The sequence below is a fragment of the Streptomyces sp. NPDC051020 genome, from assembly GCF_040683105.1.
Lineage (GTDB): Bacteria > Actinomycetota > Actinomycetes > Streptomycetales > Streptomycetaceae > Streptomyces.
The window spans coordinates 55,541-97,598 of record NZ_JBFBCG010000027.1 but is presented as its reverse complement, the minus strand read 5'-3'; the positions used below and the strand labels follow the sequence as shown (position 1 = coordinate 97,598).

40 protein-coding genes and 2 pseudogenes (1 of these 42 only partly in view) are annotated in these 42,058 nt (G+C 69.0%); 16 read left to right on the top strand and 26 right to left on the bottom strand.

Annotation, left to right across the window (positions count from 1 at the left end):
- The 17 genes and pseudogenes from AB0N06_RS17210 to AB0N06_RS17130 all read right to left on the bottom strand — a co-directional run.
- Positions 1–196: SDR family oxidoreductase (locus tag AB0N06_RS17210; RefSeq protein WP_366135495.1), on the bottom strand; the 196-nt coding region annotated here is incomplete at its 3' end.
- Positions 197–256: 60 nt separating this feature from the next.
- Positions 257–871 carry a hypothetical protein gene (locus AB0N06_RS17205; RefSeq protein WP_366135494.1) on the bottom strand — a complete coding sequence of 205 codons (615 nt, stop codon included), beginning with the start codon at positions 869–871 and terminating at the stop codon, positions 257–259.
- Positions 872–902: 31 nt separating this feature from the next.
- Positions 903–1,514 (bottom strand): pilus assembly protein TadG-related protein, encoded by a 612-nt coding sequence (locus AB0N06_RS17200; RefSeq protein ID WP_366135504.1) that lies wholly within the window; start codon positions 1,512–1,514, stop codon positions 903–905.
- On the bottom strand, positions 1,514–1,744 hold the full coding sequence (locus tag AB0N06_RS17195) for a hypothetical protein (protein ID WP_366135493.1): 231 nt from the start codon (positions 1,742–1,744) through the stop codon (positions 1,514–1,516). The genes AB0N06_RS17200 and AB0N06_RS17195 overlap by 1 nt, the downstream gene beginning before the upstream one ends.
- 221 nt (positions 1,745–1,965) lie before the next feature.
- Positions 1,966–3,060 (bottom strand): response regulator transcription factor, encoded by a 1,095-nt coding sequence (locus AB0N06_RS17190; protein ID WP_366135492.1) that lies wholly within the window; start codon positions 3,058–3,060, stop codon positions 1,966–1,968.
- 50 nt (positions 3,061–3,110) lie between these two features.
- Positions 3,111–4,427: a histidine kinase gene (locus AB0N06_RS17185; protein WP_366135491.1), complete on the bottom strand. Its 1,317-nt coding sequence runs from the start codon at positions 4,425–4,427 to the stop codon at positions 3,111–3,113.
- Between the two features lie 51 nt (positions 4,428–4,478).
- The gene (locus tag AB0N06_RS17180; protein WP_366135503.1) at positions 4,479–5,366 is read right to left on the bottom strand and encodes a DUF5936 domain-containing protein; all 888 of its coding nucleotides are present in this window, start codon (positions 5,364–5,366) and stop codon (positions 4,479–4,481) included.
- A gap of 14 nt (positions 5,367–5,380) precedes the next feature.
- Positions 5,381–6,319, bottom strand: coding sequence for a type II secretion system F family protein (locus tag AB0N06_RS17175; RefSeq protein ID WP_366135490.1), 939 nt, complete (start codon positions 6,317–6,319; stop codon positions 5,381–5,383).
- An 11-nt stretch (positions 6,320–6,330) separates the two neighbouring features.
- Complete coding sequence (locus tag AB0N06_RS17170; RefSeq protein WP_366135489.1) at positions 6,331–7,668, bottom strand: CpaF family protein; 1,338 nt, start codon at positions 7,666–7,668, stop codon at positions 6,331–6,333.
- A 67-nt stretch (positions 7,669–7,735) separates the two neighbouring features.
- The gene (locus tag AB0N06_RS17165; RefSeq protein ID WP_366135488.1) at positions 7,736–8,128 is read right to left on the bottom strand and encodes a TadE/TadG family type IV pilus assembly protein; all 393 of its coding nucleotides are present in this window, start codon (positions 8,126–8,128) and stop codon (positions 7,736–7,738) included.
- A 3-nt stretch (positions 8,129–8,131) separates the two neighbouring features.
- Positions 8,132–8,596: a TadE family protein gene (locus AB0N06_RS17160; RefSeq protein WP_366135487.1), complete on the bottom strand. Its 465-nt coding sequence runs from the start codon at positions 8,594–8,596 to the stop codon at positions 8,132–8,134.
- A 3-nt stretch (positions 8,597–8,599) separates the two neighbouring features.
- Positions 8,600–9,886: an AAA family ATPase gene (locus AB0N06_RS17155; RefSeq protein WP_366135486.1), complete on the bottom strand. Its 1,287-nt coding sequence runs from the start codon at positions 9,884–9,886 to the stop codon at positions 8,600–8,602.
- A gap of 7 nt (positions 9,887–9,893) precedes the next feature.
- Entirely contained in the window at positions 9,894–10,601 is a 708-nt protein-coding gene (gene cpaB / locus AB0N06_RS17150; RefSeq protein ID WP_366135485.1) for a Flp pilus assembly protein CpaB, read from the bottom strand.
- A gap of 221 nt (positions 10,602–10,822) precedes the next feature.
- Positions 10,823–11,707, bottom strand: coding sequence for a hypothetical protein (locus AB0N06_RS17145; RefSeq protein WP_366135484.1), 885 nt, complete (start codon positions 11,705–11,707; stop codon positions 10,823–10,825).
- Positions 11,708–12,443: 736 nt separating this feature from the next.
- Positions 12,444–12,854, bottom strand: coding sequence for a RidA family protein (locus AB0N06_RS17140; protein ID WP_366135483.1), 411 nt, complete (start codon positions 12,852–12,854; stop codon positions 12,444–12,446).
- A gap of 6 nt (positions 12,855–12,860) precedes the next feature.
- Positions 12,861–13,619 (bottom strand): IclR family transcriptional regulator, encoded by a 759-nt coding sequence (locus AB0N06_RS17135; RefSeq protein WP_366135482.1) that lies wholly within the window; start codon positions 13,617–13,619, stop codon positions 12,861–12,863.
- Positions 13,616–13,867 (bottom strand): annotated as a pseudogene (locus AB0N06_RS17130) (hypothetical protein); the annotation flags it as partial. The gene AB0N06_RS17135 and the pseudogene AB0N06_RS17130, both read right to left, overlap by 4 nt.
- A gap of 275 nt (positions 13,868–14,142) precedes the next feature.
- On the opposite strand from AB0N06_RS17130, the gene AB0N06_RS17125 reads away from it, so the two are divergent.
- Positions 14,143–15,453, top strand: a complete 1,311-nt coding sequence (locus tag AB0N06_RS17125) for an alanine racemase (RefSeq protein WP_366135481.1) — start codon at positions 14,143–14,145, stop codon at positions 15,451–15,453.
- On the opposite strand, the gene AB0N06_RS17120 is transcribed toward AB0N06_RS17125, so the two are convergent.
- Both AB0N06_RS17120 and AB0N06_RS17115 read right to left on the bottom strand, forming a co-directional pair.
- Positions 15,432–15,776: a hypothetical protein gene (locus AB0N06_RS17120; protein ID WP_366135505.1), complete on the bottom strand. Its 345-nt coding sequence runs from the start codon at positions 15,774–15,776 to the stop codon at positions 15,432–15,434. The genes AB0N06_RS17125 and AB0N06_RS17120 overlap by 22 nt on opposite strands.
- Complete coding sequence (locus AB0N06_RS17115) at positions 15,773–16,606, bottom strand: siderophore-interacting protein (RefSeq protein WP_366135480.1); 834 nt, start codon at positions 16,604–16,606, stop codon at positions 15,773–15,775. The genes AB0N06_RS17120 and AB0N06_RS17115 overlap by 4 nt, the downstream gene beginning before the upstream one ends.
- An 86-nt stretch (positions 16,607–16,692) precedes the next feature.
- Here AB0N06_RS17115 and AB0N06_RS17110 point away from each other — a divergent pair, with 86 nt between their 5' ends.
- On the top strand, positions 16,693–17,511 hold the full coding sequence (locus AB0N06_RS17110; protein WP_366135479.1) for a TetR/AcrR family transcriptional regulator C-terminal domain-containing protein: 819 nt from the start codon (positions 16,693–16,695) through the stop codon (positions 17,509–17,511).
- Positions 17,512–17,651: 140 nt separating this feature from the next.
- On the opposite strand, the gene AB0N06_RS17105 is transcribed toward AB0N06_RS17110, so the two are convergent.
- Positions 17,652–18,518: a serine protease gene (locus AB0N06_RS17105; protein WP_366135478.1), complete on the bottom strand. Its 867-nt coding sequence runs from the start codon at positions 18,516–18,518 to the stop codon at positions 17,652–17,654.
- 126 nt (positions 18,519–18,644) lie between these two features.
- Here AB0N06_RS17105 and AB0N06_RS17100 point away from each other — a divergent pair, with 126 nt between their 5' ends.
- Positions 18,645–19,010 (top strand): DUF1801 domain-containing protein, encoded by a 366-nt coding sequence (locus AB0N06_RS17100; protein WP_366135477.1) that lies wholly within the window; start codon positions 18,645–18,647, stop codon positions 19,008–19,010.
- Positions 19,011–19,108: 98 nt separating this feature from the next.
- Here AB0N06_RS17100 and AB0N06_RS17095 read toward each other — a convergent pair whose 3' ends face one another.
- Positions 19,109–19,996: a DUF3626 domain-containing protein gene (locus AB0N06_RS17095; protein WP_366135476.1), complete on the bottom strand. Its 888-nt coding sequence runs from the start codon at positions 19,994–19,996 to the stop codon at positions 19,109–19,111.
- A 51-nt stretch (positions 19,997–20,047) separates the two neighbouring features.
- Between AB0N06_RS17095 and AB0N06_RS17090 the strand changes: the two are divergent.
- The 4 genes and pseudogenes from AB0N06_RS17090 to AB0N06_RS17075 all read left to right on the top strand — a co-directional run.
- Positions 20,048–20,287, top strand: a pseudogene (locus AB0N06_RS17090) (NAD(P)-dependent oxidoreductase); the annotation flags it as partial.
- Between the two features lie 155 nt (positions 20,288–20,442).
- Positions 20,443–21,276 (top strand): arylamine N-acetyltransferase, encoded by an 834-nt coding sequence (locus AB0N06_RS17085; protein WP_366135475.1) that lies wholly within the window; start codon positions 20,443–20,445, stop codon positions 21,274–21,276.
- Between the two features lie 214 nt (positions 21,277–21,490).
- Entirely contained in the window at positions 21,491–22,702 is a 1,212-nt protein-coding gene (locus tag AB0N06_RS17080) for a pyridoxal phosphate-dependent aminotransferase (RefSeq protein ID WP_358857871.1), read from the top strand.
- 83 nt (positions 22,703–22,785) lie between these two features.
- Positions 22,786–23,172, top strand: coding sequence for a hypothetical protein (locus tag AB0N06_RS17075; RefSeq protein ID WP_366135474.1), 387 nt, complete (start codon positions 22,786–22,788; stop codon positions 23,170–23,172).
- An 83-nt stretch (positions 23,173–23,255) separates the two neighbouring features.
- On the opposite strand, the gene AB0N06_RS17070 is transcribed toward AB0N06_RS17075, so the two are convergent.
- From AB0N06_RS17070 to AB0N06_RS17060, 3 genes are all read right to left on the bottom strand, one after another.
- On the bottom strand, positions 23,256–24,371 hold the full coding sequence (locus AB0N06_RS17070; RefSeq protein WP_366135473.1) for a glycosyltransferase: 1,116 nt from the start codon (positions 24,369–24,371) through the stop codon (positions 23,256–23,258).
- 44 nt (positions 24,372–24,415) lie between these two features.
- A complete protein-coding gene (locus AB0N06_RS17065) occupies positions 24,416–25,708 on the bottom strand; it encodes a DUF2079 domain-containing protein (RefSeq protein WP_366135472.1) in 1,293 nt (430 codons plus the stop codon).
- A gap of 308 nt (positions 25,709–26,016) precedes the next feature.
- On the bottom strand, positions 26,017–26,739 hold the full coding sequence (locus tag AB0N06_RS17060; RefSeq protein ID WP_366135471.1) for a peptidylprolyl isomerase: 723 nt from the start codon (positions 26,737–26,739) through the stop codon (positions 26,017–26,019).
- 309 nt (positions 26,740–27,048) lie between these two features.
- Between AB0N06_RS17060 and AB0N06_RS17055 the strand changes: the two genes are divergently transcribed.
- The 5 genes from AB0N06_RS17055 to AB0N06_RS17035 all read left to right on the top strand — a co-directional run bounded on the left by AB0N06_RS17055 (position 27,049) and on the right by AB0N06_RS17035 (position 33,024).
- Entirely contained in the window at positions 27,049–28,284 is a 1,236-nt protein-coding gene (locus AB0N06_RS17055) for a hypothetical protein (RefSeq protein ID WP_366135470.1), read from the top strand.
- 232 nt (positions 28,285–28,516) lie between these two features.
- A complete protein-coding gene (locus AB0N06_RS17050; RefSeq protein ID WP_366135502.1) occupies positions 28,517–29,587 on the top strand; it encodes a hypothetical protein in 1,071 nt (356 codons plus the stop codon).
- Between the two features lie 29 nt (positions 29,588–29,616).
- Positions 29,617–30,804: a toxic anion resistance protein gene (locus AB0N06_RS17045; RefSeq protein ID WP_366135469.1), complete on the top strand. Its 1,188-nt coding sequence runs from the start codon at positions 29,617–29,619 to the stop codon at positions 30,802–30,804.
- Positions 30,801–32,417: a substrate-binding and VWA domain-containing protein gene (locus AB0N06_RS17040; protein ID WP_366135468.1), complete on the top strand. Its 1,617-nt coding sequence runs from the start codon at positions 30,801–30,803 to the stop codon at positions 32,415–32,417. The genes AB0N06_RS17045 and AB0N06_RS17040 overlap by 4 nt, the downstream gene beginning before the upstream one ends.
- Complete coding sequence (locus tag AB0N06_RS17035; protein ID WP_366135467.1) at positions 32,404–33,024, top strand: hypothetical protein; 621 nt, start codon at positions 32,404–32,406, stop codon at positions 33,022–33,024. Before AB0N06_RS17040 ends, AB0N06_RS17035 begins: the two co-directional genes overlap by 14 nt.
- 298 nt (positions 33,025–33,322) lie before the next feature.
- On the opposite strand, the gene AB0N06_RS17030 is transcribed toward AB0N06_RS17035, so the two are convergent.
- Positions 33,323–35,158 carry a phosphoenolpyruvate carboxykinase (GTP) gene (locus AB0N06_RS17030; RefSeq protein ID WP_366135466.1) on the bottom strand — a complete coding sequence of 612 codons (1,836 nt, stop codon included), beginning with the start codon at positions 35,156–35,158 and terminating at the stop codon, positions 33,323–33,325.
- A 195-nt stretch (positions 35,159–35,353) separates the two neighbouring features.
- Between AB0N06_RS17030 and AB0N06_RS17025 the strand changes: the two genes are divergently transcribed.
- The 3 genes from AB0N06_RS17025 to AB0N06_RS17015 all read left to right on the top strand — a co-directional run bounded on the left by AB0N06_RS17025 (position 35,354) and on the right by AB0N06_RS17015 (position 38,380).
- On the top strand, positions 35,354–36,067 hold the full coding sequence (locus AB0N06_RS17025) for a hemolysin III family protein (protein WP_366135465.1): 714 nt from the start codon (positions 35,354–35,356) through the stop codon (positions 36,065–36,067).
- Between the two features lie 151 nt (positions 36,068–36,218).
- A complete protein-coding gene (locus AB0N06_RS17020; protein WP_366135464.1) occupies positions 36,219–37,736 on the top strand; it encodes a DHA2 family efflux MFS transporter permease subunit in 1,518 nt (505 codons plus the stop codon).
- A gap of 11 nt (positions 37,737–37,747) precedes the next feature.
- Complete coding sequence (locus AB0N06_RS17015; protein WP_366135501.1) at positions 37,748–38,380, top strand: TetR family transcriptional regulator; 633 nt, start codon at positions 37,748–37,750, stop codon at positions 38,378–38,380.
- A 94-nt stretch (positions 38,381–38,474) separates the two neighbouring features.
- Here the strand turns inward: AB0N06_RS17015 and AB0N06_RS17010 are convergent, their stop codons facing one another.
- Positions 38,475–40,490, bottom strand: a complete 2,016-nt coding sequence (locus AB0N06_RS17010; protein WP_366135463.1) for a thioredoxin domain-containing protein — start codon at positions 40,488–40,490, stop codon at positions 38,475–38,477.
- 171 nt (positions 40,491–40,661) lie between these two features.
- Between AB0N06_RS17010 and AB0N06_RS17005 the strand changes: the two genes are divergently transcribed.
- Positions 40,662–42,058: the 5' end (the start) of a tetratricopeptide repeat protein gene (locus AB0N06_RS17005; protein WP_366135462.1), read on the top strand. Its footprint extends 1,861 nt past the window's final position; only the first 1,397 of its 3,258 coding nucleotides appear in the window; the start codon lies at positions 40,662–40,664; its stop codon lies beyond the right edge, outside the window.

Here is a 42,058-nt window from a genome sequence, read left to right as displayed (position 1 = left end):
GCATCCCGGTCGCCGTGTCACCGGGGCAGACGCAGTTCACGCGGATGTTGTCGGGGCCGTGGTCGATGGCCATGGCGCGGGTCATGTTGACGACGTGCTTCCGAGCCGGCCCGATCGGGACCGGCCGAGGACATCGAGCGGGACGCCGACGACGACCCGAACAACATGGCAGTGGCCACCACCATGGCTGACGCAACAGAGAGTCCGGCGAAGCCGATTGGCTTCATCCGAGTTCGGGTGTAGGTCATGTCAGCCGTCACTCTGAGATCTTCAGGGAAGTCGTCGCGAACGACGGCAGGGTGAAGTCAACCTCGGTTGTCGTACTCGGTGGCGCCGGGAACTGCATGAAAACTGGAATCGTCTTGCCTGCCAGCAAAGGAGGGATGCTTGTGGTGCAAAGGCACCGATTCTCCGTGTCACGCAGTACGTAGTAGCGCTTCTTCCCGGCTTTATCCACCAGCGTGGCACCAGCGACAGAGTTCGGATTCTTGGAGGAGATCGCGCTCTCCAAGCCTGCCCATGCACTGGTATTGCGCGTCTGGTCACTCTCGTTCTTGATCTGCGCCTGAACGGTGACGAACCCTCCAGAGTCTCGCTTCACTTGATTGACGACAAGCGTCAGCCCGTCTCCCTTAGCCTCGGCGAGCTTCACATTCGGGTCCACATTGTCCCCGGCGGCGGTGTCCTCCTGCTTTGCACCCTTGTCCCCATCAGAGGACTTGGAAGGCGTGGGGGACGACTCAGAACCCGTGTCCTTCGTCTTTCCGCCACCGTCGTCAGCACCGCACCCGGTGACAGCCAGGGCCAATGCCGCTGTCAGCAAGACAGCTGCCGCTACCCTTCGGGACTTGGTGGTGCGCCGAATGCTCATGGGTTCTGATTCCTTTACTCGTCGTTCGCTGTCAATTGTCGACCAGGTGCACGTCGTAGAGAATCTTGCTCACCTCGGACCAGGGCGGGGGGCTGCTCGGCCTGATTTCGAGCAGCTTGCCGTCGCAATGGAAGAAGAACACGTCCCGGATGCTGTCGTGGTTGAGATCCACGGACTTCCATCCGGGACAACGGAACTCGACAACGGCAGTGGCCTTGGCCTTGGCGAACGTCTTCTCCGAACCGGAAATCACAGATGAGTTGACCGGTTTGCGGCCCTTGACCTCAACTGTGATCCGGTCTCGATAGCCGCCAGGTATCCACTGGCAGCCGGTGCCGAAGACGTCAGCCTGATTCGCTGCGGCAAGTGCCTGAGCCGCAGGGCATCCGGTAACCGCGTGGCCCTGTAGGAACAGTTCCAGCGTGTCCTCAGGAAGCGAGGCGAGGAATGGAGCCTCAAAATCCTCACGAGTCTTTTGCGCAGCAGCCAGCGCGGCGGCGTCCGCCGCGCCCTGGGCCCCATTACGCAAGGCAGCAGCCTTACCGACGGCAAAGAATGCGAACACGAGGAAGAGCAGACCCGCCACCATCACTACATAGATGGGGAAGGCCTGCCCTGCATCGTTGCGTGAACGACCAATCATCACTGAGCGGTGATGCTGTCCACCAGGGTCCGGATCCTCTGGCTGATCGCGCCACCGATACCCGTAGCCACGATCGCCCCGATGATCGCCACGACCACGAGGATGATGCCCAGGTACTCGAAGGCCGTCTGGCCACGGTCCTTGGCCTCGTAACGCTTCTGGATCTTGCTGACGGCGGTGTTGGCCCAGCCGTTGACGCGCACGGCGGCCTTCAGGGTGATGTCCGACATGGTGTTCCCCTCCCGGTTCGGCCGACCGGTAGCCGGCCGACTCGCACGTTTCTCTGGTGCCGCCCGCGGTACCGGCTTCCTCCTGGCCGGTGCCGCTGGCGACATGAGAAACATACGGCCGCACACCCTGCCCGCCGGAGGGTCCCAGGGCCCATTCCCGGGCCCAAAAGGGGAGTTGGGTCCCGCGTCCGGCACCGCTGTCCGATGTCAGGACCTTCGCCTCAGCCACGGCCACCAGTCCCCCGTGCGCCGGACCCACCCGCCGGGGCCGTACCGAGCCAGCGGGCGATCGCCTCGCTGCGGCTGCCGCTGTGGAGCTTGGTGAAGATGCGGTTGATGTGGTTCTTGACCGTCTTCTCGCTGATGAAGCAGGTGGCGGCGATCTGCTGATTGCTCATGCCGGACGCGATCAGTTCCATGACCTCCACCTCCCGCGAACTCAGACCGTACTGCCGCCTGTTGGGCGCCGATCCCGGCGTCCCGGTCAGTGACGACTGTGCCACAACCGGTTGCAGATGCGAAAGACCCTGAGCGGTTCGGGCCGGTTGCGGCGCAGGTGGAACCATTTCGGGTCCGGAACCATGTGCTTGCGCACCGTTCTGCTGCATCACGTTCGCCGGGTGTCCGTCGTATCCGGGCCCCGGGTAGGGAACGCCCGTGGTCAGCGCCGTGCCCAGCCCTTCCGGAAGGGGTTGCCCCTGGGGTCCCGTTCCCTGCCGCATATGGGCCAGGAGCGCGTTCGCCGCGGTCGCGGTGAAGTGGGCGCGGCCGCTCTTGGTGTCCCGTACCGCCTGCACCAGTTGGTCCGCCGTGAACTCGCCGTGCACCAGATAGCCACCGGCGCCCAGCCGCAGCGCCTCGTGGACGATCTCGCTCTCGCGGCTGTAGGTCAGCATCATGACTGGGGCCACCCGTACGAGGTGGGGCAGGGCCGAGATGCCGTCGACACCCGGCATGCGGACGTCGAGCAGGACGACGTCCGGGCGGTGCTGCACGGCCATGTCGTAGGCCTGGCGGCCGTCCGTGGCCTCCGCCACGACTTCGATGTCTTCACGGCCGGAGAGCAGCACGCCCAGGCCGGCCCGGACCACGGGGTTGTCGTCGGCGACGACGACCCGCAGGGGGCTGGGGAGAGCCAGGGGCGGGGCTGCGGGGAAGGGAGGTGTGACCTCGGATGCCGCGGGCTGCTGGGGGACGGAGAACCCGGAGGAGCTGAGCTCCGAGTTGAGCGGGGTGAGGTGCGAGGACGTGTGCTGGGAGGTGTGGTTCTGTGCCGCCCAGTTCTGGCCCGACGCGCGGGAGACATCGTCCGGCATTCTGCGACCTCCTCTCAGGATTTATGGGGGGTGGGGGTGGGTGGAACGGGTCAGTTCACTTGCTGTGCTTCCGGGACGGCGACGAGCGCGGCCACCGGGAGTTCGAGGCGTACTTCGGTGCCCTTGACCGCCTTGCCCCTGCCGATGCGGATACGGGCGCCGATCGAAGCGGCGCGTTCGACCATGCCGACGAGACCGAAGTGACCGGCGCGCCTGAGGTCGTCGAGCGTCGTGCCCGGGGGCAGGCCGCGCCCGTCGTCGTACACGCTGACGCGCAGGACATCGCCCTTCACGCCTGCGAGCACGACGAGATAGGTGGGGTGCGCATGGCGATGGGCGTTCTCCATCGCTTCGGAGGCGACCGTGAGCAGCTGGCGGGCGACCACCTGCGGCACGGACGGGACGGGGGCCTCGTTGAGCATCCGGAAGGTGGCCGTGAGTCCGTGGCGGCGGGTGAAGTCATCCGCGCGGGCACGGAGCTCGCTGACGACGTCCACTCCCCCGTCGAGTCCGGACTCGCGGCGCAGGTCGGAGAGGAGTTCCCGCGATTCCGCCGCAGCCCGGCGGGCGGAGCGGGCGACTAGTTCGGCCTGGTGCTTGACGGTGAGCGGATCCATCCGGTCGGAGGAGCTGGCCAGACCGTCCGCGGCCAGCGCCAGACCGTGCAGGGTCTTGGCCACCGAGTCGTGCATCTCCCGGGCGAGCCGGGTGCGCTCGCCCTCCACCGCCTCGTTCACCGCGAGCCGTGCCCTGGTCTCGGTGAGCGCCTGGCTGGCGGTGCCGAAGCGCAGGAGCAGATTGCGCAGCGTGACCCCGACGGCGCCCGCGATCACGCAGAAGCCGGGGAGGAGTAACGCCGTCGCGTCGGCGGACTCCAGCTTCGGGTCGGTGGCGTACACGCCGAAGACGATCACCGTCTGAAGGGCCGCGAAGACTGCCGCGCCCCGCCAGCCGTAGACGAGTCCGGCCAGCAGCGGGGTGCAGACGGTGACGTACGCGAGGGTGGACTCGGGCGTGGCGGTGATCAGCAGCAGGGCGCCGAACAGTGCGTCTATGCCGAGCAGCCAGGGGTGGCGGAGCAGGACGGGACCGAAGCGCTCCCAGTCGCGGAAGAGGACGTACGAGCCCATGAAGGTGATGAGGATCGCCGCGCCGATCAACCAGGTGGCTGGTCCCGGTGCGGTGTGGTCGATCGCGAACGGTGTAGCTATGGCAATCATCGCGAGCCGGAAGCCGAAGACCTGCCGGCACATCGCCTGGAGCGCGTTGAGCTGGATCGCGAACGCCGGGCGCGGCCCGGGGTCGGCGATCGCTTGACGCACCTCCGCATTCAGTCCCGCCTGCGCGCTGCCGAGTGGGAACGACATGTGCTTGTCACCTCCTCCGGTAGATCGTGCTCATCGGCTCCACCGTCCATGTCATCCGCCCGTGAGGAAGCCGAAGTCGACATTGGCTCCGTAGACGAAGCCGACCGTCAGCAACACCAGGGTTCCGGGGAGCAGGAAGGTGGTGACCGCGAAGGTCGCCTTGGGAACGGCCCTGGCCGCCTTCCGGCGGGCGTTCTGGGCATCCGTGCGCCGCATGTCGTTGGCGATCTGGATCAGCGTCTCGACGATCGGCGCACCAAGCTCCTCACCCTGCTGGAGCGTGGTCACGAACATCGCGACCTGTTCCGAGTCGTTGCGCTTGCGCAGCTGCTCGAACGCCTCGCGGCGGCTCACTCCCATGTCCATCTGGCGCAGGGTGATGCGGAGTTCGTCGGCCCAGGGACCCTCGTACTTCTCCGCGACGCGGCCGAGCGCCTGACGGAAGCCAAGGCCCGCGGAGACGACGACGGCGAGGACGTCGAGAAAGTCGGGGAGCGTCCGGTCGATGTGGTCCCTGCGGACGCGAACCGCCGCCAGGATGCCGACCTCGGACCAGAACAGGCCGAAGGCGATCAGCACAATGGCGAGGAAAAGCTGCCCGCGCATCAACATCGTGAGCGCGCCGAACGCGCCGAGGGCGCCGTAGACGAAGCGACGGGCGGCGTAACGGTCAATGGTCAGACCGCCCGGGTTGCCCGCCATGTCGATCTGGCGGCGCTTCTTGTTGACCGCCTTGGGGCCCATCATCCGCAGCACCATGGGGGCCCAGCGCATGCCCATCCGGTCGATGCCGGAACCCATCGCGTTGGTGCGGGTGGCACCGACCTCCAGGGCGATCGCGAGGTCACCGGGCAGTTTGGCGTCCGCCCGGTACATGCGGATACCGGCAATGGCTCCGAACACCGCGAGTCCTACGACGCCTGCGAGCAGCAGGCCCATGTTCGCCCCGCCCATCAGACGTCGATTCGGGACAGGCGACGGATCACGATGAATCCGATCGCGTACAGGACGATGGCGACGATCACCGCGACCTGGCCGATGAGGGCGCCGGTCATGCGGTCGAGTGCGCCGGGCATCACGGCGTTCATCAGGAGCATGGCGCCCAGGCCGAAGACGGGGACGGCGTAGGCGGTGACGGTCACCTGGGACAGCTGGGTCTTGACCTCGCGCCGGGTCTCCTTGCGCTCCTCCAGCGTCTCGGTGAGGTTGCGCAGGGAGCTGACGACCGTACCGCCCGCCCGGTTGGAGAGGACGAGCGTCGTCACGAGGACGACGAGTTCGCGCGACGGCAGCCGGTCGGTCAGTTCGCTCAGCGCGTCGTCGAGGGATTCGCCGACGGCGAGGCGGCGGGCGACCCGGGCCAGTTCCTCGCCCGCCGGGTCCTCCATCTCGTCCGCCGCCATGCTGATGGACGTACGGAGGGCGAGTCCGGCCTGGGTGGCGTTGGCGAGGATGCGGGCGAGCTCGGGAAGCTGGTTGATGAAGCGCTCCGTGCGTTTGGTCCGCTGCCAGTTCAGGAAGGCGTTGGTGCCCCAAAGCCCGATGAGGGCCGCGACCGGGCCGAAGAAGCTGGCGAGGATCGACGAGGCGATCATCCAGAGTCCGGCCATGGCGGCGAGCGCGTAGATGAAGAATTCGCCCGGCGTGATGTCGAGCCCGGTGGCGGCCAGCTTCAGTTCGAGCTTGCGGCCCAGACCGGTCTTGCGCAGCCTGCGGTCGACACCCCGGAAGCGACGGTGGCGCCCCGCCTCGGGGATCTGGCCGGTGTGCGACAGCCGGTCGACCAGCGCTTCCTGGTCGGCCTTCCCGCCGGTGTAGGCGTGCAGGCCCATGACGCCCGTCACGCCGCAGAGCAGCGTGACGCCGATCGTGAGAAGAGGAAGATTTGTCATGGCACAGGTACCTAGTTGGCCTCTCGGGTGGCGAGCTGTTCGGCGGACGCGGCGACTCCGAAGGCCTGCGGGATGGGCTGGCTGGCCATGTAGAGACGGTCGGCAATCTTGCGCGGGATCGGGAGGTACTGGAACTCGCCGTAGATCCGCCCGTCGGCGGCCATCGGCTGGGCGTTGAACCGGGCGACGGTCACGATGCGGTAGGGGTCGCGGCCGTGCGAGTCGAGGACGGCGATCTCGGTGACCTTGCGGGAGCCGTCGGCGTGCCGGGTGAGCTGGACGATGACATCGACGGCGCTGTTGATCTGGTCGTGCAGTGCCTCGAACGGGATCTTGATCTCGGACATCGAGGCCAGGGTCTGCAGACGCATGAGCGCGTCCTCGGCGTTGTTGGCGTGGACGGTGGCGAGCGAGCCGTCGTGACCGGTCGACATCGCCTGGAGCATGTCGAGCGATTCGCCGCCACGGACCTCACCGACGACGATCCGGTCGGGGCGCATACGCAGGGAGTTGCGGACCAGATCACGGATGGTGATCTGGCCCTTCCCCTCGACGTTCGCCGGACGGGACTCCAGCCGGATCACGTGGCTCTGCTGAAGCTGGAGCTCGGCGGAGTCCTCGATGGTGACGATGCGCTCGCTGTCCGGGATGAGCCCGGAGAGCGCGTTGAGCAGGGTCGTCTTGCCCGTGCCGGTGGCGCCGGAGACGATGACGTTGAGCTTGGCCTGGACGAGCCCGGAGAGCAGGATCAGCATCTGCTCGTCGAGCGAGCCGATGCTGATCATCTCCTGGAGCGTGAAGGCCCGCGGGAAGCGTCGGATGGTGAGCGTCGCACCGGACAGCGAGAGCGGCGGGATGATCACATTGACACGCTCGCCGCTGGGCAGGCGGGCGTCGACCATCGGATTCGACTCGTCGACCCGGCGGTTGACGGTCGACACGATGCGCTCGATGGTCTGCATCAGCTGCTCGTGCGAACCGAAGCGCATCGGGAGCTGCTCGACCTTGCCGCTGCGCTCGACGAAGATCTGGTCAGGGCCGTTCACCATGATTTCCGTGATGGACGCGTCTTCGAGGAGCGGTTCCAGGATGCCGAGGCCGAGAGCCTCGTCGACGACCCGGCGGATCAGTTGCGTGCGCTCGACGGTCGAGAGGACCGGGCCCTCACGGCTGATGATGTGGCTGAGGACGCGCTCCAGCCGAGCCCGCCGGTCGGCCGCGGCGAGCGAGGACATCTCCGCCAGGTCGATCTCTTCGAGCAGCTTGGCGCGGTAGGTGGCGACCATGTGGCCGTCCTCCCTCGCCCCGCTGTTCTTCTCGGGGGCGGTCATGCGTGCCCGCAGACTCATTCCGTAACTCCTCGTTCCCACTTGCTTGGTGATCCGCCGCTGAGACAGCGGTGCGGTGCGCCGCGGGTCAGGTGCGGGGCATCGTGGAACTGCGTTCGGCCCGGCCCCAGATATGGACGCCCGGGATGATGTCGGGCACGTCGACGCTGACCGTGCAGGTGACCTCGTCGAAGGAGGAGGGCCCGTAGACCTCGGCCCGGTCGGCGGTCCAGCCGCTCATCGCGTCCTTGGCCGCCTGCTCGTCGCAGCCGCCTGAAGACATGCTGGCCATACGGGCTCCCGTGCGGGCCCCGGTGCCCGCCTGGTTGGCGGCGTACGCGGCGAGGCCCGCCTGAATCGCGAGGAGGCCGACCAGGAGCAGCAGGGGGATGAAGCCCAGATACTCGATGGCGACCTGGCCGCACTCACGGCGAGTGGTGACAGCGGCCGTCCGGCCGGGTGTGTGCGTGCGCATGCTCATCGCTCAGCCCTCCAGCGGCGCGGCCGCATAGCCGGTGACCGGGAACTTCCAGTTGAGGATGCCGGGCACCAGGACCGGCACCTGCAGCTTGACCTCGGCCGTGTACAGGCCGGACTTGGCACGGCACTTCGACGACCTCAAGCCGTCCCGCCAAGCCTCCGGCAGGTGCTCCTCGGCAGCGTCCCGGCACTCCTTGAACCGCAGACCCTGCGAGATGGCCCCCTTGTGCGCCGCCTCGTCCGCCGCGTTCCCCGCCAGGGAGAAGGTGTAGCCGATCAGCGCGCACTGCCACAGCACGAGCATCAGCAGGATGATCAGCGGCGTCACGCCCAGGAACTCGATCGCGGTCTGGCCACGATCACGCGTGCGCCTCCCGCTGATCCCCTCGCGGACAGGCGCGCCGTAACGCCCTCCCCGTACCTCTCGCGTCTCCCGTATTCCGGGGCCGTTCATTTCGGTGGTCGTCATGGCTCAACGTGCCTCCTCGGTCGTCGCACGGCCCCCGGTGTCACCGTCGCGCCATCGGCGCGGGCGTCCGATCGAGCCCCGGTCGTTCTTGAACTTGCCGCGCTTGTCCGCGTTTTCGGGGACCTTGACGATCCCCAGCTCTCCGGCCAGGCCCCACAGCGCCTGCTTCACCGTGCTCTTGGCATCGAGTTCATGCATCCGCCCCGCGTCGACGGCGCCCTGGAGCTCCTTGAAGTTCGCGGGGACGGCCGTGTTCGCCATCCGGGTCCCGGTGATCTTCTCGATCAGCGGGGGCTGGATCTCGGTGTTGCGGATGAACCGGTTGACGAGGGTGAGCGTCTCCTCCGCCTTGCGGATCTGCAGCCGGTCCCACATCCGTACGGTGCGCTTCGCGCCGCGCACCGCGATCACGTCCGGGGTGGTGACCAGCAGCGCCGTGTCCGCCATTTCGATGGCCGCCGCGCTCGCGCCCTGGAGCTGGCTGCCGCAGTCGATGACCACGACCTCGTACCGCGACCGCAGGGCGCTGACGATCTGGCGGGCCGACCGGTCGCTGACCTCCTCGCCGCGTTCGCCGTCGCCGGGCGCCAGCAGCAGGGCGAGGCCGGAGCTGTGGCTGAACACGGCGTCGGACAGGACGCGGGGAGAGATGTCGGTGATCGCCGCCAGGTCGACGACGGAGCGCCGGAACTGCACATCGAGGTACGAGGCGATGTCGCCGGCCTGGAGGTCCATGTCGACGAGGGCGACCGTACGGCCCGACGCCTGGGCGGCCAGGGCGAGCTGGACCGCGGTGACGGTGGCGCCCACACCGCCCTTGGCGCCGCTGACCGTGACGACCGTGCCGCCGGGACCGGTGAAGACATCTCCGCCGGTGCCGAGGTGGCGGCGTACGCCGACCGACCACTGGCCGGCGGACTGGACCCTGCTGACCAGTTCCTCGTAACTCAGCGGAAGGGTGACCAGGCCGCGTGCGCCGGACTCCATCGCCGCGGCGAACAGGCTGGAGCTGGCGTCGGCGGTGATCAGCACGACCCCGATGGCGGGGAAGCGCAGCGAGACCTCCCGGATCAGTTCCAGAGCCGGCACCGGGCCGATCCGCTCATGGACCAGCACGACCTCGGGCAGTTCGTCGATCGACTCGCCCGCGAGCCGGGCGAGGGTGTCGATCAGCTGCGTCGAGTCGCCGACGGGAGCCCCTGGCTCGGCGTCGGGGAGCTGGCTGAGCAGGGTGGTGACGGACCTGGCCGCGTCGGCGTCGCCGACTGCCGGGAGGATCCTCGTGGTCATTCGATCCTCACTTGTCCTTGTCGAGCGTGTAGGTGCGGTCGCCCGGGCGGATGGTGCTGTCGCTGCCGGAGGCGACGAGCGCAAGGCGTACGTGCTCCGCGAAGGACTCGGCATACGCGATGCGCTGGGTGTCGAGCGTGTTGAGCGCGAAGGTGATCGGGACGGCCTCGGTGCCCATGTTCGACTTGGCGTCCCGGCCCGGTTCCAGGGCGGTCAGCTTGCCGACGTCCAGGACCTTGGCGTTGGAGACGATGACCTTCGACTGGGACTGCGCGCCGTCCCGTTCCCCGGCGAAGGTGGCATAGACGTTGACCGTCGCACCGGGGGTGATCTTGCCCGCGACACCGGTCGCGGCGTCGATCATGATGGCGATCTCCTGCTCACCGGGCTGCAGTTCGGGACGCTTCTGCATCATGTCCGACTGGAGCAGCGAGCCCTCGCGCAGCTGGGTGACGGCTATCTTGCCGTTGATCTCGGCGAGGTCGGTCACGGCGTTGGTCGAGAGCCAGCGCTTCGGCATCGTGATCTTTTTGAACTGCCCGGAGGACAGCGCCGTGTAGGGGGCGACGTTGGACTTCACCTGGTAGGCGGAGACCTCGGGTCCGACCTTCGAGTTGACGTCGCTGATCACCGAGAGCACGCCGGCGAAGGCGCCGAAGGCGCACAGGACCGACAGGAGCAGGAGTATCACGCCGCGGCGCTGGCGGGAGTTCATGGGCCGGACAACCTCGTTCGAATCGATGCGTGGGGCAGCGGACAGAAGGATGTGCGGTGACTCGGTTTATGTCCGAATCTGCGTCTGTATCTGCGCGTAGACCTGTCTATGAGCCTTGTGTTCAGCTCGATGGGGACGGCATATGACAGGGAGCGGGGCGCAGGAGCGGTGGTCGGGGAGCGGTACGTGCAGATATGCGGTTGTGGAGGAATCCGGGAGCGCTAGCATCCCGGCGGTGCAGGCGCCCCCTGACTGAGGACACCGCTGGAAGGCATTCGGTTCTCGGGGACGTGAAGCGGTGACGTACAGAATCCGCAACGATCCCCGATGAGCTCCATTCCGCACCAGTGGCAGATCTCCCGCCTTACCGATGCGACAAGTTGGTACAGCACGGAGATGTCCGGAAGGTAAGCGGCGAATTCCACCAGCTTTCCGGTTCCCCACCAGCCGGAGGAATCGGAAGGCAGGGCGGCCTCGTGAATGGCCTGGACCTTCCATGCAGGGGCCAAGGTCTGCTGCACCCATTCGGACTGCGACTGCCCCTTGGCGACCACCAGATCCGTGGCGAATTCGGGCCCGTCCAGAGGTTTGACGGTCGGACCGACCTTGATGAGCTGCGGGTTCGGGCCCGCGAGGACGGCGAACTGGGAGCCCGGGACCCAGGACTTGGCGTGCGTCTTCAGGCTGACCGGAACCCGGTCCAGTTTGGTGACGGAGTTCAGCAGGGCGCCGGCGTGGATGTAGTGGGGCAGCAGCCGGGCGGCGGATGCCACCACCCCCGGGCTGAAGTCGCAGATCGACAACTGACGCAACTGACGCACCAGTACGGCGATGCCCAAGGGTGGCAGATCCACCTTGAGCAGGGCGATCCGGTCACTTTCCAGGACCGATCTGACGGAGTGCATCCTGCGCTCATGGGCGATCGGCAGGTTGGCCGCATAGATGGCGACGACATACCCGTGCTGCTCCAGCAGCACATGCATGTCACCGATCGCCTGGTCCATGGTCTGGTCTTCCGGAGCCCGGAGTAAAGCGGCTGTCGGTGTCTGCTGGTCGGTCGGCGGCAGCACGAGATCAGCACTGGTCACTGTTATTGCGGTCGGCACGCTGGTTCCCCGTTCGGCTCCGGCCGTTGCCGTGACGACAACGGCCGCAATCGCTCCTGCTCCGTGCTTCTGCGTCAGCACTTTATCCACGTCCTACCAGCCAGTGAACACTTTTCGGAGGCCAGTACGACAAGGTGTGCGCGGTGCGGGGGCGACTCGCACGCATCACGCTGGTGCGAAATCGGACGAAACCGAGACTCGTTAATTTCCGTACCACTGCGGAGGGTTACCGGATTCCGTTCCGATTCCCCACGCTCAGAATTCGTTTGCGCACGTCAGAATGGATCTCCGCGGATCAACGACAGGCTCCGGAGGCGGGGCTCGGTCACTGTCCGGCGATCTCGGCCCGCCCACGCGCGAGAGAGCTCGAACCGCGCGCGAAAAGATCACCGGAAAGTGTCAACGGAGGCTGCCTCCGGGCAACTTCGGCCGACAGCGGTCCGGACCACTGGACCTCACGATTCCGTCGCACCCACCACGGCCGCCGAGCCCGCCGATCACAGCTGCTGCCGTCAGAGGTCTTGACAACTCGATGGGACACGAGTGGTTCGATGCTCGGCTGCGACGGCACGGTCTACGGATCCCCCACTACGACGTCCGGTCATGGCCATCTGACCACTGCGCAGGATGCGCGTCCGCCAGCAGTGGGGCTCGGCACGGCGCCCCCCTCGATGCGGGGCGCCGTGCCGTGGGGCGCGGTGGTGGGGGTGAGGCAAGCGGGTCGGTCGGGGATCGTTCAGCCGAGGACGGCGAGCGCGTCGATCTCGATCAGCAGGCCCTGGGGGAGGCCGACGTACACCGTCGTACGGGCGGCAGGGGCCTCCTTGAGGTTCTGCTCGCCGAAGTACGTGTTGTAGATCTCGTTCATCTCCGCGAAGTGGTCCACGTCCGTGAGGTAGACGCGCATCATCATCACGTCGTCCCAGCTCGCGCCGCCCTCCTCCAGGATCGCCTTGACGTTGGCGAACGTCTGGAGGGTCTGCTCGCGCAGCGTCGGGCCGGCCGGGGTGGGGGTCCGGCCCTCGACGGCGGGCAGGAAGCCGACCTGGCCGGCGACCTGGAGGATGTTCCCCTTCTTCACGCCGTGCGAAAACTTGGCGGGCGGCGTGGTCTGGGTGCTGGGGGTGAGGGCGGTCTTCTCGGTCATCGCGGTTCAGGCTTTCTCGGGTCGGTTGGTGCCGGAGCACTCCCGGCTGATGGTGTCGGCGGTGCGGCGCACCAGCGGGAGCAGGGTGAGGAGTTCCTCGGCCGTGACCACCACATTGGGTGCGGAGACCGACAGGGCGGCGACGACACGGCCGTCCGCGCCGCGGATCGGGGCTCCGACGCAGTTGATGGACTCCTCGTGGCCACCGAGGTCGGTGGCCCAGCCCTGTTCGCGGACGACGGCGAGCTCCTTGAGGAAGGCGCCGGCGTCCGGGACCGAACGGGACGTGTACATGGGGTAGTCGAGCTTCTCGGCGATCGCCCGCCGCTCGGGCTCGGACAGATCCGCGAGCAGCAGCTTGGCGACGGCGGCGGCGGTGATCGCGACGGGCTTGCCGATCCGCGAGTACATCCGGACGGCGTAGCGGCTCTCGACCTTGTCGATGTAGAGGACTTCCCCCTCCTCGTACACCGCGAGATGGACGGTGTGCCCGCACTGCGCGTTGAGCTCGACGAGGTGGGGGTGGGCGATCTCGCGTATGTCGAGGTTCTCGACGGCCTCCTGCGCGAGGGCGAAGAGACGGGCTCCGAGGCGGTAGCGCTGGTCCTGCCGGCGGTAGACGAGACCGTGTTCGTGCAGCGTACGGAGCAGGCGGAGCGCGGTGGACTTGTGGACGCCGAGGCGGTCGGCGACCTGGCCGAGGTCGGCTGGGCCCTCGGCGAGGAGCGGGAGGATGCTCAGTGCTCGGTCGACGGTCTGGCTCATGCCGGGTGTACCTCCTGCGGAGCCGGGCTCCGGTCGATGCCGGCGCGGCCGGCTGCCGTCCAGCCGGGACCGAGACGAAGTCTCCCCCAGGCGGCGTCGAGAGCGACGAGTTCGTCGGCGTGGGCGCGGGCCGGCGGGTCGGCGAGGTCGCCGGGGACGGCGAGGACGGCGGCGGCCATGAGGTGGCCGTGGCGGACGCGGTCGCGGACGGGGAGTTCGCGGAGAGTGGCGGGGAGGAAGCCGGCGGCGCCCCCGATCGCGCGCCCGAAGGACGGGACGTCGGCGAGACGGCCGGGCTGCGAGGGCAGGAACGTCACCATGGACTCACCGAGGCAGACGACATCGGCGGTGGCGGCTCCACGCCCCGCGGCTGCGGGTCCGGACACTCGGGGCTCCTCGCTGGTCAGCGCTCCGCACCGGCTCTCACCATTGACCCGGCGTCGGCTCGGATGTTAGACAGCGTCAAGCGACATGCGCAATGGATGTTGCACATGGTGCAACGAACAGATTTCGAGGAGGGTCCATGGCCGCCGACGAGGACGTCGCGACAGCTCCCCACACGCTTCGCGAACTCGCCGCCGAGCACGTCGACCACCGCTTCAAGGCGCTCCCGCCCGACGCCGACGGGCTCACGGTCGGCGCCCTCGCCGCCGAGCGCCGCAACCTCTTCACCGGCGGCTTCACGACGCCCGTCCTCGCCCTCTCCGCCGAGTCCGTCGCGCACAACCTCGCGCTGCTGGAGACGTACGCCGAACGTCACGGCCTCGCGTTCGCGCCGCACGGCAAGACGTCCATGGCGCCGCAGCTCTTCGCCCGGCAGCTGGAGCACGGCGCGTGGGGCATCACAGCCGCCGTTCCGCACCAGGTCCGGGTGTACCGCGCGTACGGCATCGAGCGGATCTTCCTCGCCAACGAGCTCGTGGACGCGGTCGCACTGCGCTGGCTCGCAGGCGAGCTGGACTCCGACCCCGACTTCCACTTCATCTGTTACGTCGACTCGGTGCGCGGCGTCGAGCTGATGGACGAAGCGCTGCGCGCCGCGGGTGCGGTACGTCGGGTCGACGTGGTCGTGGAACTCGGCGCCGGCGAGGGGGCCCGCACGGGTGCCCGCACCGAGGCGGACTGCGCGGCGGTCGCCGACGCGGTGGCCGCGGTGGAGACGCTGCGTCTGGTCGGAGTTGCCGGTTACGAGGGCGAGGTGCCGGACGCGTCCACCGAGCGGGTCCGGGACTGGCTGCACCGGCTCGTCCGGGTGGCCGCCGACTTCGACGCGGCGGACCGGTTCGCCGCACTGGCTGCCGACGACCGGATCGTGATCAGCGCGGGCGGCAGCGCCTGGTTCGACACGGTCGCGGACGTCTTCGCGGAGATTCCCGAACTCACCCGTTCCGTATGCAAGTTGCTGCGTTCGGGGGCGTACGTCTCACACGACGACGGGCACTATCTGCACCTCACCCCGTTCAACCGGATCCCGGAGGAGGGCGCCCTGCAGCCCGCGTTCCGCCTCTGGGCCCAGGTCGTCTCGCGGCCGTCCGACGAGCAGGCGTTCGTGAACGCGGGCAAGCGGGACGCGGCGTACGACCTCGATCTTCCGCAGGCGCAGGTCGTGCGGTCCGGGCGGGACGGCTCGGTGCGGGCCGCCACCGGCATCACCGTCACCAAGCTGTCCGACCAGCACGCGTGGCTGCGCACCGAGGCCGGGGCGGAGCTGGAGGTCGGGGACTGGATCGGCATGGGGCTGTCGCACCCGTGCACGTCGTTCGACAAGTGGCAGTTGATTCCGCTTGTCGAGGCGGACGGCACGGTCACGGACTACATCCGCACGTTCTTCTGATCCCTGCGGGCGTTGTCCTCGATTTCCGCTCCAGCCCCTTCGGCGATCGAGGAGCGGGGGTGCGGGGGCGGCGCCCCCGGTTGCGGGACGGGGCGGGGAAGGAAAAGAGCACGGGCACGGAGGCCGCACACCATGGATCTCGTCATCCGCGCCGCCGCCGCGGGCTCGACCTTCGAGGCGCCGCCCACACTGCCGGTGGGCATCCCGCACGTCCTGATCGACGGCCGCTTCGTCATCGAGGACGGCAGGCGGACCTCGGTGCCGGCAGGACGGGCGGTCCGGTCGTCCCGGTCGGTGCGCGGCTCACGGTGCCCCCTCCTCACCCCTCCGCCCGCTCCTTCGCCCAGGCCAGGTCCTCCTCGGTCGGGGCGTCGTCCTGGGTCAGCCTGCGCCGCCAGTAGCCACTGAACTCCACCGCCCGCCTGGGCATCCCGCGCTCCTCGACCAGGTGGCGACGGAGCGTCCGTACGGTCCCCGCCTCCCCCGCGAGCCATGCGGCCCCCGCCCCCGCCTCGCCCGGCAGCTCCGCCGCCCGGACCACGTCCGTCAGCTCCTCGCCCGCGTGCACCCAGCGCACGGTCACCTCGGCGGCGGACGAGAGCCGCTGCTCCTCCCCCGCGTCGGCGACCGCCACGTACGCCGCCGCGCGCATCCCGGCCGGCAGCGCTTCGAGCAGCGTGCCGATCGCGGGGAGCGCTGTCGCGTCCCCGGCCAGCAGCAGCCAGTCGGAGGCGGGCAGCGGCCGGGCGTACGCCGAGGACGGGCCGACCATGCCGAGTACGTCCCCGGGCCGCGCGGTCCACCCCCAGCGGGAGGCGGGTCCGGTGTCGCCGTGGAGCACGAAGTCGACGGTCATCTCGTTGCGCTCACGGTCGTACGCCCGGACGGTGAAGCTCCGCATCCACGGCCGGTCGGCCTCCGGGATCGCGAGGTACGCCTCGTACCACCGCATCCCGTACGTGTCGTCGGGGTCCTGCTCCGGCAGGACGGGCGCGCCCTGCCCCTTCGGGAAGCAGAGCTTCATCTGCTGATCCGGCCGTTCCTCGATCAGGCCGGCCAGCACATCTCCGGTAAAGGTGACGCGCGCCATCCGCGGCGTGATCCGTTCCACGCCCACCACCTGGACGTACGACACCGGAAGCGACTGACTCATCGGATCGGTCACCTGCTTTCTCCCTGATACCTTATGCCGTAAAGAGTCGCCTGGGCGAAGTTACTTTATGGCGTAAGGAGTCGCAAGTGGTGGTCTACGCGGGACAGGGCGACGCCCGCCGTTCGATGGCCCTGCTGTGGCGCACGGAGAGCACTCCGGCACCGGGCGGAACGGGACCGGCCCGGTCGGGGCCCAAGCCCGGACTGACCGTGGACGCGATCGTGAGCGCCGCCGTCGCCGTCGCCGACGAGGACGGCATGGCGGCGCTCTCGATGCGCGCGGTGGGCGAGCGGCTGGGCCGGACGGCCATGGCCCTCTACACGTACGTCCCCGGCAGGAGCGAGCTCCTGGACCTGATGTACGACGCGGTGCATGCCGAACTCCCGTCCGACTACCCGGACACGGACAACTGGCGTGCTTCCCTCACGCGCTGGGCGGAGGACACCCTCGCCTTCCATCTCCGCCACCCGTGGGTGCTCCAGGTCTCCCAGGCCCGACCGGTGCTGGGCCCGCACGAGTACGCCGCCCTCAACACCCTCGTACGTCTCCTGTACGGGACCGGGCTCGACGCGCATCTGCTGCGGCGGCTGATCGGCACACTGTTCCACTTCGTCCGCGGCTCGGCGCAGACGGTCGCCGAGTCCCGGCTGGCCTCGGCGGTGACCGGCCAGTCCGACGAGGAGTGGTGGTTCGCCCGCTCGGCGCTGCTCGGCGAGGTGGCCCCGGACTTCGCCGACCGCTTCCCGGACGTCGGCCGCCTGGAGAGCGAGAGCGCACCCGAGCCGCCACCGGCCGACGACCCGGTGCCCTACTTGGAGCGTCAGGCGCGCGAGACGTTCACCGCCGGGCTCGGCGTGCTGCTGGACGGAATCGAGGCGGCGGTGCGACGCACGAGCGCGCCGTGAGACCTGCGGGATCTCACGGCGCGCGGGGACGGGTGTGCGACAGTCAGGCGGTCGGGCGCCTGCGCCGGCGGCCGGTGACAAAGGACCCGACAACCCGCCACTCGCACCACGCGACGCCGCCCCACCTATGTGCGCGGCCTCTACGGCTTGGGCAGGGTGCACCCGGTCCGGTTGAGGTCGATCTGGCTGCCGGCGCCGATGCACGGCACGATGCCGTACGTCTCCTGGGCGTAGTTGATGCCCTGGCGGACCGTCACATTGCCGCTCTCGTCGACCTCGCACGGATTGTTGACCGTGCACTGCAGCCCATCCTCGTTACCGGTGTTGTTGACGGCGACGACCTTGCCGGTCGCGTTGTCGATCACCGGGGAGCCGGACGTGCCGCCAATGGTCTGGCAGGCGGAGGTGTAGCGGACCGAGTCCTTCCATGTCCACGTGCCCTCCTTCATGCGGTAGACGAAACCGTCGATGTTGCAGCTGTACGTGCGCTTCCAATAGCCGGAGACGACCGTGATCGCGGTGCCCTGGACCGGGTGCGCGGCGTTGAGCTCCAGCGCCTTGATGCCGTAGGTGCTCTCGATCTGGGCGTAGGTACGGGTGAGTTGGTACAGCGATATGTCGGTGTCGGTCATCGTCCCGTACGCGATCTTGCTGGCGCGCAGGGTGCCGACTCCGCTGCCCGCGGAGTTCAGCAGGGTGAAACTGCGGGTGGACTTCCGGCCCAGGACGACCTCACCCGGACTGGGGAAGCCGGTCTCCAGGCAGTGCCCGTTGGAGAGCACGAGCGCCGGGTCGCTCGGGAGCGAGGCGGCCGTGCGGACCACGGAGCCCGAGCAGTTGCTGAGCGCGACCGTACCGGCGAAGTCGACCGCCTTGGCCGTGATCTGCTGGGCCTGTGTCGTCTTCTGCGGCGCGGCCGCGTCGTGGCTTGTGGCCGCGACAGCGGGTGCCGTTCCCGCTCCGAGGAGCAGAACAGCGAAAAGCGCGCCGAGGAGAGGCTTCTTCATGTGGGGGTCCCCTCTATGACCTCTGTGACCGAAGTTCCTTCGGTTTTGTCATGCGCATTGTTAGGGGTGTGCGAGTCCGAGGCAAGACCGCCTTCCCGGCCTCGGGACAGTGCTTAGGGTGTACGCATGGTGCAGAGCAAGGCGGAGGACGTCGACGGATACCTGGCCGAGGTGCCGAAGGAGCGCCGGGACGCCCTGGTCAGACTGCGGTTGATGTGCCGCCAGGAACTCAAGGGCTTCAGCGAGATCATGGCCTACGGGATGCCCGCCTACGAACGGGACGGGGTCACCGAGATCGCCTTCGCGAGCCAGAAGAACTACGTCTCCATCTACCTGCTGCGCACCGATGTCCGCGCGGCATTCGAGGAGCGGCTGGCCGGACAGGACATGGGCAAGGGCTGCCTGCGCTTCCGCAAGCCGGAGAACATCGACTTCGACCTGGTGCGCGACCTGTTGAGGGCTACCGCGGCCCGGCCGGGCACGGTCTGCTGACGGGGCGGCCGGTCAGCCGCGCGCCGGTTGGGGCGCCGCCGCCACACGGCCCCGGCAGGGCCCCGCAGGGGCCGGCCATCCTGGTGGTGGGCCCTCTCTCAGCGGGCCGGTGCGGGTGCCTGTGCCGCTGCCCGGGACTCGACCGGTGCACCGAAGCGGGCCAGGCAGTGCCAGACCATCTTCAGCGACTGCGTCTCGTAACGGCCCGTCCGCGCCGCGTCCCCGATGACCCGCGGATCGAGCACGCCGCCCTGCGCAATCTCCGCGCCGAGGTCCACGAACTCCTGTCCGCGGTAGTCCGCGTGGCGGCGCAGCTCGTCGACGGAGAGCCTGAATCCGGCGTGCCATTGGGTGGCACACGGCAGTCGGCGGGCGGCTTCCTCCACGGCGGTGCCGCGGTGGCTCGGGTCGAGGACCAGGGCCTCCACGTGGCGGTCGAGCACCACCGGCCCGTGCACCTGCGCCTCGATGTAGTCGTTGAGCGCGTCCTGGCTGTCGGCCTCGGCCAGTTCGATGAGCCGCATACGGTCCGCTACGCCGAAGTCCGTGGGGTCGGCGGCACTGTCCGGGTAGCAGAACGTGGTGCGCGAAAGCGCCTCGGCGGTCAGCCGGAAGTGCGCCGAGCCGAACCGTGGCGCCGCCCCGACCTCCTTGCGCCGGAAGTTCAACGCCCCGTACACCGGGCGCTGTTCACCGGGCACGCCGTCGTACGCACCGCCGAAGATCCGGCTCTCCCAGCGCCACCGGTCGCCGCCGGGGTGCGCGGTCAGTCCGCCATTGCTGGTGCCGGTGACGAACTGCGAGTGGTAGACGCCGTCCTCGGCCAGCTTGGCCAGAACCGAACGGCCGCCCGCCATCCGGTCCGGATGGAAGTTCAGCGTGAGCGGCAGGGCCCGGTCCAGCGGCCGCCCCGAGGAAAGGGAAGCGACATGTCCAAGGGCGCGCGCCCGCGACGAGGCAGAGGCGGATGAGGGATCAGCTGTCACCAGCGAAGTCTGTCGGAACAAGGTCCGCCGTCGCACGTGGATTGCGCGTATGCGGCGAGCCCTCACGCGACTGCCGCCCAGTTGGAGAGCGGCGACTACCGCGCGGGCGTGGCCTCCAACCTCGCCATGCAGGTCGCGGCCAGTGCGACCCTGCTGCGCACGGCCGAGGAACAAGGGGTCAGCGCCGAACTGCTGACCCCCTACCTGGCGCTGATGGAGCGGCGCCTCATGGAAGCGGAGCGGGGCGGCGAGGAGGGCACCACGGGCGTCATCGACCTGCTGGTGCGCTGAGCGCCGCCGACCGTGCGGTCCCGGGTGTCCGTGCCCTACCGATCACCCGGGTCCGCCGCCTCAGCGGCCGCCGCGGTGGGGACCAGGGCCCCCGTACCAGGCGGATCCGCCCTTGGTCGGAGGCCTCCGCCGCCCCGGTTGCGTACGGTCGGACCATGACGACCGACCACGACCGCACTCTCGACCTCGACGCGTACTTCGCCCGTATCGGCTGGACCGGGGAGCGCCTCCCCACCGTGGAGGTGCTGCGTTCCGTGCACCGCGCCCATGCGCTGGGCATCCCGTTCGAGAATCTCGACCCCGTGCTCGGCAGTACGCCCTCACTGGCGCTCGCGGACCTCCAGGCGAAGCTCGTACGCAGTGAGCGCGGCGGGTACTGCTACGAGCACAACACCCTCTTCGCCGCCGTGCTGGCCGAGCTCGGATTCACGGTGAGGCTGCTCTGCGCGCGCGTGGTGCTGGGGGCCGCGCCGGGGGACGTACGGCCGCGCACCCACATGCTGATGCTGGTCGAGGTGCCGGGCGAGCCGACTCCGTATCTCGCCGATGTCGGCTTCGGCGCGAGCAGCTCGCTGCTGGAGCCGATCGCGCTGGTGGCAGACGCGGAGCTGCACGACGCACCGCGCCGTCACCGGCTCGTCCACGCACCGCACGACGGCCCGCTGCCGCTGTGGAAGCTGCAGACGCAGCCCGCGGGCGGGGAGTGGGAGGACCAGTACGCGTTCACGCTGGAGCCGTTCGAGGCGCCGGACTACGAGGTCATCAACTGGCACATCGCGACCAATCCGCGCTCCCCGTTCCAGCACCTGGTGTACGTCCAGCGCACCACTGCGGACCGCCACATGGCACTGTCCGGCCGGAAGCTCACGAAGACGGCGCCCGACGGCACGCAGAAGGAACGGGAGCTGGCGGACGGCGACGAACTACTGCGGGTCCTGGCGGACGATTTCGGCATCCGTCTCCCGGACGGCACGCGCCTGCCCGAGTGACGGCGGCGACCCCTTCGCGTGGCGCATCTCACCCGCCCCGGCCCGCCACACACCCATTCCAAGCCGCGTCACCGTCCCCGGCCAGGGTTCCCACGGCCGGGGACGACGGGTACATGGCGATGGAAGACCGGGCGGGCGAACCGGGTTCCCCGGGCGGGTCAACCTGCGGGCAAACCCCGCGCACCCGGCGAAACACCACCGTATCCTCGCTGGCATGCAGGTGATCCAGTCGACGAAGCTCGCCAATGTCTGTTACGAGATCCGGGGCCCCGTGCTCGAGGAGGCGATGCGGCTGGAAACAGCTGGTCACCGCATCCTCAAGCTGAACACCGGCAACCCCGCGGCATTCGGGTTCGAGTGCCCGCCCGAGATTCTCGAAGACATACTGCGCAACCTCTCCGGAGCGCACGGTTACGGCGATGCGAAGGGGCTGCTGTCCGCGCGCCGCGGGGTGATGCAGCACTACCAGACCAAGGGGATCCCCCTCGACGTCGAGGACATCTACCTGGGCAACGGCGTCTCCGAGCTGATCCAGATGTCGATGCAGGCGCTGCTCGACGACGGCGACGAGGTGCTCGTACCCGCGCCGGACTATCCGCTGTGGACCGCCTCCGTGTCGCTGGCCGGCGGTACCGCCGTGCACTACCGGTGCGACGAGCAGGCCGACTGGATGCCGGACCTCGCCGACATCGAGCGGAAGATCACGGACCGCACCAAGGCGATCGTGATCATCAACCCGAACAATCCGACGGGTGCGGTCTACGACGACGAGATGCTGCGCGGGCTGACGGAGATCGCCCGCCGCCACAACCTGGTGGTCTGCTCCGACGAGATCTACGACCGGATCCTGTACGACGGTGCGACACACACCCCGACGGCGGCCATCGCGCCCGATCTGCTGGTGCTCACGTTCAACGGGCTCTCCAAGAACTACCGGGTGGCGGGTTACCGGTCCGGGTGGCTGGCGGTCTGCGGCCCGAAGGGGCACGCCGCCTCGTACATCGAAGGGCTGACGATCCTCGCCAATATGCGACTGTGCGCCAATATGCCGTCGCAGCACGCGGTGGCCGCGGCGCTCGGCGGGCGGCAGTCGATCGACGACCTGGTGCTGCCGGGCGGGCGGATCCTGGAGCAGCGGGACGTCGCGTACGACCTGCTGACGCAGATCCCGGGCGTCACCTGCGTGAAGCCGAAGGGGGCGCTGTACCTCTTCCCGCGGCTCGACCCCGCGGTCTACAAGATCAAGGACGACCGGCAGATGGTCCTCGACCTGCTGCGGGCCGAGAAGATCATGGTCGTGCAGGGCACGGGGTTCAACTGGCCGGAACCCGATCACTTCCGGATCGTGACGCTGCCGTCGGCCAAGGATCTGGCGGATGCGGTGACCAGGATCGGCGCGTTCCTGGACGGGTACGGGCAGCCGTGAGGCAGCCGGATCCCGACACCGCTCAACTTTAGACTGAATCCAATGTAGGATGGTCTCCTGACCGTGAGCAGGAGGCCATCCCCATGTACGAGCCGATCCGCACCAAGTCGGTCCACTCGATGGCCGACGCAGCGCAGTACCCCCACCGCACCCGCGAGGAGGAGCTGGACATCCAGCTCGCCGGGCATCTGGCCGCCCTGCTCGCCGTCACCGACGAACTGGGGCTCGACCGGCCGGGCGACCGCATTGCCGAGCAGGTGGCCCGGCTGCGCGGGGCGCCGCCGGCGCGGCATGCCGCGCTGACCCGGGCCGACCCCGCCGCATTGCACCACCGGGCGCTCGCCCTTGCCGGCCGCGCGCTCGTCGTCGCCGCGTCCCGCGCGGACACCGCCGCCGCGATTCTCGCCGCCGAGCGCATGGACGCACACACCGCCGCCCTGCGTGACACCGAGCTGATCGGCGCCCCCTGACGGCCCCGGTCCGCGGGCCGGGGAGGCGCGCGGACCGGGTGCCCTTCATGTGCCGCAGCCGGCCGGGCCACCGCGGCCCCCGGTCAGGCGTTCACGAGTTCCCTCGAGCCCAGCTTCTGCCGGGCGAATTCGAGGTTGCCGGTCACGCGGTCGCGGTCATCGGACGGCACCTTGCCGCTTTCGAGGAGGCGTTGGCCGCATTGCTCGGACTCCTCGTAGTTTCCGGTCCAGTAAGCGGCCACGGCGAGTTCGTCGAGTACGCGCCAGTCGTACCATTCGAACTCGACGAACAGAATGTCTTTCGGGTACGGGATCTCCGCTGCTTGCTGCGCGAACATGTGCGCAAGTGGCCAACGCGGGCCGTTGAGGCGGCAGTAGCGTGCGAGTTCACCGAGGGCTTCGGCGCGCGAGGGACGGCTTTCGTGCGCGCGGAGGTAGCGGTCGATCACCTCGGCCGGCCGCCGGCCGAGCTCTTCCGCGAGCCGTGCGGCATAGAGGTGGGCACAGAAGACTTCCTCGGCGAATCCGCCCATGCCCGCCCGGCGGTCGTAGGCGGCGAGTGACTTCTTCGGCTCTCCGGCATCGCGCCAGCTCTGGGCGAGGTAGAAGACGTAGCGGGAGTTGTCGGGTTCCTTGATCAGGCCTTGCTGAAGGGCCTTGGCGTCGCGCAGGTACTTCTTCCGCTGCCCTTCTCCCCTCAGGCGTGCGCCGCCCCCCACCGAGAGGATGTTGGCGCCTTTGAACGTCCCGAGGGTGTACGGCGTTCCGCAGTCGATGTACTCGTGCAGGACGCCGACGTAGCGCCAGGGCAGCCGGTTTGAGACCAGTGCGAGGCGCCAGTGGGTGATGGGGCCGTCGTGCAGTGCGACTTGGTAGGCGTCGTGGGTCAGCTCCGGCATGCGAAAGCCGGGCTCCACCTCCATCTCGTCATCGGCGTCGATGAACAGCAGATAGTCCGCTTCGGCGCGCGCCAGGTCGATCGCCTCGCTGCGGCTCCCGTCGTATCCCTTCCAGGGACTTTCGTGCAGGGCGCCGGGCAGATCACTGAAGACGTCACGGATGACGTCCTGGGTTCCGTCGGTCGAGCCGGTGTCCAGGATGACCCACGTGTCGATCAAAGGGCGCACGGATTCGAGGCAGCGTCTGATGACCGGGGCCTCGTTCTTGACGATCATGTTCAGGCAGACCGTTGATTTCACGGGTCACCTCCAACTCGGTGAGGTAGAAGACCGGCGTCACGACGTCAGCTCGGGCGCTTGAGCAGGACGAAGCCCTGTTCCTTGGCCACGGTGAAATATCCCTGTGCCTGGGCAATGCCCAGGGCCTGCTGTTCCTCAAGGACGTTCAGCGGCCACCGCTGATTGAACGGCACCAAGGTGTCGACCATGATCCACTGAGGATTGGGGCGGCTGTCGGCCCAGCCGTAGAGGCTGACACTCGTACGGTTCGTGAGCTGGGGCACAAGCAGATTGGATGCCTGGACCGTGGCGCCGTCAGGGATCCGGTCCATCAGACGGTGGGCGGCAGCGATGCGGGGATCGTCCCGCCAGGTGGCCGGCTGGACCAGTTGCCAGAACGGATACTGAGGAAGGATCAGGAGTGTGATCGCAGCGGAGCCGGCGAGGTATCGTCGCAGGCTGCTCCTGCTCGGCTTCCGTCGGATCAAGGCGTCGATGAACGCCGCGAAGACGATCGGCATCAGCACGAGCGAATAGTGGTAGGCGGTGCCCCAGTGGGTGCTGAGACCTGAGGCGAAACGCCACATCAGAGTCGGCAGTGCGATCCACATCAGCGGGGACCGCAGGGCCAGGAACAGGGTCGGGGCCAGCACGAGCAGGAGCATCGAGATCTTGGCCTCGGGGGTGATGAGACCGATCGTGCTCTTGTACAGCAGATCCGTCAGCCCACCCTCGCTGCCTTCCGAGCCATTCAGCCAGTGCCAGTAGTCGTAGGACCCGTTCGGACTGAAGGCCGGCAGAATGACCATCGTCGCCAGCAGCGCCCCGGCCAGACCGACTGCGGCGGTGATGATCCCGAGCCTGCGGTCGCCACGCCGGGCGATGACGAGGCCGATCACGACCACGGTGAGCCCGAGGTCCTCCTTCACCAGCAGCAGGGGCAGAGCCCAGCAGACCGCGGCACGCATCCGGCCCGTCGCGAGAGCGGTGAGTGAGCATGCGAGAAGGGGAACGGCGAAGGCCCACTCATGGAAGTCGGAGCCGACCCCGCTCGCAAGTCCCCAGGAGAGGCCGTAGCAGACCCCGATGACCGCGGCGGCGGGGGAGCCCAGCGCTCGGCGCGCCCACAGAGTCAGGGGCAGAACGCTCGCGGCGATCAGCGCCGCCTGCACCACGAGCAGGGCCATCGCCGAAGGCCACAGCCGGTAGACGGGTGCCACCAGGGCCAGAATGGGAGAGAAATGGTCCCCCAGGATGGGAAAGTCCGGTCCCTTGACTTCGGAGACGGGCAGGTGCCCATGCGCGTAAGAGCGGACGACCTGCTCGAAGATTCCCAGGTCGAAGCTGTGGGAGAGCATGCGCTGATGGATACGCAAGGACAACGTTGCGTATGTGAAGAACAGCGTTCCCGCCAGGGCCCAGATCCACCACGGGATGTCGGAGCGGCTCCCGCGAGACGGTTCGGCTACCAGCCCTTCATCCACAGTAGATTTTTGTTGCGCCGGGAGCGTGGCACTGTCAGTGGGTGGGGCATGCATGACTTATTCCTTCCGGAAAGCTGACCCTGAGGGCCTCAAGACGCCAGCAGCCTTCACGGCTTGGCTCTGAGCCGCCATGTGCGCGCGCGGAATACTCCGAACAGCGGCACACCTGGGGCGTGGTGGAGTCACCCGCGCTTTACGCGAGGGGCATTGACCGATGCCTGCCGCACCGTTACCGACTTGATGACGACGGCCTTCTTCGGCTTTCCGTCGGAGGATCCGTCCTGCGTCCCGTTCCTGGCGATCGCCTTCAGTACGTCCAATCCGCTCACGACTTTCGCAAAGGGAGTCCATGCGGACGACATGGGAACAGCAGGATCGGCATAACTGATGAAGAACTGACTGCCGTTCCTACCGGGAACCACCTTTGACATCGCCACGGTGCCGGCCGAATATTCGGCTCCGTCCAGATTCTCGTCTTCGAAGAAATAGCCCGGATCGGCTGCGCCTTCCCCTTTGGGGTCACCGCAGTCCAGTACGAAAATCCCTCGGGTCGTGACACGGTGACACTTGCTGCCGTCGTAGTACCCCTTCCGCGCCAGGAAGGAGAAGGAGTTGGTGGCGCAGGGCGCCTTGTCGGTCAAGGCCTCCAAGGTGATGGTTCCCCGGTTGGTCACGAGTTCTGCCGTGTACGGCCGGGCTGCGGCGGAGGCGTCGAAGGTGGGAATTCCCACAGACTTTGCACCATTGGTGAGTTTGTATGAGCACGTGACCGGCGGCTTCGCATCGACACTGTTTCCCGTCAGGGAGACCGCCGCCCATGTCAGTCCTGAACACGTCGTGGTCACGGCGAGTGCGACCGTCGCCACCCTGACCACACGCTTTCTGGCCCTGGTATAGAAATTCATCTTTCCTTGAAAATCTCTGACGGACATTCGAGCCTCGATTTGGCGAGTGGGATCTGATGAAGCATGCAGAGCGTATCCATCCGCCTGTGTGCCTGCTGCACCGACACACACTCGGGATTGAAACCACTACTGGGCTGCGTGGCCCAACTCTTCGATGGCCTATCCCCTTTCAGCCCCTGCATCCCTCTGCCGATCGCCTGAACGTCTGGTGTGTCTCACCCACTTTCTTGCATACGCCCCCGAATGTTGCGTCAGAGGCTCTGCGTGCCTCTCGAGACCACTTCATTCGGTTCCACAAGGAGCAAATTCATGAGTCCTGAGAACAGGACCCCCGCACGTCTGGGCCCGGTGCCCCGAGGTCGCAAGTGGCTGGCCGGCGGTGCGATGGCAACGCTGAGCCTTGTCGTGCTGGGCTTCTCCAGCCCTGCGATGGCGGCCGCCCAGAGCGCCTTCTCTCCTCGTGAGATGAACCGTCCTGTGCTTATGGGCGGTGACAAGTGCGAGCACAAGAAGAACAAGCACGACAGGGACGAGTGCTGCGACCAGCACAAGAACAAGCACGACAGGGACAAGTGCAAGGAGAAGGGTAAGCGCGGGCCCACCGGACCCACCGGCCCGACGGGTCCGCACGGCGCCACGGGGCCGACCGGACCCACAGGTCAGAACGGCGAGAACGGCGAGAACGGAGCCACGGGACCGACCGGACCCACCGGAGCCACGGGAGCCACGGGAGCCACGGGACGCACCGGGGCCACCGGTGCCACGGGACGCACCGGAGCCACCGGAGCCACCGGACGCACCGGAGCCACCGGACCCACGGGACCGACCGGACCCACGGGTCAGAACGGCGAGAACGGCGAGAACGGCGAGAACGGAGCCACGGGACCGACCGGGCCCACGGGACCGACCGGAGCCACGGGAGCCACCGGAGCCACCGGAGCCACGGGACGCACCGGCCCCACCGGAGCCACGGGACGCACCGGCCCCACCGGAGCCACCGGAGCCACTGGTGCCAACGGGTGCGGCACCGACATCGACTCCCTCCTCCCCAGCAGCACGGAGGAATTCAGCGTCTTCCTGGTCAACGGGATTGCGTATGGGGGCCACCGGAACAACCCCACGGCGGGGCCCTACGTCCGCGAGAACCTCACCAACCCGGCGCAGAACCCCGACTACCCCGACCCCGCCACTGTCTGTGCCGCCACCATCTCGTCCCAGGGCGGCGAGGAAAGCGCCCTCCTTGCGACCGGGGTGGTGAACTTCAAGGTGATCACCACAGCGGGAAACGTGTGGGAGCTGCAGTGCACCAAGACTGGGGTGGGTCTCATCGACTGTGGTAGCACCGCTGTCGGGGACCAGAGGCCTTGGAAGCAGGTGGTCTTCGCGGACGTACCCAGCGGACCGTTCCTGACCCAGGAGCCGCCGAACATGGGAGAGCAGCCCAGCCCGCTGAGCCCGATGGAGCAGCTGCTGAACAGCATCGACCGCAACAGGGCGCCGAAGTCGGACACGAACGCAACCGACAAGGGACTCTCGAAGAACTAGAAACGGTCCCGACCTCATTGGGATCCCCCTGAAGTGTGCCGTGCCCGGGGTCGTCCGGGCACGGCACACGTGCGTGCGCCGTGCGGGACAGCCCACGTCCTTCCTGTGATCGGGTTGCCCGAGAGAATCGACCGATCCCGTTGCGTACTGGGATACGCACTTCACCTGACGTCCACTCAACTCGGCCCGGAATTTAGGCTTCCGCGAGCAGGCTGTCTCCGTGAGACGCATCGTGGGAATCGTCCTGGCGGTGCTGCTGATCGGCGGAGTGGCAGTAGCCGTCGTAGCAGGCCGCGACAGCAAGGACACGAGCACGGCAACGAAGACCGTGCGTGGAGTGATCGGGTCGGAGAAGGCGGAGTTCTTCGCCGATCCCGATGTGGTGAAGGCCCTTGCTGCCAAGGGGTTCACCGTGAAGGCGGAGACGTCCGGGTCCTGGGCCATGGACCGACTTCCCCTGAAGGGGTACGACTTCGCCTTCCCCGGCTCGAAGGCCCCGGCCGATGAACTGCAGCGCAAGTTCCCCGTCAAGGGCGGCCCGCTCAGGCCCTTCTACTCGCCGCTCGTCGTCGTCGCGCACCGCGGCGCCGCGCAGGTGCTGGCGGACAACGGGCTGGCGACGCTGAACGGCAAGTCCAGCGGGAAGCTGCGCATGGCCCCGTATCTGAAGGCCGCGAAGGCGGACCGGACCTGGCAGCAGCTCAAGGGCGCAAGCAAGCATGCCGAGTTGACCGGGACGGTGTTCATCGCGAGCACCGACCCCGTCGCCTCCAACTCCGGCGCGCTCTACCTCGCCGCCGCCTCGTACGTCGCCGACGGCGGCCGGGTGGCCGCAGACGACGCCGCGATCGACCGCACTGCGCCGCTGCTGAAGAAGCTGATCCAGGTACAGGGTGCGCAGCAGACCAGCAGTGACGCGCCGTTCCGGGACTTCATCAGCGGAGTCGGCAATCCGCTGGTCCTGGTGTACGAGTCACAGGTCGCCTCGCTGCTGTTGCAGAAGCAGCAGCAGGAGCTCGGGGATCTGGTCGTCCTCTACCCGGACACCACCGTTTCCAGCGATCACACCCTCGTACCGCTGACCGCCTCGGGCCGGCAGCTCGGCGAGCTGCTCTCCACCGACCCCGGGCTGCGCAAGCTGGCCGTGCGCCACGGCTTCCGCCCCCAGGGCGCGGCGGCCGAGTTCACCGCCGCGACCGCCGGCCACACCGACTACATCGACCAACAGCTGACCGGGATCCGCCAGGCGCCCGTGCCCACCGCAACGGTGATGCGCACGATGGCCCGCCGGAGCCGGGGCTGATGACACACGCCTTCCGGGAGACCTCACCCATGAACGAAGCCGAGCCGCAGCCGCTCGTCCTCACCCCGCCCGAGCCCGTCGCCCCCGTCCGTACCGAGCAGGCCGCCGGCCTCGTCCCGGTCGACGACTCCGTGCGCACGGAGATGACGCGACGCGCCACCGAGTACGTCGGCAGCCTCGCCGGCCTCGATGCCCGCTCACCCGAATTCACCACCAGGATCGGGGAGATCGCCGCCCTCGGGCAGGGCGACATCCGCAGCGCCGCCCAGCAGTCCAACCGGATGCTGGACCGTACGGTCCGTGAGCTCTCGGCCGGGTCGGGGGACGGGGACGCCCAGTCGAGGGTCGGCGCCTCGCTCGTCGAGCTGCGCCGCACCGTCGAGGACCTCGACCCGCGCGACACGCCGGGCCGCGGCGCCCGCCGGCTGCTGGCGAAGCTGCCCGGCGGCAACAGGCTGCGCGATCATGTCGCGAAGTACGCCTCCGCGCAGTCCACCCTCAACAGGATCGTGGGATCGCTCCGCGGCGGCCAGGACGAACTGCGCCGCGACAACGCCGCCCTGCACACCGAGCGCACCCGGCTCTGGGAGACGATGGGCAAGCTCCAGGAGTACGTGGTCCTGACGGAGGCCCTGGACGGCGCCGTCGAGCAGCGCATCCGGGCGACGGAGGCCGCCGACCCGGTGCAGGCGGACGCCCTGCGGGCCGATGTGCTGTTCCCCGTACGGCAGAAGCACCAGGATCTGCTGACCCAGCTCGCGGTCTGTGCGCAGGGGTACCTGGCGATGGATGTCGTACGCCGCAACAACGAGGAGCTGATCAGGGGCGTCGACCGCGCCGCGACGACGACCGTCTCCGCGCTGCGGATCGCCGTGATGCTGGCATCGGCGCTGGAGAGCCAGCGCAAGGTGACCGAGCAGGTGCAGGTGCTGCGCTCCACGACGGAGGATCTGATCCGTGGCAATGCGGAGATGCTCGCCACGCAGGGCGGGGAGATCCAGCGGATCGCCGCCGACCCGGCGGTGGGCGCGGAGACACTGCGGACGGCGTTCCAGCAGATCTACCGGACGCTGGACGCGATCGACACCTACAAGGTGCAGGCGACCGAGTCCATGGCGGCGACGGTCGAGTCGTTGACGGCCGAACTCCAGCAGGCCGGCTCCCACTTGGAGCGCAGCCGGTCCGCAGGGGCCCTTGAGGGCGGCGGTCTCGGATGACGGGCCGGCTCAGAAGACTGCGCCGTCGGGTGTCGCGCACGCTCGCCGCACTGCTGGCCGCCGCGGTGCTCGCGCCGATCGCCGCGTGTTCGGCCGCGGACGTCCCCGCGGCGTCCGGGAAGAAGGACGACGGCGCTCCGCGGGCCGGAACGCTGCGCGTACTGGCGTCCAGCGAACTCGCCGACATGAAGCCGCTGTTGGAGCAGGCGCGGAAGGCAACCGGAATCACCGTGCGGCCCACCTGGACCGGGACGCTCGACGCCGTCCAGCAGCTCGGCTCCGGGAAGGCGGACGCGGCGTACGACGCGGTGTGGCTGTCGTCCGACGACTATCTGCGGCTCCACCCGGAGGCGGCTAAGCGGATCACTTCCGAGACACCGCTGATGACGTCGCCGGTCGCCCTCGGCGTCAAGCCGGCGGTGGTGAAGCGGCTGGGCTGGGACCCGTCGCGCGTCACCTGGTCGCAGGTGCACCGGGCGGTGGCCGACGGGGAGCTGACGTACGGAATGACGGATCCGGCGCGCTCCAACTCCGGTTTCGCCGCACTGGTTTCGGTCGCTTCGGCGCTGTCGGGCGCCCAGTCGGCACTGACCGACGCCGATGTCCGCAAGGCGAGCGGGAAGCTGGCGGAGTTCTTCGGCGGGCAGCGGCTGACCTCCGGTTCGTCCGGCTGGCTGGCCACCGCGTACGCCCGGCGGGGCACGGTCGACGCGCTGATCAACTACGAGTCGGTGCTGCTGTCCCTCAACCGGGACAGTCGTACCGGGCTGACGGTGATCCGCCCGCGCGACGGCGTGGTGACGGCCGACTACCCGCTGAGCCTGCTCTCCGCGGCCTCGCCGGACGCGAAGGACTCGGTGCGCGCCCTGACCTCGTACCTCCGCTCCCCCGCCGTGCAGCGGCAGCTGACCCGGGAGACGTTCCGCCGCCCGGTCGTCGCTTCCGTACGACCCGCGGCGCCGCTGGCCGCCGAGGCTCGCCGTGAACTACCCTTCCCCGGCTCGCGATCCGTCGCGGACGGGCTGCTCGACCAATACGAGAACAAGCTCCGGCGGCCCTCGCGCACCGTGTACGTCCTGGACACGTCCGGGTCGATGAAGGGCGAGCGGCTCCGGAAGCTGAAGGCGGCGCTGACCGGGCTGACCGGGGACTTCCGGGAGCGTGAGGAGGTCACGCTGCTGCCGTTCGGGTCGTCGGTGAAGCGGGCGCGCACTCATACGGTCGATCCCGCCGATCCGCAGGCGGGGCTTGCGGCGATCAAGGCGGACACCGCCGCCCTGACCGCGAGCGGCGAGACGGCGATCTTTTCGAGTCTGGAGTCCGCCTACGACCGGCTGGGTCCGGACACCGAGTCCGCGTTCACCTCGATCGTCCTGATGACGGACGGCGAGAACACGACGGGCGACTCGGCCGACGACTTCGCCGGCTTCTACCGTTCGCTCCCGGCCGCGCGTCGCGTCACCCCTGTCTTCCCGGTCGTCTTCGGCGACTCGGACCGTGCGGAGCTGGACGCGATCGCCTCCCTGACCGGCGGCCGGCTCTTCGACGCGACGAAGGATCAGGGGCCGGGCTCCCTGGACGGTGCCTTCGAGGAGATCCGTGGCTACCAGTAGAGCGCCGGGCCGGTTCCTGGCGTACATCGAGTCGCGCAAGAACCTCACCGGGAGCGCCTGCGGGATCGCGGGGCTCGCCCTCACCTTCACCGGGCTCGCGGGCGCGTACTGGCCGGTGGTGATCGTCGGGCTGTACGGCGCAGGTGCGCTGATTGCTCCGCCGGAGCGGCCATCCGCTCCGGACTTCCCCGACCCGTCGTCCCAACTGGAGTCGTTGCGGGCCGACTTCGTGACCCTGCGGGCCTATCTGGACGAGGTGGAGCTGCCGCCCGCCGCGTCCGGGCGGCTCGTCGAGCTGACGGAGCTGCTGGCGGGGCTGCTCGAACCCGGCTGGGTCTCCGAGGCCCTCGCCACCGATCCGGAAGGCATCCACGCCCTGTCGCGCGCCGTGCACCAGGACATCCCGGAGTCCGTCGACACGTATCTGCGGACACGCTGGTGGACCCGGATCGCACCGGGCACGGAGCCGCCCGAGCGCCATCTCGAACAGCAGCTGTCGCTGCTGCACCGGGAGGCGGAGTCGCTGGTCGCGGGGTTGCGGGAGGCCGAGGCGCGTCGGCAGCAGACGCACACGCGGTACCTGGAGGACCGGGGCCGGTCCGACTGAGCCCCGCCCGACGGGAAGCCGCCCGCCTGCATGGAGTCCCCCACGTCCTCGGTCGGCCTCCGCGACGCCGCCTCCCACCTGCCGGTCGGTCTCACGGCGACGCGCGGACGTCCTCTATACCAGGGGCGGGAAAGGGCGGCCCCCGGAACCGTGAGGGGGTTCCGGGGGCCGTTCCGCGGCGGGCAGTTGACCCCACAGGTCAGGGCGGATGTCGAAAGGCCCGGCCGCGGGGATCGCGGGGCGCGCTTCAGGAGTACGCCCGGGTGGGCGACGCCTCGAAGGCGCCGCCCCAGGGGCGTCAGCCCAGGCGCTGGACCAGCGCGCGGTACTCGTCCCACAGTTCCTTCGGCGTGTGGTCACCGAAGGTGTTGAGGTGCTCGGGGACCAGCGCCGCCTCCTCGCGCCAGACCTCCTTGTCGACCGTGAGCAGGAACTCCAGGTCGGACTCGGAGAGGTCCAGGCCCTCGGTGTCCAGGGCGCCCTTGGCGGGCAGGATGCCGATCGGCGTCTCGACGCCCTCGGCCTTGCCGTCCAGGCGCTCGACGATCCACTTCAGAACACGGCTGTTCTCGCCGAAGCCCGGCCACACGAACTTGCCCGCGTCGTTCTTGCGGAACCAGTTCACGTAGTAGATCTTCGGGAGCTTCGCCTGGTTTCCTCCCCGCGCGGCGTCGCTGCCGACCTTGACCCAGTGGTTCATGTAGTCGCCCATGTTGTACCCGCAGAACGGCAGCATGGCGAACGGGTCGCGGCGCAGCTCGCCGACCTTGCCCTCGGCGGCGGCGGTCTTCTCGGAGGCCACGTTGGCACCGAGGAAGACACCGTGCTGCCAGTCGAAGGACTCGGTGACCAGCGGTACGGCCGAGGCGCGGCGGCCACCGAAGAGGATGGCCGAGATCGGCACACCCTTCGGGTCCTCCCACTCGGGCGCGATGATCGGGCACTGGCCGGCCGGCACGGTGAAGCGGGCGTTGGGGTGGGCGGCGGGCGTGCCGGACTCGGGGGTCCAGTCGTTGCCCTTCCAGTCCGTGAGGTGCGCGGGGATCTCCTCGGTCATGCCCTCCCACCACACGTCGCCGTCGTCGGTGAGCGCGACGTTCGTGAAGACGGAGTTGCCCCACATGGTCTTCATGGCGTTGGCGTTGGTGTGCTCGCCGGTGCCGGGCGCGACTCCGAAGAATCCGGCCTCGGGGTTGATCGCGTAGAGACGGCCGTCCTCGCCGAACCGCATCCAGGCGATGTCGTCGCCGATGGTCTCGACGGTCCAGCCGGAGATCGTGGGCTCCAGCATGGCGAGGTTGGTCTTGCCGCAGGCGCTCGGGAACGCGGCGGCGACGTACTTCGCCTCACCCTGCGGCGGCGTGAGCTTGAGGATCAGCATGTGCTCGGCGAGCCAGCCCTCGTCACGGGCCATGACCGAGGCGATGCGGAGCGCGTAGCACTTCTTGCCGAGCAGGGCGTTGCCGCCGTAGCCGGAGCCGTACGACCAGATCTCGCGGTCCTCGGGGAAGTGCGAGATGTACTTGGTGGAGTTGCACGGCCACGGAACGTCCTCCTGGCCCTCCTCCAGGGGCGCACCCAGCGTGTGGACCGCCTTGACGAAGAAGCCGTCGGTGCCGAGCTCGTCGAGGACGGCCTGACCCATGCGCGTCATGGTGCGCATCGAGACGGCGACGTACGCGGAGTCGGTGATCTCGACGCCGATCGCGGAGAGCGGAGAGCCGACGGGGCCCATGCAGAACGGAACGACGTACATCGTGCGACCACGCATGGAGCCGCGGAAGACACCCTTCTCACCGGTGAAGATCTCCCGCATCTCGGCGGGGGCCTTCCAGTGGTTCGTCGGGCCCGCGTCCTCCTCCTTCTCGGAGCAGATGAAGGTGCGGTCCTCGACGCGGGCGACATCGCTCGGGTCGGAGGCGGCGTAGTACGAGTTCGGGCGCTTGATCTCGTCGAGCTTGGTGAACGTGCCCTTGGCCACGAGCTCCCCGCACAGGCGCTCGTATTCGGCTTCGGAACCGTCGCACCAGACCACACGGTCCGGCTCGGTGAGGGCTGCGATCTCGTTCACCCAGGAGACGAGCTCCTGGTGACGAGTGGGAACAGTGAGGGGAGCCGCGATGTCGCGCGCCACGATCGCTCCTTGTTGAGGGTGTCTTTGGGCTGTTGCCCCGTGGGGGCTGCGACCCGGATGCTTCGTAGCCGCTCATCCGGTGCCGACCATACTCATTTGATCATCCGACCGATTCGCCCATATGTCCAGAGGGGCGCCCACGTGAGCATCGCCACTCGCGTCCGCAACCTACGGTGGCGTAGGTAGCATGCGGTCATGACTGCTGCCGCCGCCGCGCCCGAACCAGCCGAGGTCGAACCAGCCGAGCCGGGCCCGGCCGAGGTGGAGCCGGACCCGGTGAAACCACGCATGCGCGGTTGGTTGCATGCCGGAATGTTCCCCGCGGTACTGATCGCGGGGATTGTTCTGATTGCGCTCACCGATAGTATCCGCGGCCGGATCGCCTGCGGCATCTACATCGTGACCGCATGCCTGCTCTTCGGCGTGAGTGCGGTCTACCACCGCGGCACGTGGGGTCCGCGCGGCGAGGCGGTGCTGCGCCGGCTGGACCACGCCAACATCTTCCTGATCATCGCGGGCACGTACACGCCGCTGACCCTGCTGCTGCTCCCGGAGTCGACCGGGCGTCCGCTGCTGTGGGCGGTCTGGGCGGCAGCGGCGGCCGGCATCGCCTTCCGGGTGCTCTGGGTCGGCGCCCCCCGCTGGCTGTACACCCCCTGCTACCTGGCGATGGGATGGGCGGCGGTCTTCTTCCTGCCCGATTTCATGCGCACCGGCGGGATCGCGGTCCTGGTCCTGGTCGTCGTCGGCGGCTTGCTCTACAGCGCGGGCGGCGTCATCTACGGGATCAAGCGACCCAACCCGTCACCGCGGTGGTTCGGCTTCCACGAGGTCTTCCACTCGCTGACCCTGGCCGCCTTCATCGTGCATTACGTCGGCATCTCGCTCGTGGCGTACAACCACGCCTGAGCGCCCCCTCCCCTTCCCCACCCTCCAGGGCCGCGGCTTCCGAGCCGCGGCCCTTTCGCATGCCGAGGCATCGTCACCCGCTCGCCGCATTGACACTCAAAACCTTTTGAGAGTTACTGTCACTTGACTTCGACTCTCAAAGGAGTGGGCCATGAATCGACGCTGGTGGGCCCTCGGCGCGCTGGTCGCGAGCCTGCTCGTGCTCGGATTCGACATGACGATCCTCAACGTGGCGCTGCCGACGATGGCCGAACAGCTCGGCGCCACTCTCGGCGAACAGCAGTGGATGGCCGATGCCTACATCGTTGTCTTCGCCGCGCTGATGCTCCCGGCGGGACTGCTCGGCGACCGGTTCGGCCGCCGCCGGATGCTCATCACCGGCCTCGGCGTCTTCCTGATCGGCTCACTCGTCGGGGCGCTGGCCGGCACCGTGCCCGCCGTCGTGACCGCCCGCTGCGTCATGGGCATCGGCGGCGCGCTCGTGATGCCCCTCGCCCTCGCCGTGGTGCCCTCGCTCTTCGGTGAACCCAGGGACCGGGTCAGGGCGGTCGGCATCGTCTCGGCCGCCTCGGCGCTCGGGCTGCCGCTCGGCCCGATCATCGGCGGCTGGCTGCTGGACCACTTCTGGTGGGGCTCGATCTTCCTGATCAATATCCCGATGGTGGCGATCGGGATCACCGCCTGCGTGTTCCTGCTCCCGGAGACCCGCGACCCGGCCGCTCCGAAGGTCGACGCGCTCTCCACCAGCCTGACCGCGACCGGTCTCGGCGCCCTGATCTACGCGATCATCGAGGCACCCGGGCGCGGCTGGGGCGACCCGCTGATCCTGGCGATGCTGGCCGGCGGTGTCGCGCTGATGGCCCTGCTGGTCGTACGGGAACGCACGATGACCCGCCCGATGCTCGACATGGTCCTGCTGCGGCATCGCCCGTTCCTGCTGAGCACGCTGACCGCGACACTGATCATGTTCGTGATGTCGGGACTGATGTTCCTCCTGCCCGGCTACCTGCAGGCGGTCCTCGGCCACGACGCGCTCGGCACCGGTGTGCGGATGCTGCCGATGATGGGCGGCCTGACCGTCGCCGCGAAGACCGGCGGCGCTGTCACCGCACGGTTCGGCGCGCGGGCCACGATCGCCGCGGGCCTGGTCGTGCTGGCCTTCGCCTCGTTCCTCGGCAGCCGTACGACGATCGACAACGGCTACGGCTTCACCGCACTGTGGCTGTCCCTGGCCGGCATCGGCTTCGGATTCTCGGTCGTCCCCGCCATGGACGTGGCGCTCGGCGCGCTGCCCGCCGACCGTGCGGGCAGCGGATCCGGACTCATGATGACCGTACGGCAGACGGGCAGCGCCCTCGGTGTCGCCCTGCTGGGCTCGCTGCTCGCCGGTGCGTACACCGGTAGGCTCGACACGACGGACGTACCGGCCGCCGCCGCGGACCGTGCCGGGGACTCCGTCGTCGCCGCACATGTCGTCGCCGACCAACTCGGCGTGCAGCGGCTCGCGGACTCCGCGAACCTGGCGTACGTGCACGGCATGAGCGTGGTCCTGCTGGTCATCGGCGTCGCGTCCCTGGTGACCGCGCTGCTGGTGGGGGCACTTCTGACGGACGCCGGCCCGTCGCGGACCGGGGACACCGACGTGGTCGCGGAGCCCGTCGATGCATGAGAATGACGACCATGGCCGCCACCTCCCGTACCTCCTCCTTCACGTCCGTCGAGGCGCAGCCCCGGCTGGGGCTGCGCGAGCGCAAGAAGCTCAAGACCCGGATCGCGATCCGCCGCGCCACCTACCGGCTGATCGCCGAGCAGGGGTACGACGCGACGACGATCGAGCAGATCGCGGATGCGGCGGAGGTGTCGCCGAGCACGGTGTTCCGTTACTTCGCCGCCAAGGAGGACATCGTCCTTACCGACGAGTACGACCTCCTCATGGAAGCGGAGTTGCGGAACCGTCCCGCGGACGAGCCGCCGCTGGAGTCGCTGCGGTTCGTCGTGACGGAGGCGCTGACGGCATTCCTCACCACCGAGGAGGAGGAACTGTGCCAGCGCACCCGGCTGATGGTGGAGGTCCCCGCGATCCGGGCGCGGATGTCGGAGACCATGTCGGACACGGCGAAGCTCCTGGCCCAGGTGCTCGCCGACCGGAGCGGCCGCGGCGCCGACGACCTGGAGGTCCGGGTGTTCATCGCCGCGGTGCTGGGGGCGCTGCGCGAGGTGATGTTGTACTGGGGCGAGCACGACCAGAAGGGCGACCTGATCGCGATGATCAACCGGGCCATGGACACGCTCGAGGGCGGCCTGACGCTCTGACGCCCCGGGGCACCAGGGGTGCGCGCACGCTCTTGAGACCATGGGTGCGGGCCACAGACGGGGCGCCGACCGGGCGCGCCCCGGGCGTCCCCGGTCACCCCCCGAGCTTCCGCGCCAGCTCCTCCGCGTCCGTGGTCGGCGCGTCGCACACAAAGTGCCGGCAGACGTACGCCGTCGGCGCCCCGCCGACCATCGGCCGGTCCACCAGCAGCGGAAACTCCGCGCCACCGGTCTCGCCCGCCGCGACCACCGCGCCCGGTGCCCGTCCCAGCAGTGCCGTACGGTGCAGTGCGCCGCCGACCGGGCCGGCGACCGCCACCTCGCGCGGGCCGTCGAGCAGCGCCTCGGCAACCGCGAGACCCCACCCGATGAACCGCGGAACCCGTGGCCCGAGCGCCTTCACCACCCCCAGCGCGCCTTCCGCGGCAGCCCGATGGGCCTCGGATCCGGTGTGCGCGGCGTACGAGAGCAGCGCTCCGGCAGCCGCCGTCCAGCCCGCCGGAGTCGCGCTGTCGGTGGGGTCCTGCGGGCGGCGGATCAGCTGTTCGGCGTCGTCCGCCGTGTCGTACAGCTGCCCGCCCTCGCCGGTGAAGTGCTGCAGCACGATGTCGAGCAGGAAGCCGGCGAATTCCAGCCAGACACCCTCGCCGGTGACGGCGGCCAGCGCGAGGAAACCCTCCGCGACATCGCCGTAGTCCTCCAGGACCCCGGCGTTGTCACCGGCCCGGCCGTCCCTGGACGTCCGGGACAGCCGGGCGTTGTCGCCCATGTGGACCCGGACCAGCAGGTCCGCCGCCTCGGTGGCGCGTTCGATCAGGTCGGGCCGGTCGAAATACGCCCCGGTCTCGGCGAGCGCGGCGATCGCCAGACCGTTCCAGGCCGCCACCACCTTGTCGTCCCGTCCGGGACGCGCCCGCTCCTCGCGCGCCGCGAGCAGCCGGGCCCGCACATCGGCGGCCCGGTCCGGGTCCACCGCGTCGTCGGTGCGTGGCAGTTGCAGCACGGACGCACCCTCCTCGAAGGTGCCTTCCTCGGTCACCCCGAAGTACTCCGCGGCGAACGTTGCGTCCTGCTCTCCCAGTGCCTCGCGCAGCTGCGCGGGCGTCCACACGTAGAACGCGCCCTCGACGTGACGGCCGCCGCCGACCTCACTGTCGGCGTCGAGCGCCGAGGCGAATCCGCCCTCCGCCGTCCGCAGTTCGCCCACGATGAAGTCGGCGGTCTCCAGCGCGACCCGGCGAGCCAGCTCGGAGCCCGTCGCCCGCCACAGATGGGCGTACACCCGGCAGAGCAGCGCATTGTCATAGAGCATCTTCTCGAAGTGCGGTACCACCCATGTCCGGTCCACCGAGTAGCGGGCGAAGCCGCCGGCGAGCTGGTCGTACATCCCGCCCCTGGCCATCGCCTCACAGGTGTCGGCCGCCATCTGGAGGGCACCCTCGGCGCCGGTGCGGGCATGGTGGCGCAGCAGGAACTCGATCGCCATGGACGGCGGGAACTTCGGAGCGCCGCCGAAGCCTGCGTACTTCTCGTCGTAATCCCTGGTCAGCCCGAGCAGCGCCTGCGAGAGCTCCTGCTCACCGGGCAGTCCCTCCCCGCCGTGCGCCAGCGAGCGGCCTGCCAGGTCGTGCACGATGCGCCCGGCGACCTCGGCGACCTCGTCGGGGCGTTCGGTCCAGGCGGCCACGACGCCTTCGAGGATCTGCCGGAAGGACGGCATGCCGTGACGGGGCGCGGGCGGGAAGTACGTACCGAAGTAGAACGGTTCGGCGTCGGCGGTCAGGAAGACGGTCATCGGCCAGCCGCCCTGGCCGGTCGCCGCCTGCACCGCCTCCATGTAGACCGCGTCGACGTCGGGCCGCTCCTCGCGGTCGACCTTCACCGGGACGAAGTGCGCGTTCATGTATGCCGCGGTCGCTTCGTCCTCGAAGCTTTCGACCGCGAAAACATGGCACCAGTGGCAACTTGAGTAGCCGACGCTCAACACCACGGGAACGCCCCGCTCCCGGGCCTCCTCAAAGGCCTCGGGCGACCAAGGCCACCAGTCGACCGGATTGTCGGCGTGCTGAAGGAGGTACGGAGACGTCTCATGGGCCAGGCGGTTCGGCATACCTCCATCCTGCCTGAACGGACCCGCTTCATCCCATGACCTGGCGCTCAAGCCACAGGATCGGATCCGCCACTCGGTCCGTCCACTCCACTTGCCCCTCATGCTCTCTCGCGCTCAGCCGCCCCACGCAGGACACTTGTCCCGAACCGACGCTCTCGGAGGGGGACGGACATGCGGGACAGCCACCGGGCTGAGGCCGAACAGCTGTTGGTGCGCGCCGTGGAGGAAGAGGTACGCCGTTCGGGGGGCAGGGCCGACGCCGGTGCGCTGACGACGCGCGGGCGGGCGGCGCTCGACTCGCTGGCCGCAGGCGCGGCCGAGGAGTACGCCGCGTACACGCAGGCGCTCGACGCGATGGAGGCCGGGCAGAAACCTCTGTCGCAGAGCTTCAGCAAGGCAGCGATGGGAACTCCGCTGCTCGTCACGGGGGTTGCCGCAGCCGCGGCGTTCGGCGCCGATCTCGCGTTCGGTACGGCGGCGGGGCCGGCGCTCGGCGCGGGCGCCGTCGTCGCTGTCGCGGGCGCCGCGGCCACCGTCGTCAAGGTGACCGCCTCGCACTGGCCCGCCGCGCACCGGCGCGCGGGCGCGGCGGGCCAGCCCGGCGGGCCCGAACAGCTGCGGCTGCAGTGGCTCGCGGCGCTGGAGGTACGGGGCATCCGCCCGTTCCTGGACCAGCAGCGGATGCTGAGCGCGTCGTCCCGTACGCCGAAGAAGAAGGCCGCCGCCGTCGTGCCTCAGCTGCGCGGCAGTAACCGCAGTGCGGAGGCGCGCAGGAGGTCGCTGCTCGACCAGTCCTTCGGGCATCTGCCCGCCCCCGACGGCCCATTCGCCGGCCGCCGGGCCGAGCTGGCGCAGATCGCCCAGTGGGTGCACGCGGCCCGCGCGTCGACGGAGACCAAGCCGACCGTCGTCGTCCTGCACGGCACGCCCGGGTCCGGGCGCACGACACTCGCGGTGCGGGCGGCTCACGAGCTCAAGGACCAGTTCCGGGGCGCATGCGTGGTGGATCTGCGTTCCGATGTCACCGGCGAGAACCCGCTGCCGACCCGCGACGCGCTGCTGCACCTGCTGAACCGGCTCGGCGCGCCGCGCGAACAACTGCTGTTCCGCGACGGGGTCTCCCCTGACCGAGCGGGGTCGGGATCTCGGGGAAGGTCCTCGGCCGAGCAGCAGGTGCGACGGCTCAGCGAGCTCTACCACCAGCATCTGACCGGTACGCCCGTGACGATCGTCCTCGACGACGCCGGCGATCCGGAGCAGGTCCGCACGCTCGTACCGGAGCGCTCCGACAGCCTGGTTCTCGTCACCGCCCGTGCCCCTCTCGACCTGCCCGCCGACATTCCGGCGTGGGTGCACCAGCTGCCCGTGGGCCCGCTGGACGCGGCGGGTGCGGAGGAGCTGCTGCGCGTGTCGGCGCAGGAGGAGGAGCAGGGGCCGTACGACTCCCAGTCGACGGACGCGATCGCCGAGCTGTGCGGTGGGCTGCCCCTGGCGCTGCGGATCGCGGGTTCCTCGCTCGGGCCGCGTACCCGCACGGCGCTGGCCACCGAACTCGCCGCGTACGGTCC

Bases quoted from the DNA above. Each gene is read 5' to 3' on its own strand.
- AB0N06_RS17205 (WP_366135494.1), bottom strand. From the start codon at position 871: ATGAGCATTCGGCGCACCACCAAGTCCCGAAGGGTAGCGGCAGCTGTC.
- AB0N06_RS17200 (WP_366135504.1), bottom strand. From the start codon at position 1,514: ATGATTGGTCGTTCACGCAACGATGCAGGGCAGGCCTTCCCCATCTAT.
- AB0N06_RS17195 (WP_366135493.1), bottom strand. From the start codon at position 1,744: ATGTCGGACATCACCCTGAAGGCCGCCGTGCGCGTCAACGGCTGGGCC.
- AB0N06_RS17190 (WP_366135492.1), bottom strand. From the start codon at position 3,060: ATGCCGGACGATGTCTCCCGCGCGTCGGGCCAGAACTGGGCGGCACAG.
- AB0N06_RS17185 (WP_366135491.1), bottom strand. From the start codon at position 4,427: ATGTCGTTCCCACTCGGCAGCGCGCAGGCGGGACTGAATGCGGAGGTG.
- AB0N06_RS17180 (WP_366135503.1), bottom strand. From the start codon at position 5,366: ATGGGCCTGCTGCTCGCAGGCGTCGTAGGACTCGCGGTGTTCGGAGCC.
- AB0N06_RS17175 (WP_366135490.1), bottom strand. From the start codon at position 6,319: ATGACAAATCTTCCTCTTCTCACGATCGGCGTCACGCTGCTCTGCGGC.
- AB0N06_RS17170 (WP_366135489.1), bottom strand. From the start codon at position 7,668: ATGAGTCTGCGGGCACGCATGACCGCCCCCGAGAAGAACAGCGGGGCG.
- AB0N06_RS17165 (WP_366135488.1), bottom strand. From the start codon at position 8,128: ATGAGCATGCGCACGCACACACCCGGCCGGACGGCCGCTGTCACCACT.
- AB0N06_RS17160 (WP_366135487.1), bottom strand. From the start codon at position 8,596: ATGACGACCACCGAAATGAACGGCCCCGGAATACGGGAGACGCGAGAG.
- AB0N06_RS17155 (WP_366135486.1), bottom strand. From the start codon at position 9,886: ATGACCACGAGGATCCTCCCGGCAGTCGGCGACGCCGACGCGGCCAGG.
- cpaB (WP_366135485.1), bottom strand. From the start codon at position 10,601: ATGAACTCCCGCCAGCGCCGCGGCGTGATACTCCTGCTCCTGTCGGTC.
- AB0N06_RS17140 (WP_366135483.1), bottom strand. From the start codon at position 12,854: ATGACCGAGAAGACCGCCCTCACCCCCAGCACCCAGACCACGCCGCCC.
- AB0N06_RS17135 (WP_366135482.1), bottom strand. From the start codon at position 13,619: ATGAGCCAGACCGTCGACCGAGCACTGAGCATCCTCCCGCTCCTCGCC.
- AB0N06_RS17125 (WP_366135481.1), top strand. From the start codon at position 14,143: ATGGCCGCCGACGAGGACGTCGCGACAGCTCCCCACACGCTTCGCGAA.
- AB0N06_RS17115 (WP_366135480.1), bottom strand. From the start codon at position 16,606: ATGAGTCAGTCGCTTCCGGTGTCGTACGTCCAGGTGGTGGGCGTGGAA.
- AB0N06_RS17105 (WP_366135478.1), bottom strand. From the start codon at position 18,518: ATGAAGAAGCCTCTCCTCGGCGCGCTTTTCGCTGTTCTGCTCCTCGGA.
- AB0N06_RS17100 (WP_366135477.1), top strand. From the start codon at position 18,645: ATGGTGCAGAGCAAGGCGGAGGACGTCGACGGATACCTGGCCGAGGTG.
- AB0N06_RS17085 (WP_366135475.1), top strand. From the start codon at position 20,443: ATGACGACCGACCACGACCGCACTCTCGACCTCGACGCGTACTTCGCC.
- AB0N06_RS17080 (WP_358857871.1), top strand. From the start codon at position 21,491: ATGCAGGTGATCCAGTCGACGAAGCTCGCCAATGTCTGTTACGAGATC.
- AB0N06_RS17075 (WP_366135474.1), top strand. From the start codon at position 22,786: ATGTACGAGCCGATCCGCACCAAGTCGGTCCACTCGATGGCCGACGCA.
- AB0N06_RS17065 (WP_366135472.1), bottom strand. From the start codon at position 25,708: ATGCTCTCCCACAGCTTCGACCTGGGAATCTTCGAGCAGGTCGTCCGC.
- AB0N06_RS17060 (WP_366135471.1), bottom strand. From the start codon at position 26,739: ATGAATTTCTATACCAGGGCCAGAAAGCGTGTGGTCAGGGTGGCGACG.
- AB0N06_RS17055 (WP_366135470.1), top strand. From the start codon at position 27,049: ATGAGTCCTGAGAACAGGACCCCCGCACGTCTGGGCCCGGTGCCCCGA.
- AB0N06_RS17045 (WP_366135469.1), top strand. From the start codon at position 29,617: ATGAACGAAGCCGAGCCGCAGCCGCTCGTCCTCACCCCGCCCGAGCCC.
- AB0N06_RS17040 (WP_366135468.1), top strand. From the start codon at position 30,801: ATGACGGGCCGGCTCAGAAGACTGCGCCGTCGGGTGTCGCGCACGCTC.
- AB0N06_RS17025 (WP_366135465.1), top strand. From the start codon at position 35,354: ATGACTGCTGCCGCCGCCGCGCCCGAACCAGCCGAGGTCGAACCAGCC.
- AB0N06_RS17020 (WP_366135464.1), top strand. From the start codon at position 36,219: ATGAATCGACGCTGGTGGGCCCTCGGCGCGCTGGTCGCGAGCCTGCTC.
- AB0N06_RS17015 (WP_366135501.1), top strand. From the start codon at position 37,748: ATGGCCGCCACCTCCCGTACCTCCTCCTTCACGTCCGTCGAGGCGCAG.
- AB0N06_RS17010 (WP_366135463.1), bottom strand. From the start codon at position 40,490: ATGCCGAACCGCCTGGCCCATGAGACGTCTCCGTACCTCCTTCAGCAC.